Source organism: Blastocatellia bacterium (assembly GCA_035275065.1).
Taxonomy (GTDB): domain Bacteria; phylum Acidobacteriota; class Blastocatellia; order UBA7656; family UBA7656; genus DATENM01.
In genome coordinates this window covers 1-57671 of sequence record DATENM010000035.1, presented here as the reverse complement: position 1 = coordinate 57671, position 57671 = coordinate 1, and the positions used below count along the sequence as shown (strand labels likewise).

Annotated in this window: 33 protein-coding genes and 1 tRNA gene; 16 read left to right on the top strand and 18 right to left on the bottom strand. The window is 59.4% G+C overall.

The features are described from left to right. Positions 1 to 448 precede the first annotated feature (448 nt). Positions 449 to 1189: a choice-of-anchor X domain-containing protein gene (locus tag VJ464_07015; GenBank protein HKQ04864.1), complete on the bottom strand. Its 741-nt coding sequence runs from the start codon at positions 1187 to 1189 to the stop codon at positions 449 to 451. 568 nt (positions 1190 to 1757) lie between these two features. On the opposite strand from VJ464_07015, the gene VJ464_07010 reads away from it, so the two are divergent. Next, positions 1758 to 2234, top strand: coding sequence for a hypothetical protein (locus VJ464_07010; GenBank protein ID HKQ04863.1), 477 nt, complete (start codon positions 1758 to 1760; stop codon positions 2232 to 2234). A 354-nt stretch (positions 2235 to 2588) separates the two neighbouring features. Continuing rightward, a complete protein-coding gene (locus tag VJ464_07005; protein ID HKQ04862.1) occupies positions 2589 to 2924 on the top strand; it encodes a hypothetical protein in 336 nt (111 codons plus the stop codon). A 593-nt stretch (positions 2925 to 3517) separates the two neighbouring features. On the opposite strand, the gene VJ464_07000 is transcribed toward VJ464_07005, so the two are convergent. After that, the gene (locus tag VJ464_07000) at positions 3518 to 3985 is read right to left on the bottom strand and encodes a hypothetical protein (protein HKQ04861.1); all 468 of its coding nucleotides are present in this window, start codon (positions 3983 to 3985) and stop codon (positions 3518 to 3520) included. A 297-nt stretch (positions 3986 to 4282) separates the two neighbouring features. Continuing rightward, a complete protein-coding gene (locus VJ464_06995) occupies positions 4283 to 5188 on the bottom strand; it encodes a potassium channel family protein (protein HKQ04860.1) in 906 nt (301 codons plus the stop codon). 975 nt (positions 5189 to 6163) lie between these two features. Here VJ464_06995 and VJ464_06990 point away from each other — a divergent pair. Next, positions 6164 to 6589, top strand: coding sequence for a hypothetical protein (locus VJ464_06990; GenBank protein HKQ04859.1), 426 nt, complete (start codon positions 6164 to 6166; stop codon positions 6587 to 6589). Positions 6590 to 7074: 485 nt separating this feature from the next. Here the strand turns inward: VJ464_06990 and VJ464_06985 are convergent, their stop codons facing one another. The 3 genes from VJ464_06985 to VJ464_06975 all read right to left on the bottom strand — a co-directional run bounded on the left by VJ464_06985 (position 7075) and on the right by VJ464_06975 (position 10817). Continuing rightward, positions 7075 to 7473 (bottom strand): nuclear transport factor 2 family protein, encoded by a 399-nt coding sequence (locus tag VJ464_06985; GenBank protein ID HKQ04858.1) that lies wholly within the window; start codon positions 7471 to 7473, stop codon positions 7075 to 7077. Positions 7474 to 8102: 629 nt separating this feature from the next. Beyond that, on the bottom strand, positions 8103 to 8441 hold the full coding sequence (locus VJ464_06980) for a tetratricopeptide repeat protein (GenBank protein HKQ04857.1): 339 nt from the start codon (positions 8439 to 8441) through the stop codon (positions 8103 to 8105). Between the two features lie 51 nt (positions 8442 to 8492). Further along, positions 8493 to 10817 carry a hypothetical protein gene (locus VJ464_06975; protein HKQ04856.1) on the bottom strand — a complete coding sequence of 775 codons (2325 nt, stop codon included), beginning with the start codon at positions 10815 to 10817 and terminating at the stop codon, positions 8493 to 8495. A 1788-nt stretch (positions 10818 to 12605) separates the two neighbouring features. Here VJ464_06975 and VJ464_06970 point away from each other — a divergent pair. The 6 genes from VJ464_06970 (at position 12606) to VJ464_06945 (ending at position 28303) form a co-directional block, all read left to right on the top strand. Further along, on the top strand, positions 12606 to 15311 hold the full coding sequence (locus VJ464_06970; protein HKQ04855.1) for a hypothetical protein: 2706 nt from the start codon (positions 12606 to 12608) through the stop codon (positions 15309 to 15311). Between the two features lie 115 nt (positions 15312 to 15426). After that, the gene (locus VJ464_06965; GenBank protein HKQ04854.1) at positions 15427 to 18801 is read left to right on the top strand and encodes a DUF6603 domain-containing protein; all 3375 of its coding nucleotides are present in this window, start codon (positions 15427 to 15429) and stop codon (positions 18799 to 18801) included. Then, positions 18798 to 21614: a hypothetical protein gene (locus VJ464_06960; protein ID HKQ04853.1), complete on the top strand. Its 2817-nt coding sequence runs from the start codon at positions 18798 to 18800 to the stop codon at positions 21612 to 21614. The genes VJ464_06965 and VJ464_06960 overlap by 4 nt, the downstream gene beginning before the upstream one ends. A gap of 76 nt (positions 21615 to 21690) precedes the next feature. After that, on the top strand, positions 21691 to 25971 hold the full coding sequence (locus VJ464_06955) for a hypothetical protein (GenBank protein ID HKQ04852.1): 4281 nt from the start codon (positions 21691 to 21693) through the stop codon (positions 25969 to 25971). 31 nt (positions 25972 to 26002) lie between these two features. Next, positions 26003 to 27763 (top strand): hypothetical protein, encoded by a 1761-nt coding sequence (locus VJ464_06950; GenBank protein ID HKQ04851.1) that lies wholly within the window; start codon positions 26003 to 26005, stop codon positions 27761 to 27763. Between the two features lie 63 nt (positions 27764 to 27826). Beyond that, on the top strand, positions 27827 to 28303 hold the full coding sequence (locus tag VJ464_06945; protein ID HKQ04850.1) for a toll/interleukin-1 receptor domain-containing protein: 477 nt from the start codon (positions 27827 to 27829) through the stop codon (positions 28301 to 28303). Between the two features lie 3 nt (positions 28304 to 28306). Here the strand turns inward: VJ464_06945 and VJ464_06940 are convergent, their stop codons facing one another. The 3 genes from VJ464_06940 to VJ464_06930 are packed head-to-tail and all read right to left on the bottom strand — an operon-like array spanning position 28307 to position 34572. After that, positions 28307 to 32149: a hypothetical protein gene (locus tag VJ464_06940; protein HKQ04849.1), complete on the bottom strand. Its 3843-nt coding sequence runs from the start codon at positions 32147 to 32149 to the stop codon at positions 28307 to 28309. Continuing rightward, a complete protein-coding gene (locus VJ464_06935) occupies positions 32128 to 33150 on the bottom strand; it encodes a MoxR family ATPase (GenBank protein HKQ04848.1) in 1023 nt (340 codons plus the stop codon). The genes VJ464_06940 and VJ464_06935 overlap by 22 nt, the downstream gene beginning before the upstream one ends. Before the next feature lie 6 nt (positions 33151 to 33156). Further along, on the bottom strand, positions 33157 to 34572 hold the full coding sequence (locus VJ464_06930; GenBank protein HKQ04847.1) for a toll/interleukin-1 receptor domain-containing protein: 1416 nt from the start codon (positions 34570 to 34572) through the stop codon (positions 33157 to 33159). Between the two features lie 335 nt (positions 34573 to 34907). On the opposite strand from VJ464_06930, the gene VJ464_06925 reads away from it, so the two are divergent. After that, on the top strand, positions 34908 to 36617 hold the full coding sequence (locus tag VJ464_06925; protein ID HKQ04846.1) for an ATP-binding protein: 1710 nt from the start codon (positions 34908 to 34910) through the stop codon (positions 36615 to 36617). Positions 36618 to 36628: 11 nt separating this feature from the next. Continuing rightward, positions 36629 to 37999 carry a sigma-54 dependent transcriptional regulator gene (locus VJ464_06920; protein ID HKQ04845.1) on the top strand — a complete coding sequence of 457 codons (1371 nt, stop codon included), beginning with the start codon at positions 36629 to 36631 and terminating at the stop codon, positions 37997 to 37999. 136 nt (positions 38000 to 38135) lie between these two features. Here the strand turns inward: VJ464_06920 and VJ464_06915 are convergent, their stop codons facing one another. Continuing rightward, on the bottom strand, positions 38136 to 39770 hold the full coding sequence (locus VJ464_06915) for a hypothetical protein (protein ID HKQ04844.1): 1635 nt from the start codon (positions 39768 to 39770) through the stop codon (positions 38136 to 38138). On the opposite strand from VJ464_06915, the gene VJ464_06910 reads away from it, so the two are divergent. After that, the gene (locus tag VJ464_06910; GenBank protein ID HKQ04843.1) at positions 39763 to 40092 is read left to right on the top strand and encodes a hypothetical protein; all 330 of its coding nucleotides are present in this window, start codon (positions 39763 to 39765) and stop codon (positions 40090 to 40092) included. The genes VJ464_06915 and VJ464_06910 overlap by 8 nt on opposite strands. A gap of 139 nt (positions 40093 to 40231) precedes the next feature. On the opposite strand, the gene VJ464_06905 is transcribed toward VJ464_06910, so the two are convergent. Both VJ464_06905 and VJ464_06900 read right to left on the bottom strand, forming a co-directional pair. Further along, positions 40232 to 42382, bottom strand: a complete 2151-nt coding sequence (locus tag VJ464_06905; protein HKQ04842.1) for an NF038122 family metalloprotease — start codon at positions 42380 to 42382, stop codon at positions 40232 to 40234. A 55-nt stretch (positions 42383 to 42437) separates the two neighbouring features. Further along, positions 42438 to 42719, bottom strand: a complete 282-nt coding sequence (locus VJ464_06900) for a hypothetical protein (GenBank protein ID HKQ04841.1) — start codon at positions 42717 to 42719, stop codon at positions 42438 to 42440. A gap of 258 nt (positions 42720 to 42977) precedes the next feature. Between VJ464_06900 and VJ464_06895 the strand changes: the two genes are divergently transcribed. From VJ464_06895 to VJ464_06885, 3 genes are all read left to right on the top strand, one after another. Further along, complete coding sequence (locus tag VJ464_06895) at positions 42978 to 45170, top strand: winged helix-turn-helix domain-containing protein (GenBank protein HKQ04840.1); 2193 nt, start codon at positions 42978 to 42980, stop codon at positions 45168 to 45170. A gap of 494 nt (positions 45171 to 45664) precedes the next feature. Next, a complete protein-coding gene (locus VJ464_06890; protein ID HKQ04839.1) occupies positions 45665 to 47614 on the top strand; it encodes a hypothetical protein in 1950 nt (649 codons plus the stop codon). Then, positions 47614 to 49836, top strand: a complete 2223-nt coding sequence (locus VJ464_06885) for a carboxypeptidase-like regulatory domain-containing protein (GenBank protein ID HKQ04838.1) — start codon at positions 47614 to 47616, stop codon at positions 49834 to 49836. The genes VJ464_06890 and VJ464_06885 overlap by 1 nt, the downstream gene beginning before the upstream one ends. Before the next feature lie 148 nt (positions 49837 to 49984). Here VJ464_06885 and VJ464_06880 read toward each other — a convergent pair whose 3' ends face one another. The 3 genes from VJ464_06880 to VJ464_06870 form a co-directional block, all read right to left on the bottom strand. Beyond that, positions 49985 to 50674, bottom strand: coding sequence for a TRAP transporter TatT component family protein (locus VJ464_06880; protein ID HKQ04837.1), 690 nt, complete (start codon positions 50672 to 50674; stop codon positions 49985 to 49987). Between the two features lie 107 nt (positions 50675 to 50781). Continuing rightward, positions 50782 to 51651 carry an outer membrane lipoprotein-sorting protein gene (locus tag VJ464_06875; protein ID HKQ04836.1) on the bottom strand — a complete coding sequence of 290 codons (870 nt, stop codon included), beginning with the start codon at positions 51649 to 51651 and terminating at the stop codon, positions 50782 to 50784. Positions 51652 to 51655: 4 nt separating this feature from the next. After that, entirely contained in the window at positions 51656 to 54034 is a 2379-nt protein-coding gene (locus VJ464_06870; protein HKQ04835.1) for an MMPL family transporter, read from the bottom strand. A 252-nt stretch (positions 54035 to 54286) separates the two neighbouring features. Between VJ464_06870 and VJ464_06865 the strand changes: the two genes are divergently transcribed. Then, positions 54287 to 56596: a VWA domain-containing protein gene (locus VJ464_06865; protein ID HKQ04834.1), complete on the top strand. Its 2310-nt coding sequence runs from the start codon at positions 54287 to 54289 to the stop codon at positions 56594 to 56596. 71 nt (positions 56597 to 56667) lie between these two features. Here the strand turns inward: VJ464_06865 and VJ464_06860 are convergent. The 3 genes from VJ464_06860 to VJ464_06850 form a co-directional block, all read right to left on the bottom strand. Continuing rightward, positions 56668 to 56740: transfer RNA gene (locus tag VJ464_06860), tRNA-Ala, on the bottom strand. Between the two features lie 118 nt (positions 56741 to 56858). After that, on the bottom strand, positions 56859 to 57080 hold the full coding sequence (locus VJ464_06855; protein ID HKQ04833.1) for a hypothetical protein: 222 nt from the start codon (positions 57078 to 57080) through the stop codon (positions 56859 to 56861). Positions 57081 to 57107: 27 nt separating this feature from the next. Next, the gene (locus VJ464_06850) at positions 57108 to 57446 is read right to left on the bottom strand and encodes a recombinase family protein (GenBank protein ID HKQ04832.1); all 339 of its coding nucleotides are present in this window, start codon (positions 57444 to 57446) and stop codon (positions 57108 to 57110) included. Positions 57447 to 57671: the final 225 nt, after the last annotated feature.

Below are 57671 nucleotides of genomic sequence, written 5' to 3'. Positions count from 1 at the left end.
GAGACATGACAGGTTATCCCCGTGGGCACAATTCGGTAGAATGCATTCCCTTTCAATTAAGCCAAGATTTACCTCAAGCACCCTTGCCTTTGCATCAGCAGATCACTTCTAATGACCTGCGAAGACTCATTAGGAAGCATCCCGCGGCTACCTTGCATCAATTATGTGAGCTGGTTCACAAAGAGCAAGGAATCGCGATAAGTACCACTGCGATGTGTAGGCTGGTCAACCGTCATCGGATCATACGTAAACGCTCTCATATCAAAGAACCAGTTCCTCTGCCCATTGCTGACTAGAACAAAGAACCCTGTCATATCCCTATGGTTAAGATTATGGATTGTCGCGTCGCTGCTATGCCTCAACAGGAAAGCCCAATCCTACTACAGGCGTCCGAGAAGGGAGAGGCGCCCTCTCTCTTCTCGGACTACGCTAATTTATTCGCCGTCCCTTACGGGCAGCTACAGGTATTGTTCGTTGTATTCCGGTCGGTGACGGTAAACGTAGTCCCTAACGAAAAGACTTGGACTGAGGCCTTACCGTTCTTAACACTATTGTCAACCTGCGCCAAGACTCTACGATCGGCCGCATTGTGTTGCAGTGTAATGATGGAACCTTTGATTGTTACGACTCCGGTTCCGGTCAAGCTGAAACCGCTGCTGCACCTCGTGAATTGGTAATCACCGGTGCCTGTGTTGAACTGCAACATATTTCCATTGCTATCATCCTGAACGCAGACGTCATAGGTGATTACGGGTACACCGGTTACGATGGCCGTTGTCGTACTCATCCTCGTGAACGATGGAACGAGCTTCGCATTAGAAGGATTGACAGCAAAGAGATTCTCGCCTCCATGCGTTGTCCCATTACTGGATACGACTTTAACATCAAACGTATAGACGCCATCTCCCTTGTACTGATTGAACTGCGCTGCGTATATGCCGTCACCCGCTGCTGTATCGCCATGACTGGGGTTACCGTCGTCAAACAAGGCGATCTGAAGCTTTGAGACATCCGGACGGGTTACGGTGCTGCTCACCGTCGCGCCAGTTACATTCTCCCCTGCAAAGGTGGGGGTGGCTTGGATTTCCACCACCTCCGGGAACATCAGAGTGGCCTTCGTCACGGATACATTGAGTTGTACCCCATCATGCTCTGCTGAGGCGAAAGCTTCGACGCTGCCAGTCGTCACTGCACCCGCCGAGACGATGATGGCCCAGTTGCCTCCTTCCGGTGCGGCGACCTGAAACGCCTTGTGTTCGGCTCGGAGATAAACTCGATTAAGGGGTTGTTTACCGCATCAGCCTGGGTGATCACGATGCCTGAAGGACTTCGTAAGGAGAGGGGCAATGCATCTGACGGATTCGCGATGGCGATCCCAAAAATCTCTTTCTAGCCACCGTTGATTTCACTTTTATTGCTTCGGCCCTGTAAAAAATGACAGTACCCCCCTCACGAAACTTGGAATAGAGTAGAGTACGGAAGCGTAAGCCAATATGAGTACTGGCGCCGCAGGTTGCCTGAGGCGTGTTTGCAGACGGTTCTAAAGGAGTAACGGCGCTGAAGGTGCGAGGCCACAAGATGCACTGGTTTCTTCCTATATATTTATGAAAAATAGGCAACATTTAAATATAATTTATACTATTTCATGTAGGGGTGAATTCACGCTCTTGCTAAGATGCGTAAAAAAAAGCTCCTGCCTGGAATCCGATCTTTGGGCAATCTTGCTCAAATCCCAATAACTTTCGCAGGAGGAAGCTATGAAACCAATGAAGCTAGCTTTGTGTTTTTGTGTGTTGATAGTCGCGCCGGTGACAACTGCGCAACGCCCGCCCGACCCCAAAGTCGAGACCTACATCCCCGCGAATCTGACAGGGATCATCCGCATTGAAGTTTCGCGCGACGATAAAGAAACCACAATTACCAAATACAACTGGTGGCCTCGGGTCGAGCCAGAAGTTAGGGGCGTCACTACGATGGTAATTCTGGTCGGCCCTGATGACCAGATCAAATACGGTGACGGCAATCGCTACCATACGCGGAAAATCGGAGACCCGGCATCGGTGGCGTGGGTTTCGTCGGCGGACATTCGCAGACTGATCTTCATTGTCGAACGAGTTGAGACTGATGGTGGTGACTGGGTTCTTGAAAGCGAGGATCAGCACGCCAACATCAAGGCAATAGTCGAGCGGGGGGCAGATGCGCTGCCACATGCAAAATTCATCAAGAGGGAATAAGATTACGCTCTAGCGCTGTGTACTCTTTCAGAGTATGCCGGTGCCGATTTTTGGATCGGCGCCTTTTAAATAACTGACCCACTGTTCGACTATTGGCTTGATTGTGATGATGGCGCAGCTTATAACCTCTCCGCGTTTCCGCAAGTGCTACTCTTCGGAAAGACTACCCATGATGGAATGGTTGGCCGAAGCTTATTAAGATAGATGAATTCATCAGAGCCGCAACGCGAAATAATCTCCGAAAAGGGTAATAGGAATAGGATACCACCTCTTTTGCGTAACTCTGTAAAAGCGGTTACATATAAGATATAATCTTTTGGAGTTCGTCAATCCTGTAGGTTCGGAGGGGCGCAGATGTCAAGCCACAAAGATGCCCGAACTCGTGACAAGGCTCATACTGCTCAGCATGAAAATAGGGCAGAGCAAATGACTGAAACTCGACCAGCGGAAAAGGCTAACAGCCCGGCAGAAACTGCTAACGACAAGTATCTTATAAGTAAAGATGATCTTCTAAAGTTCATTGAACTCGACCTATGGTCGCGCTTTAAAACTCGATTGTGGGGAGCCGTCACAATTTTCGGTGGTCATTTAAAAAAGAGGCTGGTGGAGCAAGCCGCACCTGTCAAGTTAATCTTTGACTGTGAAATACAAAGGAGTCACCTGTCCCAGGTGCAGCTCGCTGTCTATTAAAAAGAATGGCACAACCGCTAACCACAAGCAAAGGTTTAAGTGTAAAGCTTGCTCGCGCCAGTTCCTACTCGACTACACCTACCAAGGCTGTAGGCCAGAACTGCGGCAGTTGATTCTGCCAATGACCTTAAATGGTTCGGGCATCAGCGACATCGCTAGAGTACTTAAAGTCAGCATTAACACGGTGCTCAAGACCATCCGCCAGCAAGCCGCCCGCGTCCTGCCCGCCTTGCCAGCAAGCTCAGAGAAGTTCGAGCAAAGCTCGGCTTCACTCAGGAGCAGATGGTCACGCAGTTGGCCGGCGCAGGCGTCTCCCTCAAGCCGGGCCACATCTCCGAATACGAATCGGATAAGCGAGAGCCGCCCCTGACAGTCTTGTTGCAGTATGCAAGAATGGCCGGTGTGCAAGTAGAGGTGTTGATAGATGACGAGTTAGACTTGCCCAACCGTCTACCTTCGACTACATAAGCAATAGTTTAATCAAACCGCTCCGTGCCTGATATAAGGTAGACTTGTCCGAGCACCTGTCTTTGCGGGTACGAATCAAGCCTCAGGGGAACTAGTAAGAAACACAGTTGTGTTTCACCGAAGGCTCAGGCCGTCGGCTTATGGCTTATGAACTTTGCCTTGGGAAGTCCCTTGGCACCGCACCTGATAAGTTCGCCGATGTCCAATTGCTGATTCTTGGTGTCCGGCACCCATCTTCCCTGGTTGGTCTCGACCCAGTTAACGACGACTAAGAGGCGCGTGACACTCGCATCCACCGTGGCGACGGTCATCTGATCGCTCAAGGCGTCTCCTGCCATAGGGGATTGGAATTTAATCGCCCCATCATCGCCGAGCATTACGACAGTAATTTTTGCCCTGGCCACGTCTTTGGGGACGATCCGTCGGAAGACATACTTGAGTATCTCGGGATCTCTCTGGTCCCTTTGTACCTCGATCTTGATCGGCATGCCGTTGGGGATCAGTACCTCCACATAGGGATCCGCCTCGAAGGCGTATCCCGCGAGCGGCACAAACAGCAGCCAAAGGAAGGCGCGAAGCGGCTGTAGTCGCATAACCAAATCTCCTGGGCTTCCTCTACGTGAACCTTTGAATGTCGGGCGTTAGGCCCGACAGAACTCCTCTGGCATCCGGCTTCTGCTATTAGTATAGCATCGCGTCTGCCATGTCAACTGTAATTGGGTTTACTAATGGCGGACGCGCAGAGACGGGTCGGCGACGCAGACGATCAGGTTCTCTGACAGGCTATGCCCCCGGTCGCTGGCTTGCCTTGCCGGTCTGGCAAGGCAGTATCCAGCCTTCCTGCCCGGGCCACTCCATGTTGCCGGCTGGTGGGTAAGCCGGTGCGGAGTTTATGGCGAGTCTGCGGAGCGGTCCCGGCTCTTTTTCTGCGAGCCGGCGTTTATGAACAGGCCAATGACAATAATGCCGACTACCGCTTCTGACAAGACGAGGAGGCGCGCTCTAGTCGTCAACGGCGCGATATCCCCGTAGCCCAACGTCGTAATGGTGACTGCGCTCAGGTACAGCATCCGCTGAAAATACCCGCTCAGGTTTGAGGGGTTGCCTTGTATGCCTCTGGCGAGCTTTATAATGTCGTCGCTCAAACGCTTCGTGATGGGCATGACCCTGAGCACAGGGCCAAAGTCCTTGTCGGTGCCCGCGCTTTCCCCCTTTTGAGCCGCAGGGGGAGCGCCAGATGGGAAAAAGGCTTCGGCGAAGGATGGATTGTCCTTCTTCTCCCAATGGGGCACCTCCGGTATAGACACGGCGACCACTTTTCGCTGCATGTCACCGCCTGAAGAGTCCGCAGACCTCTCGGTCGCGGAGAATGTAACGATGGGATCGATATAAAGCGACATTTCCTGGAGTGACTGATTAGTCAGCTTCACGTCTAACTTGAATTGTATCTCTACGTCGTTCCCCTTGTCGGTCGCTTCCAGGAAGAGTACCTGAAAAGTGTTCGCGTCGACAGTCCAGCCGCTGACCGTTTTTTTGTCGCCCCCATAATACTGCCGAAAAGTGTCGGCAATCTGCGCTTGCATCTCCTTGCTGATGCGCCCTTTATCAGTTTGCAGCATGGGCTCGCGGTTGATGTTCGCGTGATAGAATTCGTTGCCGGGAAGCAGAAAATAGACATATGCGTATCCTAGAAGGATCAGGATATATAAAACAGCATACCGCCCTCTCAGTGAACGCCTGCTCAGAAAGTTGAAGAAGCTGCGCAACAAACCCATAGGACGGAGAGAAATTGTCATTTTGACTTCCTCCTTAGTTAGGCTGATTCACACGGCCGCTCTGACGACTCATGGTACTCATTCTCTGACGACAGACTCCCGAGGATGCAGGTGATAATCTGCGAGAGAGCTGCCTTTGTCAATAGCAGGGTCTATTCATTCTCGGAAATCGAATGGGAGCCGGAACGGCGGCTCAATAAGTTACAGGTCAACAGCAAGTCCGTTTTTGGCCGTTTCGCCGAGAATGAATAGACCCTGTTGTCAATAGCTTTTCTCTTGCTTTTTTGAAACCTTCCTTGTAGAATGGTGCCGCATTTACGTTAAATCTGTAAGATTAAAGTGCGTCAGTTGTAATTTCAATCTCTTTAGATTAAGAATTTAGCGTCACTAGCTCCGCACAAACAACCGATAGGCCGATCCGCCCGTGCGATAACATTTTTGCCGTAGACACCTGGCCCCTTTTTGAAGGCCGTCTCTTTTTTGAAAAAAAAATTATGTCTGACGGTGCAATTTTAACGACTTGTCGATCACTTCATACATATAAAATCGATGTCCGACAGATGGCCGGTCGTATGCCTCCCGGCGGGCAACTCGTTTTCAGTTGTATATTTGAACAAATTATTGATTTCTGGCATCCTGTTCGGTATATCGGTTACGCCGTAGACACTTTGAGTTAGCCCAACACCCCGCTAAGGAGGAAAAGGATCAATGAAATATTCCCGTCTAGTCGGTACCATTCTGCTCACGAGTTTAATATGTCTGCCGTTATCGGTTGTTGCTAGCAACAAACCGAAGGGGCGAATTCAGCCTCTCAGGTCCTGCGTTTCTTGTGCGTTTGAGGGCGGTTGTAGAACCTGCACAGGCAGCGGCAGGGGAGGGGTGTATTGCAATACATTTAATTGTGGGGCCTGCCAGGAAAGTGGGATATGTTTCCAGACTGATAGCATACACCGAGCGCCTTCCGACACCGACGAGCCTTTAAGACTATCCGCCAAGGTGATCCGAAATATCGCGGAAAAGCATGCTCGATTCGCGGCAACGCTTGCCGAGATGAATGTCTACGGCATTACCCCGGGTACGCGGCGGGTATATTGGACCCCATACCCATTGTCTTCGCCTGACATCGAAGCTTTCTTAAACAAATCCGGACATAGTCGCTTTTTTAAGCATTACGATGCCGAGGTGCGCAAATTAAATGTCCTTATTCAAAAGGGTGAACTCTCAGACATAGTCTACGACATTTCTATTAAGCAAACAGAGGACGGGGCCTGGTCAATAAAGCTGCAAGTTGAAGACGAGACCGCCGCGGCGTCCGTTGATCCGGCGTACTCCAGGTTAGAAATACAAGTCGCCGCCCGACCTGCTCAGGCCGCGGCTGCGCAACAACCCCCGCGAACAAAAGTGACCTGGCAGATCCAGTAGCTAACAGTTCGGACTGCCCCGCGGTTTTTAGCTGTTAACAATCGGTTGGCGCCGAGAGAAATTGGACCGCAAGAGGCAGGGGTAAAATATGTTTGTCCCCGCTTCTCTTTCGCCCCTTACCCCCTTACCCATTATCAATCCACACGAATTTTGTGCAAAACTTTGATTTTTGTGTAGAATCGAATTCTTGTGCAAAGCTCCTGTAAGTGACTGAAAATAGGTGCCACGACTTTGGCGTTATCATAGCCACTTTTGCCTACCCCCTTTTTTTCAATGCTGCCTATCTCGATACGTCACAACTCGGATTATCTAGTGACTTCTAATACAAGTATTCTATGCTACCCAACATTTCTCTAGCTAGGTATGCATAGCGGCCTAATGCCCGGCATCACCGGGCGCGGGCTGTCGCAACGGAGCCATCACTAGAAACTGGCTGCCCGCGCTCCGGTGCAACGCCTTGTTGGGCGGCGCTGTCACAACCTCGATCAGCCCAGTTGCTCTACCGACGCGCTCATCGGCTCTGGCCATGCCGAGTAGCGTGCCGCCACCTGCCATCCGCCCTCCACTCGCCGCCACACATCCACCAGAAAGAACTCTCCGCTGCGCTCTTGCCCTCGCACTACCGCCCGCTGCCGGAATCTTGAACTGACGACGGCATAGGGCTCAAGTAGTCGCACGGCGACTTGCTCAAAGTGAAACCACTCGCAGTCGTACTCGCTGACTAAGTCGAGCCATTCTTGCCGCGAGTAAGCCCGCTGCGGGTGAGTTGAGAGGGTGAAGGTATAGTCGGGGGCTAAGATGCTCTCCAGCGTCTGATGATCCTTCGTGCGCCAAGCTTCCATCCAGTGCTGCTCTAGTTGGGTGAGTTGTTCGGCATCGGTCATCGGGCACCTCTAGTGTTAAATGGATTTGCTGTTTTACATCTTACTGCGGTTGCTAAAATTCGCGAAGACGCCCAACTTAGCATTAGATTTCGTAAAAGACGCAACGCTTTATGTCTTTTATGATGTATAACAGGGCCACCGCCCAGCTAGCTGGCTGAATCCGCTGATCTTCTTGCCTGGCGCTGCGGATTATACCTCTCTTTTCAGGATGATCGCTATACGACCGTGCGTTGGTAGCTTCGCTCGATAGAAAGGCGAGCAACCGGGTCCCGCTTCAGGGGCAACGCCTTGTTACCCTACGACTGGATGTCGTCGTCCACCTTGAAGTATTTCTGTAGCTGATTCGCGAGGGGCGCGATTCTTCGAGAATATTAATGAGAGCAATATTTCATACTTGGTTTAGCCCTCTTACTAGTCGCTCTGCCTATTTGAGGCGACGCCTACACAAGCGTCCGCTGCTAGCAGCCTAAATCCGCCTGTATGCCAAGCCTGCCTTCCAGGTAGATGCGCCGTTAATCGCCGGCTGCTTGGTCGTGCTGGAGGAAACAGATATCCAAGTCGCTGTGGTGAACTGAGCATGGTCCGCTGGTGAGAATCGATTGCTGCCTGTCGATACTCAACAGTCGAATTCATTCCGTCGTTTCGTCAGCAAGCTTTCGAGACATTGCAGGATCGGCAATAATCAAGGCCATGTGCATGATCTGCACGCCTTCTTTGTCGCCCATCGCGTGGCAGACCCGCCCGGCTGTGTAATAGATGAGCGCGTTGCTGGGATTCAGCCCTGCCGCCACCGTCAACACCTTCTTCGCCTCGGCATAATCCTGCTTGTCGAAATAGACCAGCCCTAGCTGAAAGTAGGCGTTTGCGTCATCTATGTTGATCTCAATCGCCCGCTTGAGTGTCGTGACCGCTTCATCGAGACGGCCCTCCTCTTTGAGGCGTTTGGCTTCTTCTATCAAGTTATCCACGTAGTGTTCTCCGCGATCTGATTCTGTGAGGTGCTGACGCTTTTTTCCTACTCAGTTTGCGGTCACAGGGATGAGGGAGCTTCCCTGTCGTCGAACGCTGAGAAGAGTTGTGGCGCAAGGCGCAACTGATAGCCGGATAACCCTCACGGTCCCGTCAGGAAAGATCTGATCGAGGTCCATCCCGTCCAGCGTACCCCGCGTCTTCAGTTTGCGGCCCCCGGCCTTTAGCTTTGGAGGCCGGGCGAAAGAGACATAGGAAGTGCCGGCATTGTCCCTGGAAACCTCCACCACCACACCTTCAGGAAAGGCCTCACCGGCCGCCGTGAGTCCCAGCGAATCCGTGGTAATCGAAGACCTGGTAGGGTCAACATCGGGGACGCGCTGCGCGATCGTGAAGTTGCCGGTGGCTGTCGCCGTGACTTTTCCGCTGGAGAGCAGGTTGGCGACCACCTGAAGTTGAGAACTGGCGGCGCACAGGTCTGGCACGGTCCAAACGAAGGACGATTGGTCCGGCGACAACCCTGCGGCTACCGAGGTGGAGAACGTGGTTCCCGCGTCGGTAGAGAGTAGGATGTCGAAACTCCGCACCTGATCTCGGCTGGTGGCATCCCAGGAGACAATGATCTGCTGACCTGTTTGGTAGTGATCGCCACCGCCGGGTGACAGCACGCGAACGGTAACCGGCGAACCGCCGACAGACGCGGGTGGCTTGACGGTGCCGAAGCGCACTTCAACGACGCCTGCTCGCTGTCTGCCGGAGGCATCCCCGAAAGGCATTGCCGTTGCTAAGTCACCGGAGGTGTCGCCGTTGAGATCGCCGGCAGCCACCGCAAAGCCAAAGTCAGTGTTCGTCTGGAACGGTGGATTGCCTACCGCGACTTCTTCTGGTTCTGGCGCCGGATTGAACGGCGAGCGCGGTCTGAGTCTCGTGTTCCCCAGCGTGTGCCCACCGAAGACGACGTTGACGACACCGTTGCCGCCGAGGTTCGAGAGCGTGTCGCGCACCCCGCCGGGACTCCCGATCAGCAGGTCTGGGATCGTGTCGGCGTTGCCGGGGACGTTGTAACTGCCCGCACCGACCGCAAAGCCTACCCAGTTGTGCCCGCCGCCGATATAGACGGTGAAGTATTCGTTGGCGGCCGCATCGAAGCGCCGCTGGCTCAGACCCGCTCTGCCTGCAAAGACGTAAGCCGCCCCGGCATAACCATTCAGGCTGTAAGGGATGCCGGTCGCCGGTTCGATGAATATGCCGTCCACATTGGGTGCGCCGACGACCAGATCGGCAACACCGTCGCCAGTTAGGTCGGCTGCTGTAAGGGCGGTGCCGAATTGATGGCCGGGGCCGCCGCCGTAAAACGAGATGACGGCTGTGGTGTTGGTCACATCAAGAGTGCCACCCTGCGGGAATGGCCCAAGCACTCCGAAGACAGCGCCGGTGAAACTGGCGGGGGCTAAGGAGACGCCGCCAAGTTCATTGCGGTCAGGACGAGTCGCCCTCGGAGCCCCGGCGAAGATGTCACCGGCGTGATCGCCGTTGAAATCACCGATCGCCACGGAAGCACCTAAATGCTGCCTGACATCGCCACGGAGGGTGAAATCCGCGCCACCTGGCGACAACTCCAGCGTTCTCGTTTGCCCGCCGAAGGCAGTCCTGCCGTAAAACAGGTAGGCGGCCCCAGGGCTGTCGCCGCTGCCCGGCGCGCCGATCAGGAGGTCAGCCAATGGTGTTGTCCCTGCTGGCCCACCGGCCTCGCCCGCCGCGACGGCGGCACCAAAGCGCTCGCCGGCACCGTAGATAGTGAGATCCGCCGATTCGCCCTGAAAGAGGTCAATCGTGGCATTTCTGGCAAAGGAGTGACCTCCAAGGAATACGTAGACGGCACCTGAAGCGGGCCGTCCAGGCGCGCCTGCACCTGGCGCACCAACGATGAGATCGGTTACGCCATCACCATTGACATCACCGGCAGTGAGCGCGAACCCGAAGCGGTCGCCGTCGGCGGTACCGAGGATTGTGACGTCTACGCCGCCGTCACGGCCCGCCGCCGTATCAATGGCGGCAGGCAGGTTAGGCCGTCCGAGGATAACGTACACTGCACCTGCCATGTTTCGCTGGGTGGCTCCAACGACGAGCATTGCATCGGGCGCGGCAATCGCTAGATCGGATATCCCATCGCCGTTGAAATCACCGAAGACCAGCGCCTGCGAGTGATTGAGATCGCTCAGGTCTGTAGAATTCCCTGAGCCGCCGAGATGACTGTTCAGCGATGGACCGAGGATCTTCACGTCGGCGCCGGGCGGCGTTGGTTCTATGTCCTGAATCTTAACCTGTGATAACCCTATAGGGCTTATCACGAGTACCAATGCGCTAATAGACATACGGATTAAGTGTTTACGCCTGCGTGTGAATGGATATGATCGATCGTGGAGAAACATAATTTTAGCCCTTATCGCAGCGAAGGTGATTGAGGCGAACGCATTTTCAAAAACGGCTAGCCACTCGAGTGACTAGAAGTTCCAAAGCCAAACAGCAACCTCGATCAGGGTATTTCAATAATTCTGACCTTATATGTTGATCGCACAAATCCCTGATGACGGTAGGGGCCATTTTTGCTATTTTGTGTACCTAAACCATGATTGAAGCGGTTTGGTATCACCAGTGATGCGTGCCGCTTGGAAGTCCAAGAAACAGGGACTTCCGGCGCAGACACAAGTTGATAACAAACTAAGGGTAAATACCCTTAGCTGCACCATTCTAAGAGCATGTACTCTTAAATGCAAGCTGGTCAGTAGCAGCGGGATCCCATCAGGAGGGATATCCTGATGGGAAGAGCTTCACGACCCCGGCCTGTGCGCCTGGCCGAGAAACTCTTACACATCCGTAGCTCTCTCGGCCTCTCGCAAAATGAACTGATCAGCCTTCTTGGATTTGGGGGAGAGCTTACACAAGATTACATTTCAGCTTATGAACGAGGGGTTCGCGAGCCTCCGCTCCCGGTACTTTTGCAGTATGCCAGAAGAGCAAATGTGCTGGTTGAGACTTTGATAGATGATGAGATTGATCTCCCAGAGAAGTTACCTTGTAGATCGAGAAGCGAAGGAATCAAGCGGCTAAAGAGCAAGATATCTAGGAATCCACGCCGCTCCTCCAGATGAGGATAGCTGTTTCATACAAGATATCAATACACTTTAGTAGCTGGCTCAACCGGCTCCCACAAGTGGCGTCAGCAACTGCTTCCCCGTTGCAGCTTTCCGTAAATTGCGACTGCCAGAATTAATACCCTGAGCAAAATTGGGATTGGAGTCTCAAATAGGATCCGTTCTCTCCGCCCTGGACTTTTTTATAGCTCTATTTTCTTTTGTCCAGAGGAAGACAATGATATATGATCTTGTGCCGATTGTATTTTACGACATTACTCCTGGGTTTCAGTATTATTGAGGCACCTATTCCAATCAGTTGGCGTGTTTATCTTTTACATTATTATTTTTGCTCTATACAGGTGTCTTTGAACAAAATAGTTTTTCCCTAAACAATAAAGTCTTTCCCTAGCGGGCCATTTCCCCTTGGCCCGCTAGGGATCATGAACAAAAAAGTATTTCCCAAAATGAGCAAACTGAACATACCCGCCTCCTTCGGGTTTCTTTCGCATTGGTTAGAAAGCGAGGAGCGAAGACGGGGGCGGTGAGTCGCCGAAACCTGTTGACCCGCTTGCTAACTTGCAGTATATTACCGGCCATATTTTATGATCTTAATCTTAGATTTTTATTCGGCGTTAGCGCAGAATATTTAGCGAATCCTTCAGGTTTGGGCTCCAAGTTCCTCGGACCAGGTGACCTGCTCGATGATAGGCAAGTTTTCAGGTAGCTCGCTGCCCATAGTCTAACGGACAACTCCTAGCGTAATCACTTCCAATTGACTATGGTGATGTCAGTCGGTACGGACTCGCTCCTCAGCTTTTCATGCGAGTTTAGTCTCCTGGCCGTGTAATCGAAAGAACCATAGATCTTCGCATCATTTGGGACAGTGACGAACTGGAAGACTTCACTGGTTCGTAGACCGTCACGTCGCTGAGATTGACTTTGAAATGGACAGTGCTGTGCCGGCACTGAACCGCAAAGGAGCATGCGAGCTGAATGACGCGCACTGCTTGAAAGGAATCGCGGCATATGCCCTATCAACCATTCACGCTTACAGACGAAACGCCATTGATTTTGGCCGGACCGATGTTGAGAAAAGTGACGCAAGATTCAGTCACCGTCTGGGTTGCGCTCCGGGAAAGCTGCACTAACATAGGGCTGACGGTTACGGACCGGGCTACGGGTTCGATAGCCCTATCAGGAGCAACTTCTTCATCGTCGCAGATTGGTGACCATCTTCACGTTGCGGCGGTGACGGCCCGCAAGCAAGGAGCTTTGTCACCCGAAAGACTCTACATCTATGATCTGAACTTTGGCAGTGTGTCTTTCGGCGACGCTACTTCATTAAAGAAACCAAAAGTCTTCAATAAAGACGGAAACATCGGTCACACGTCACCGAAGCCACTCTGTTATAAGAATTTCGATCTGCCGTCCTTCCTGGTCCCCCCGAACGATTGGCGGAAGCTGCGTTTCTTAAACGGCTCATGCACCAAAATCAGAGGCGAGGGCGCCGATGCGACACTGGCGGTGGACAGGGCCATCGAAGAGAGCGCCGAAGCAGATAAGCCCCCGTCTCTTGGGACCTCCGCATTCGTTCGTCCGCACCTGCTAATGCTCACCGGCGATCAAGTCTATTGTGACGATGTGGCGGCAGCCATCCTGCGGATAATTATCGATGCCAGCAAAGCCATTTTCGGCGACTCGGATAAATACGCCGAGAATCTCCCGCTGGCCAAGCTTCCGAATGATCCTGTGCAGAGAGAGAAGGAAATCGAGAGGAGGACTCGCCCAGGCGTGCGCTTGAGTATCGCCAAGGACGAGTGTCACTTCACCTCCGCAGATCTGTCTATGGAAAACCATCTCCTGTACTTTCGTGAATATGCCTTGATTTATCTGATGGCCTGGTCGGATGTCCTCTGGCCGGTGAGCAATCAGGACTTCCCCAACTTTAAAGAGGTATACAAGGATAGCCGCGCGGAGCACCCCCTTGCTCGCAGCAGCTATATGTCAACCCACGTTCTGCCATGCTTTTCGACTCTCAAAATTTTACCTTTTGTCCGGCGCGCGTTTGCCAACATCCCGACCTACATGAGCATGGATGACCATGAAGTTGCGGATGACTCATTTATCACCGCCAACTGGTGCGCACGCGTCCTGGGGAGCCCCGTGGGCCGTCAGGCCGTTCGCAATGCTCTGAAGGCTTACGCCGTCTTCCAGGCATGGGGGAATACGCCTGAGCAATTCGAAGCCGGCCAGCCAGGAAAGAAACTGCTCGATCTGCTCACCCAAGGGCAGGCGGCAGATGTGAATGAGATTGACAAGTGTCTTGCGCTTCCGCCTCAGGCTCACCTGTTTGAGCCAGACATCTGGGATGGAAAGTTGAACGGGAAAACATGGGATGGAACCGTCGCCAAGGTGAGCGATCTCCCGGATATGTCCGTTGCGATGCAGCCCCATGTTAAAAATGGCGGGGTAATTCTTTCTCGTGATTCGGCGGTGGAGTCCTTAGTCTGGTACTACAGGCTGAACTTCGGCGACTATCAATTCATTGTAAACGACACCAGGACCTGGCGTGCGTATCCCGGTAATAGGGCGGACACTTCTGACAAGACACATGGTTATCTGCCGTGCGTTCCGATCAGCGACAGGGGGCTGACGAAGCAGTTCGCTCCGGATGGAGCGACCACCAAAAAGGAGGTCCTGTTCATTGTTAACGGCCTGGCCCCGTTTGATGTGCCGGCCCTCGAGAGTCTCCGCGAGAATTCGAGATTCGACCCCACGTCGGTCACCGGCTACGCCGACATTAGCGCAATCGACATTGAAGGGTGGTCAACCTTTCCAGAGGCGCGTGAGCAATACTTTGCCTTCCTCGCGGCTGAGGACCTGAACACCAAGTCGCCGACCGAAAGACGAATTGTGATTCTCTCCGGAGATATTCACCACTCCTATACGTGTCGAATGCGCTACTATTCCGAAAAACCGATGTACGGCGCCGCGACTCCGCATTCAGCGGTGTTCGTGCTGTTGACCGGCAGCGCATTCAAGAATGAGGACCTCAAGACGCGCTGGCTTCATGAAAACGGATACGTACAAGTCGTGGGGAGTGCCGACAATCGCCCCTTGCGCAAGTTCTTCTTCGGTTGGAAGGAGCGGAAGGGAGTGCCGGCGTCCTTGGGCACACTCGCCGTCGAGGGTGTAAAGCCGGAGTCCATAGACCCTCTCTGGAACGCTCCTCAAATCGAGCCCCTGGCAGTCTGCCTGGAAGTTCTCGCGGCCCGTTATCCTGAAATCTACAGCCGCCTCTTCGGGCTGAGTAACTCATATGAGCTCACGCTTGCTTCCCCGGAACCCAGCGACTGGAGGTATCGCCTGGATTACTTTACCGGCGCGACTCGGGTGACCACCACTCCAACCTCTATTCCCAACGCCGGCAAATCAGCGATGAGCCAGGCGACGCAAGAGTACAGGAGGGTGCTCCGGTATGCCTCTCCGGAGCTCAAGCAGGGCACGCACATTGTTGGAAAAAACAATATGAGCGACATCTATTTTCACAGCGGGCAGGAAGGCGGCCAAGAGCGGCACGTCATCGTACAAGGGGTCTGGTGGTATCTGAATGATGCTGATGACAAAACCCTGAAGGAACAAATCTTTTACGGCGTGCCTTTCGACCCGACGCCCGGGAAGTTCGATATAAAAGGTCACTTCGGTCCTATTTCAGCCAGCAATAAAGAGTAGGTCAGTTATGGATGAAAGCTTCCAGGAAAGGGCGCTGCGAGAGCTATTGCTCATTTTGCAACCGCTTGAGGCAATGTCTCAAAGCACGGCGGCTTTCAGATCCCGGCTGCGCCGAATGGGATGGTCGGAAGCGGCAATAGATAGCTCGACCATCGCACAGATCGCTCAGGGCTGCGGAGACCTTTACCAGGCAATCAAGAGCCTGGCTGAAAATCCGCCTAAGAGCCTCAGCGATCTCGCTCAGAGCCTGGGCACGCTTGGAACAGCATTCCGAGGCTTAATAAACCTGATTGAAGGATTAACTCACTCCGCCTCCGTGCCGGTCGAGTTTAAACGTTTCGGCCAGGAACTGGTCGAGCAGCTCATTACGGACTACCTGTGGGGGTACCACCCCATTGCCTTTAGGGTCTGTGTTCTGCTCACCCTCGTACGGGTTCGGGAAGAACTGGAATGGACCGTCCATAATGGGGAAGTCATCAGGGTGCCTGACCGGCAGCCAAGATTCGAGCTGGGCCGTCTGGCTGATTTGCTGTCCGATCCGGTCGGCACTTTAAAGCTTGAGTACCTGCCGCGGGGATTGGGCGATGGCGATGCCGCCGATGCCGCCGCGGACAAGCTGTTTCCGGCGGTGGCCGCCTTGCTGGGTTCCGTGAAGGGCCTGGCGGCCAGTTACGGAATTTCTGGGCCATTGCGAGACGGTCTTGATTGGGGTGCTTTTGGCAATAAGGTCATTCCGCACATGCTCTGTGTATACACCAGGCCAGGCGCATTCCTGGTTGTGAATGACGGCTCATTCACCGAAGTGAGTTTTGGCGCGACGCTGGCATTGGCATCCCCGGATCGGCTCGCGGGTTCTAACCCGGCACTGGTCGTCGCGCCGTTCGGCTCATTTGAAGCGGCTTTTCCCGTCGGCGGCGGTTGGCAATTAGACATTGCCCTTGGCGGCACCACCTTCCCGGCTTTCGCCATAGGCCCAGGCGGGTTCGAGTTACTTGAAGCGGGCTCTGTCACGTCGATTAAAGGGCACATCGGCGCCGAAAAATCTGGTCAAGTCGAAGGCGCGCCGGCGTGGCAAGTAGGAAGCGATACCGGGACTCGGCTGCAAATCTCTTCCTTGTCGCTCGGTGTCGATATGAGCCTTGAAGGCGCAGATGCCGATATCGGCTTTCTGATCAAAATCGGCCAGTCGGCGCTGGTCATCGCTCCCGGAGACGGTGACGGGTTCCTGCAAAAGGTCCTACCGAAAGATGGTTTCAAGATAGATTTTAACCTGGCGTTCGGCTGGTCAAAGTCGCATGGCGTGTACTTTGACGGCGGCGCGGGCTTTGAGGTGACCTTGCCGGTTCACCGGACGCTCTTTGACATCATCGAGATCGAAACCGTTTCAATCGCCCTGGCGATCAGCAAAGAGGGTTTGCGGCCAGCGGTCGCGACCACGATCAATGTTCATATCGGTCCCGTCGCCGCGACGGTCGAGCGAATGGGCCTGTCGGCAAATCTGGCTTTCAAGGAAGGTAACCTTGGCCCGGTCGATCTGTCAGTCGGGTTCAAGCCGCCCAACGGGCTCGGCATCGTCATCAATGCCGGGCCGGTCACCGGCGGCGGCTTCATCTCTTTCGACTTCGAGAATCAACGCTACGCCGGGGTGCTGCAACTCAAGCTCTACAGCATCGGCATCACGGCCATCGGGCTGCTCGACACCAAATTGCCCGGCGGCCAATCCGGGTTTTCGTTCCTGATCATCATCGCCGTCGAATTCACGCCAATTCAACTCGGCTTCGGCTTCACGCTCAACGGCGTCGGCGGGCTGGCAGGCATCAATCGGACAATCGTCACACAGGTGCTGCGCGACGGGTTGCGGCAGAAGGCCCTCGACAGCATTCTCTTTCCGCCGGAGCCGGTCAAACGCGCCACGCAGCTCATCAGCGATCTTCGTCGAGTCTTTCCGCCAGCCGAGAACCGCTACGTCTTCGGGCCGATGCTCAAGATCGGCTGGGCAACATTTCTCGAAGCGTCATTGGGCGTGATCCTGGAAGTGCCTTCGCCGGTGCGAATCATCATCCTCGGACAGCTCGACGTGCTGATGCCGGAACGCCACGCCCCGATTGTCGAGCTGCACCTGGACGTGCTCGGCATCATCGATTTCGGTGAGAAGCTGTTTTCGCTCGACGCCAGTCTCTACGATTCGCGGGTGGCGCTCTTCAATATTTCGGGCGATATGGCGTTGCGGCTGTCTTGGGGCGACAACCCCAGCTTCGCGTTGAGCGTCGGCGGCTTCAATCCCCACTTCCAGCCGCCGCCGGCCTTCCCGACGCTGCGGCGGCTGTGCATCTCGCTCGGATATGAAGACAACCCGCGCCTGGCCCTGGAAGCCTACTTCGCCGTCACCTCCAACTCGTTCCAGTTCGGCGCGGCGCTATCGTTGTATGCGGCGCTGGGGCCGCTGGAAATCAAAGGCTTCATGGGCTTCGATGCCCTGTTCATCTTCGAGCCGTTCTCGTTCATCATCGATTTCCAGGCATCGCTCGAACTCAGCATCTGGGGCTTCAAGCTGCTGGGCATTTACGTCACGGCGACGCTGTCGGGGCCGACGCCGTATCACATCATTGGTGAAGCCAAGGTCAGCATCCTGTTCTTCGAAGTCTCCGCGCATATCGATTTCACGTTCGGCGACGAGAAACACGAGAGCGTGCCAGGCGCAGACCCGTGGCCGTTGCTTGAAGCTGCCGTCGAAGATCAACGCAACTGGAGCGCGTCACTGCCGCCGGCATCAGTCGCGGCGGTCACACTGGCTGCGCCGGAAGGAAACCAGGCACCGGTTCTGGTTGATCCGATGGGCGGAATCACGCTGCGGCAAAAGGTCGTTCCGTTCAATCAGCGCCTTACGAAATTTGGCGAGGCGGCGCCGAAAGTTCATGACCTCTTCCAGCTTGAGGAGGTCAAGCTCGGCTCGTCGTCTCTCCGCCTGCCCGACCCTGAGCTGAACCTGGTTAGCGACCACTTCGCCCCGGGACAATTCCGCGAGATGACGGATGCCGAGAAGATATCCAGCCCGTCGTTCGTTGATCTGCCGTCCGGATTCACGCTCGCCAGCGATGCGCTGACGGTCGGCGGCGGAATGGAAACGAGAGTCGAATACACAACGAAGCTGATCGACACCAAAAATAAGACGAGCGTTGACGCGGGCACACATCCTGTCAGCGGCGCAACGCTGCTACAGATGGCGCGGCGCGGCGCACAAGGGTCGGAGCTAGCGATGGCTGGCCTCAGTAAGTACGCGCCTTCGCCAGCCGACCCCAAGCTCGTGGCACTCGCCGAAGAGCAGTTCGTCGTAGCCCAGAAGGCTGACCTGAAGATGCGGGCCGACATCACGCATCCCGTTTCAAAAGGGCTGGCCCAGCTGGCGCTGGCCGATTATCTGAGCCGTAAGCCGTCCGAGCGCGAGATGCTGCAAGTCATCCCCCTGGCCGAAAGCAAGGAGGCCGCATGACCGACATCGGGAAATACCTCTTCCTGCCCTGGCTGCGGCGCGGCGCGGCCACCCAGATCATCCGCGCTGATGGCACGGCTACGACCGCTCAGGCGCGCGCCGCATTCGACATCAGCGTCGCATTCCAGGGCGCTTTGACGACCAGGTCCGTCAGCCTCGCTCTGTATGGCCCAGGCGATGTCATCGGCTTCGACGCGCGCGCGGTGCTGCGCACATGGCCGGCGGCGAACGTCTTTGAAGCCGAGAGCAATTGCTTCCCCTTGATCGAATTCGACCAGCCCGACTTGCCGTGGCGCTACACCGCCGCGACCGCCGATTCGGCAAAAGACCGTTTGCGGCCCTGGCTGTGTCTGATTGCGCTCAAGGATGATGAGTTCGAGATCGAAGACGCCGCCGGTCAAAACCGCCGCCTGCCGGTGGTCAAAGTTAAGCCCAAAGCCCCGCTGCCGAACCTCGACGAGGCATGGGCATGGGCGCACGCTCAAGTCATCGGCGCGCCAAGCAAGTCCGCTGGTGACGTTCAACGAGTCGTGAATCTTTCCCCGCGCCAGGCGATCTCTCGCATCATCTGTCCGCGACGGCTCGATCCAAAAACGCCGTACACCGGTTTTCTCGTGCCGGTATTCGAGCGCGGACGGCTGGCGGGTTTGAATCAACCGCAGGATGAGCATCTCGACGCGATGCAGACGGCGTGGAGCAGCGGTACTGGGGTGCGGCCAGCAGACATCGCGCTGCCAATCTACTATCACTGGCGATTTCAGACTGGGGGCGAGGGAGATTTCGAGTCACTGGTGCGAAAGCTGACGCCGAGAAGGCTGCCGCCGACGGTCGGCAAACGCGATATGCTGGTTGACGAGCCGGGCGCTGGATTGCCTTCGCCAGTTGCTTCGGCCGAGGTGAAGGTCATGGCCCTGGAAGGCGCGCTCCGGCCGCCTGATGCAACGACTAGCGAGTGGCGGGAGAGCGACCGGAATGACTGGATTGCAAGACTAAAGGCGCTGCTGAATCTTTCACATGATCGTCTCCAAAGGGATGGCGAAAAGACGATCACGCCGCCGCTCTACGGGCGCTGGCATGCGGCGCGCGAAACGCTTGACGGCACATCAACTGCCCGGCCGATATGGTTTGAGCAGCTTAACATTGATCCGCGCCTGCGCGTCAACGCAGGGCTTGGGGCGCTGGTCGTGCAGGACCAGCGCGAATCGTTGCTGGCAAGCGCGTGGCAGCAGGTCGAACGGATTCGCGCCATCAATGAAGAGCTGCGGCTGGCGCAACTGGCGCGCGAGGCGGCCAAGAGTGTCAAGGAACGCAACCTCGATCAAGCGAATACCGATTCGTTATTGACGGTCACGTCGCCGGTCCACTCGATGATCGCGTACCAGGAGGCGACGGTCGCCTCTCACCTTGAAGCCAGTCCGATTCCGAAGGGCGTCCTCGACCCAGGCTGGCGGCGAGTGGCACGTCGCATGGGTCCGCTCGGCGCTCGCCAGGGTCGCGACACGCGTCCGCCTGGCGCTGATCTGCTTGAGCGTTTGAACGAAGGGCGACTGCAAGCCGCACCGCCGCCGCCGCAATCACCGAGCTTGCCCGTGCCGACCAAGGTCACGCGGGGCGATGGGAGATTGGATCACGATGCCATCCTATCGAGGCCGACTACGGACACGCTTCCCTACGAGCCGGATTTTACCGACCGTGACTATTGGCAGTGGGCAGTGTTCGAGCCTCCCTTCCGGCAGGTTCCGCCGGGTCACCCTCGGCCAGATATTCCAATTGATGGGACCGTAATAAAGGTCAACACGCCGCCCACGACGACAACCAAGAAGAAGGTTGATCTTGAGAAGATTAAGGACGCGATCTTGAAAGCACTCGACCCGGAAGAGACGATCACCAAACCGCTGCGCAAGCGTTTGCGGCCGCCGCCGGGTTGGAATCCTCAAGACCCCATCGAGCCGGTGATGGCTTATCCTGACTTTCCGCAACCGATGTACGAGCCGCTTCGCGACCTGTCGCAAGAGTGGCTGTTTCCCGGACTGGACAAGGTCGAATCGAACACGCTGGCCTTGCTGGCCCCGAACCAGCTAAGCATTGAGGCTTACCTGGTCGGCCTCAATTACGAGATGGCGCGGGCGCTGTTGTTCAATGAATACCCGACCGATCAGCGAGGCTCGTACTTTCGCCAGTTCTGGGATGTGCGCGGTTGCGCGACGCCGGCGACGGCGAAGGAGTTTGAAGACATCAAGCCGATTAACGAGTGGTCGAAGACGGCGAAGCTCGGCGAAAATGGCCGGCGACCTCCGGGCCAGACGCTGGTGCTGCTGATTCGCGGCGACGTGCTGCAACGCTACCCGAACGCCATTGTCTACGCCGTCAAAGCGGTAGCGGGTACACCGCGCCGGCTCGGCGATAAGCCCGAAGACGAAAAGCACCCGATCTTTTTCGGCAAGATGAAGCCGGATGTTACCTTCGTCGGCTTCGGCGATTTGACGGCGGCGCAGGCCAAAGGGTCCGACGCCGATCCGGGCTGGTTCTTTGTGATTCAGGAGCAGCCGACCGAACCGCGATTCGGGCTGGTCGCTCCCGAAACGCCGGTCAGCGGCGATGCCAAAACCCCTGACGAGTTATCGTGGAGACACTTCGCCAAAAGTGATGCGGACCTGGAGAAGCTGACTTATCTCAGCTTCGGGTCTGCGCTGCCGCCGATCACAAACCACGAAGACGCGAGATGGCCTGACCCAAGGGCTTCCGACATTGCATTCGTCACTCTGCGGCGGCCTTATCGCGTGGCGATTCATGCTTCTGAAATGCTTCCGTAGGCGCGAGCCCCGCGGCCACTCAGCCGACCAAGCGTGAGGAGAAATGGCAGATATAAGTGGCATTGATGTAGGAGAGATGGCAGACCCCAGAAGCTTTGCTGATCTGGTGAGAAGCTGGAGCACCCAACACCCCGTCGTACTCTTGCCGGCGCGCGTGGAGACGCGCTTCGACGTGATCTCGAAAATATTGCGCATACGAATCTATCCCGACGACATTTGCGCAGACACACACGAGCCCCTGCTGACCGAAGCCGAGGCACAAGCCGGCGCGGCGTATTGGAAAGCCTTGTGGAAGTCCAGCAAAGTTGAAGACGAACAGGCGGCGTGGCGCATGCTCGTCAAGCGATTCGGCGCACAGCGCGCCGCGTGGGTCGTCCTCGAAACGCAGCCCGCCAACCTGGCGAAACGCCCGGACGGCGAGCCTGAGATTCCGCGCTTACCCACCAGGCCGCAGAGCTGGACGCGAGGCGCACAAGCGCAGGTGCTACCGAGTCGCTGGATCGCCATCGCCTATCGTCCGGGCGGCCGCCCGCCGGTGAGCGCCGAGGGCAATCCGGTTGTCCGTCCGCTTGCGCTCACGCTATCGCCCGCGGACAAGCCGCGCACGACGATCTCAGATGATCTAATGATCGCCAAGGAGATTCTCTGGACCGTTGATTACGGCGCGGCGCTGGAGGCAGGAATGGCGATGAACATGCCGCTTGATGATCGCGACCTCGCCGAAGGCTTTGAACGGTTGATCGTGATCGGGGCCGCCGGTGTCGCCCCCGAAGCCGCGCAGAGCCTCGTGGAGCAATTATTCGAGGCGCATCATTACTCGCGCGGAATCGAATTCCTCCGGCAGGGGACGCCGACCAATAACACGCAAGCCGTAGCGTCGGGCTTTCCGCCGCCGGACCCAGACGCAAACGTCAGCTTCGCGGTCGAACAACGCGGCCTCACCGTGAGCAATCACGACGGCGAGCGGTTTGTCCGAGCGCTGGGCCTGAGACCGAAGATCGTCGAGCATGTCGCCGGTGCCGACCGCGATGAGTACCGCGCCGCCAGCGCCATGTCGGGTGCGTTATGGCCGGTCACGTTCGGCAACTTCATTCGCCAGTTGATGGCTCCTGCCTTCGACAACCAGGAGTTCGAGATTGAAAGTGCGCGGGGGTATTTCATCGAACACGTCAAAGCGCGCGGCCCTTACCCGGCCTTGCGTGTGGGAGCCGTGCCCTACGGTCTGCTGCCGGTCACTTCGCTGCGCCGCTACGTCTCGTCGCAGTACGCCTTCAGCCAGTTTGAGCGCGAGCTTCCCCAGGCGCTCAACCATTTGCTGCCGGTCTGGCTCAACGGAGCAGAACGCGCGCCGCGCGTCGGACAGACGGGCGACCCTGATGCGGACTTGCTCGCCATCCTGGGAATGGAGGCAAGCACGCAAGAAGTTCGTGTGCGCAGCGCGCTCGGCCCTAGCTTCATCTTGAAGCTCTATGAGTTCATCCCCGGCGGCTGGCCGAATCTGTATCGGCAGTTGGCCGAGGCCGCCAAGATTTATGAACGACTCGGCAAAGACCCGCGGACGGACGCGAAATGGATGCGAGCGCGGGCGAACTGGTTCAGTTATCTGGCGGTTGCTGATCGCTTCGGCGGCCCGCTGGTCACCAGCAAACCGCTGTCGGAGACCGACCGCCTCGATCCGAACTACATCACCTGGATTCGCCAGGCGACGATTGAGGATTTAAGAAAACAGAACTTTGGCGCGGAGCAGCCGCCCGACGCCTTGCTTTATCTGCTGCTGCGCCACGCGACGCTGCTCGAATACGTGCGCCTGGCCTACGACTTTCTGATCGCCAACCGGAAGGCCGCCGATTACGAGCGGTACGAGCGCGAATTCTCGAACCTGTTCGACATGCCTGCCTGGAATGACATTTGGAAGTATCTCGGAACGAACTATGCCGCGCTAACCAATAACCTGTCGCTCGGAGAATATCTGCTTTCCGACAGCGCCGCGCCTCAGTTGAAAGACGCGGTCCGCAATTACCATGCTCACCTCGAAGCGCTCGAAGAACTACCGACAGCCGAGCTGGAACGGCTGTTTTCAGAAACGCTCGACGTGTGTTCGCACCGCGTTGATGCGTGGGTGACATCACTGGCCAAGAAACGCATCGCAGAGATGCGGCGCATCACGCCGGACGGTTGTCACCTCGCGGCATTCGGCTGGGTCGAGAAGCTGCGACCAGCTCCTGCGGGCGGCCTCTCCGGGGGCTACATTCATTCACCGTCAATGAACCATGCGGCGGCGGCAGCGATCCTGCGCAACGCCTACCTGACGCGCGGCGGGGCGTCACGTACAGAGTATGCGATTGACCTGTCGTCGTCGCGCGTGCGCACCGCGCGCTGGCTGCTCGACAGCGTGCGCAATGGCCAGCCGCTCGGCGCTGTGCTGGGTTATCTGTTCGAGCGCCGATTGCACGAGATAAAGAAGGAAATCTACATCGCGCCGCTGCGCAAGCTCTATCCGCTGGTGGCTGACAAAGCGTCGGTTTCCGGCGAGCCGGTCGAAGCCATCGCCGCGCGCAATGTGGTGGACGGCTTGCTATTGCGCAAGGCGTGGCGGGCCAACACCCTCCCATATGAGCGGGATGGGTTGCCGGCTAAAGACGACAAGCCGTTTCAAGCTGAACTGCAACGGCTCGACGACGCCGTTGACGCAGTGGCTGATTTGCTGACGGCTGAATCCGTCTATCAGATGGTGCGTGGAAACACGTCCGCCGGCGCGGCGACGCTCGATGCGATGGCGCAGGGGCTTCGCCCACCCGACCCGGAAATCGTGCGCACGCCCCGGAGCGGTCTTTCGCTCACTCATCGCGTTCTGCTAATCATCGGAGCAACTCCGGTCTCCTTATCAAGCAAGTGGCGTCAAACGCTCACGCCGCGGGCGGGCGCTGAACCCTGCCTGGATGCCTGGGTCGGTTCGGTGATCGGCGATCCTGAACAGGTTCGTTGTCGCGTCAGTGTTCTCGATCCGACTCCCACTGATCCGCAATACCGCCGCGAGGTCCTGGTGACATTGGCTGATCTGAATCTGCGTCCGCTGGACGTGCTCGCATTGGCCAGAACCTCGGCGGCCAGCGCTGAAGACTCCGAGCTTGACCGCCGCGTCGCGGCAGCGGCGTTGGCAGGCAGCGCGCCGTCAGACGTGCAGATCATTTACGAAGCAGCCCCGGACTGGTCGCGAACTACTCTGCGGACTTTCCCCGAAGTGCTTGAGCTTGCCGGTGCCATCAACTCAGTCATTGCCGGCGCTCGACCCTTGAAGCCTGAGGACCTCACCGCGCCCGAAAAGGGCACGGGTGGCGCGACGAATGGTGCCGATGCGGCCAGGCGGGCCAACGCCGCAGCCGATAGCTTGCGCCATCTCAGGGCTCAGTTGAACGGCGCGCTGACAGCCCCGCGCGTGAGCCTCCGCGAGCCGCTGACGGCGGCTTCCTTGTTCGGCGTACAAGGAGCGTTTCCGTCGCCCGTCACGTTGTCGCGTGAAGCGCTCGCCGCGTCAGCAACCAGCGCGCTGGCGGAGATAGATCGCCGCCTCAAGAAGGCAGGGCCTGACGCGATCAAAGCGGACGATGCGAATGCCGTGCGGCTTGCGACAGACATGCTGCAAGCGGTCTTTGGCGAAGACTTCGTCTGGCTCCCACAAATCAGCGCCCCCTCGCCCGACGAGCTGGCTAACGCAATGGCGAACAGCCCGCACACCGATCCGAAGCCGAAGGCGTTGGCCGTAGAAGAATGGTTCCAGCAAACTGCGCCCGTGCGTGCCCCGTTGGCGCGCTGGCGGAAGTTCCGTTTGTACGCCGAAGCGCTTGGCGTACCTTACAAGAATCCTGACCTCGCGCAATTGCCTTTTCGCGAAAAGGACATCGGCGCGCGCTGGATTGGGGCTTCTCTTCCTGAGTCTTCGTTTGCCGGAAAAATCTCGCTCGTGCTCTACCGCCCCGCGAAGCCTGATGCGGGAGACAGATGGGCCGGCTTGTTGATTGACGAATGGACTGAGGTTATTCCCCTGCGCGAGCAAGCCACCGCCGCCGCCTTTCACTACGACAACCCCGGAGCCGAAGCGCCACAGACCGTTCTGCTGGCGGCCCCGCCCGTATGGGATAACCCGACCCGGTTCTGGGATGCCGATACGCTGATTGATATCATCAACGAAACCTTCGACCTCGTCAGAGCGAGGGCTGTTGACGGGGAGTTATTAGACACGCTGGCGGCGTTGAGGCCGCCAATTCTGTTGGCTGATAGCTCGGTTGATCCTGAGCTGGCTCCGACAGTAGCTACGACTTTTGCCGGTAAGCTGATTTCCGATCCGGTGATCGGTTGATTTGACTTCGACTTTCTCGGAAGGGTGACCAATGCCATCCATCATTACTTACTGGAATCGCCTGGAGCCGCGTCCGCGTTCGGACGAGATTGGGCGCAGCCTTGCCGCTCAGATTCGCGACCCGCTGTGGATGCTGGCGCGACAGTGGCAGGTGGGTGAATTTCAAGGCGAAGACGCCGGGTCGCCCAAGTTCGTTCAGGTCGTCACAGAAAACGTTCCCATCAGCCACATCCGCTTCAATGCAGACGAGCCGCTGCGAGAACTCGGCGAAGCCATGCCGATTGAACGCCTTGTCGAAGCGGAGGCTTTCTCGCCGAATCTCTCGCTGCGCGTCGAGCTGGGGCAGACCTTCGAGATGATGCTGGGGCTCGAAAGCGCCGGCGCGATGATCGAAGCGTTCCGCCGGGCATACCCGCTGCCGACGGAATCGAGCCGCGACTTCCATATAGACTCCCGCGACCACGAGTCGTTACGTTTCCTCCGTTTCTGCCAGGGCCGCGCGCTCGACGGCTTCAAGCTGTATGCGGCGGCGCAGGCGGCAGGCTCGTCGCTGCCGGCCAGTCCCTCAGTCCCGGACGAGTTGAAAGACAACGTCACGCGGGCGATCAGGAGTCTTCAGGCATGGGTCGCAGAGGTCTATGGTAAGATCGCCGAAACGGATGACGCCCCCGCGTGGAAGCCCGCGCGAATCGAGTACGCCATCGAGGCGGCCGCAACCGGGCCATCCGGCGATAAGAAATCCCTTGACGGAATGGTCTTCTCCGCTTCGCCCGGCAGGGATGGTGATTTCGACTGGTTTGCGTTCGACCTGCGCGCAAGAACCGGCTCGGCGTTGCGCGAGGTCAAAGAAGAGTCTGTCTCGATGCTGCCGGCTTACGTTCAGTTCCGCGGTATGCCGAATATGCGCTGGTGGGATTTCGAGACGAACGTGACCGACTTCGGCGCGATCAGCCCGCAGAAGCGCGACCTCGCCAAGATGGCGATGATGGATTTCATGCTGATTCACGGTAACGACTGGTTCGTCGTGCCGCTCACCCAGCCGATGGGGAGCGTCTGCTGGATCAAGGAGATGGTGGTGCGTGACGTTTTCGGTATGGTGACGCGCATTGATCGCGCCGACGCCTTGCCGGTGAGCGCGCCGCGCGAGCGCTGGACGATGTTTTCGATCACCGCGCCGGACGACCTCAACAAGCTCGCTCCGGTCTTCATTATCCCGCCAAGCCCCACGACGGTCGCGCAGTTCGGCCCGGCCATCGAGGAAGTCCGGTTTTTGCGTGACGAGATGGCCGAGATGGTCTGGGCCGTCGAGCGGACGACGGAGAATGCGGCCGGCGGAACTTGGAGCGGTCACGAGCGCGACATCGCGGGCAGAGCGCCGGCACACGAATCCCCGCCTCCTCAAACACCTGCCGGAGAAGGGCAACCTGAAATCCCTCTGATCTATCGCATCGAAACGACCGTCCCTGAAAACTGGATTCCGTTTGTGCCGGTATCCATCAATCCGGCTGAAGGTGAGATACGCCTTGAGCGCGCGGCCATGTTGAGAGATGAGGAACCGGTCAAACCGTTCGGTAGAATTCTGCAACCCTCCGGCCTGCCGGTTTATCAGGTCGAAGAGGAGGAAGTGCCGCGCGCGGGTGTTCTCGTGTCGCGAGTACTTTGCCGCAGCCGCTGGATAGACGGCTCGACACATATTTGGATCGCTCGACGCAAAGGTCCGGGTGCGGGCGAAGGCTCCAGCGGCTTGCGCTACGACCTGGCGCTGCCCAATACGAAAGCCGCCGCTGATTAGCCAATTTATGGAAGAACTTAATTGTTTATCGACAGTAGGCGCAGCCTAAAGGCGGGATTGCTGATGGCCGACGAGACGCTTAACCAACCGATAGAAATCTTTTACTCTTACGCTCACCGCGATGAGCGGTTGAGAAAACGGCTGGAAGATCACCTCGCCGTCTTGCGGCGGCGGGGCCTGGTCGCCGGTTGGCACGACCGCGACATTGACGCCGGCACCGAGTGGAAAACGCAGATTGATACCCACCTGCAAACCGCGCAGATCATCCTGCTGCTGATAAGCGGCAGCTTTCTGGCATCGGATTACTGTTATGAGCTTGAGATGAAGGTCGCCTTGGAGCGCCACGACCGGCGCGAGGCCCGCGTAATCCCGATCATCCTGCGGCCATGTCTGTGGAAGGATGCGCCGTTCGCCCGGCTGCAAGTGTTACCGAGGGACGGTAAGCCGGTGACCGCATGGCCAAGCCCTGACGAAGCATTCCTGAGCGTTGCTGAAGGCATTCTCGCGGTCGTCAAGCACATGCGCGGCGAAGCTCACTGACGGTCATTTCCCCACAAGAAACTTCGTGTACGCCGAGAGCTGCTTACCCGGCTCGACGCCTTTGCCTTCGGCGGCAAAGAAAACATAGACACCAGACGGCAATGCGACTGTCGCAGGAGTAGGCGACGTCATCCTCGCGGCATTTGCTGATCCGTAAGATTCAGGAAAGTAGTAAATCGAGATGCCTTGCAGCTCCTTATCTGTTTTTACGTCGAATGCCTTAACGGTGACCTGATAACGAGCCACCTGACTACTTGACTGCTGGCTCATCGTGGGTTCAGGTTGATAAGTCACAAGCCGACTGAAAGCAGGCATGCTTCCGTAATTCTTTTCGTCCTGAAACGGGTTGGCTGCGGCGCGCGCGCCGCCGGTCACTTCCAGCCTGATGGGATAACCGCCATCTGAAGTCGGTAATAAAGCCGCCGCGTCGATGATCTGAGTGACAGATTCTCTATCGATTTTGATCGCCACTTGGAGAGGCGGCCCAGAGCGGGGTGTGACCGTCAGGGGTGCGACCGTCAAGCGATAGTTGCCATATGGCAGGTCATCTATGGCCAGCTGATTCTGCTTGGCAATGCTCACCTTCGTGAGCGTGCCCGGCATGGGCTGTGGTCCGCCCGGGGGCTGGGGTGAGGGTCTGAGGTCAACTATCACGTCGCCTTGTTGCGCCCCAACGTTTTGAAAGCGGACCAGCAGTCTGCCTCTCGCAGTATTTGACCCTGTCACTGTTGAAGCGAAGGTAGCAATTATCCCCCCGGTCTGGCCCGGACCGGCCTTCGTATCTTTGAGCTGGAAAAGAACGCCGCCTATGGGTGGGAGCTTCGGGTCGACCGTCACGTTAGCAGAGAGTCGGCACGGGCTGAGCGCGGTGACACCAACCGCGACATCGAAAATGGCGCGCGTGAGCTGGGCTCGCTCAACGGTGAGCGTCGCCTTGCTCAAATCATAATTGCATCCCTTAACCGAAATAGTGATGGGGATTCTGTCTCCCGGCTTCAATTGCGGAGGGATGGTCGAGGTAAAGACCGGCGCTGTCGGGACACGTGGGGGGATTTGCCGGGCGGTGAAAAGTTTAGTGATGGTGAAGGGAACTTGAGCGGTTAAGCCGCCTCTGCTCAATGTCAGGTTCACCATCCCAACGGGCGCATTCGGATCAATGCGCAACGAGGCCGCTATGCCGCAATCATCTGTCTTGGCATCGCTAATCGTTATGCCGCTCCCAGGCGGCACTGAGATGGATGCCGTCTTCAGGCTGTTCGCTGCGCAGGCTGTTTTGTCGTCGCCGGAGATAGTCAGTGTGACGGTGCCACCTTGCGTGCCCTGGTTGGGCATATATGAAAGCTGTGGGAATGGTTGCTCGGCGACCCGAAACGGGAACGAGCCGATGTTCGTGTCGCCCTTCTTGATTGTCAGTTCAGTTGTCCCCGTCGGCGCATCGCTTGCGATGTTGACCTGTGCGGCCATTCGACAATCTTCAGCGTCCACAGCGACGACAGTGATGCCGCTCCCAGCGGCTCCGGTCAGTGCTGCCTCATTCAGATTGTAGGTGGCGCAATCATCACCCGCCCTTGTGTTCGTGACCTCGATTGTAAGACTCTCCCCACGCGTGCCGGCTGTGGGCTGCACTGTGAAATCGGGTGGCGGGGTCTGTGGCGGCGTTGCGGTCGGGAAGGCAGACCAGCCGACTATTGAAAGCAGGCCAGCCATCAGCAGTAAGATCAGGGGTCGCACGCCACGTATAGAATGACCGCCGGGGAACAAGAGCCGCCGCAGCCGCTTCGGGAAATTTATCGCTAGCCGCTCAGGCTTCTGGCCGGATAAGAAGCTGAGGAAGACGTAGTCGCGCAGCGGGCTGTCTGTAGGCGCGGCGTTCAGGAACGCCCGCCGCGAGTGTTGATTCCTTATCTCTCGTATTCGATCTTTAATGCGGCCAAGCATCCGCCCGACCACGCCGCGCGGCGGCGCGCTCGTTTCTTCGGTCAAGGCACTGGCAAGCTCCAGGTCAAACCCTTGCGGGTTTTCGAGCGCGCTCAGCAGCAACCGGTCGAGGGCCTTGCGAATCTTCCGCTCCTGTTCGGCGGGCAGCGACATCACGAGCCCTGTGCGCAGCCATTCGGGCATCGTCCCGTGACGGAACCACGGCAGCCGCGCCAGCGCCAGAAGCCGCTGATTGAATCCCTCATGGTCGGTGAGCTGCTGCCCTAGAAAGAGCGTGATTCCCCATTGCACGCGCGGGTACAGCGCGCAGGCCGCCAGCCAGTAATAGCCTTCGAGGCCGAGATAATACTGCAACTCGACGCGCAGCATCTCAGCCTCTTGTGTGGGCGGCATCTCGTCTTCCACCCAGCGGTCGGGGTCTGACCGGAGCGTTTCAGGATACAGCAAGGGCGAGCCGCTGCCTTTAACCCGCGGCGCTCTGCCCGTCTGTAGAACTCTGACAAAGCTGACGATGCCCTCCTCGGTCGCCGGCAAGATCGTAAAGCCCAGCTCTTCGAGGGCGCTCTCTCTGCTGTCCCACTCGTCAGGCGGCAGGTGCATAAACAGCGCACGCTCAGGCCAGGCCGCGAACAGGTCGAGCCAGGACTGCGGCCGCTGCGTCAGCGGGTGGATCAAGTGCGCTCCGTCGCTAAAGATCAATAGCCCGTGGTTCGGGTGCAGAGCCTCCAGCGTCTCTAATCTCAAAGCCGGCGAGCCGGGGGCCTGCCGGCAGATGCGCGGGTCGCCGTTGAAGTAGTACCGAGTCAGGATAACATCATAGTCGCTCAACTGCTTGATCAGCTCATCATCGAGCAGCGCCTGGTGGTCGGACTGGCTGGCGCGGTCTGTGAGTACGAGGTATTCGGGCAGCGCCCGCCGCGGCGTGTAGATTGGTGTGAACCAGCCGGCTCTGCGGGTTGTCTCAAAGATGGTCGCCTCAACGGCCAACTCGCGCACAGAGGTCAGCCGGTGCCTGCGTAGTTGCTGGGCCGCCGCACGCAAAGCCGTTCGGTTGAAGAAGCGCTCGGCCAGGCCTTTGACGCGTAGCTGTTCCAGCGGCGGCGTGCGCCTGGTGTAGTTCCGTTTGAGTTGCAGGCGGCGTATCGCCCCCCAGAGCATGACGCCGGCGATGAATAAACAGGGCAAGGCGGTGGCGGCGATTCGGCGGTAGAGGCGGTTGCTTGTAAGCGTCGATAGCGGCGTGTCCGGTCGCTTCAGGATCAGTAGACCTTCGGGCCTCAGGCTGATCGTCGAAGGGCCCGGGCTAGCGCGAGGAATGGGAGCCAGCACCGGGCTAGGAGCAGAGCCGGAAGGCTTCCGAGAATTCCCGCGCGCCCATGTGCCGACGGAGGTTGAGAGCCGTTCGAGGTGATTGAAACGGCCGGTCACAGCCGCGCCGCCGGGGATAAGCTGCGCTTTCGGAGAAAATGGAAAGGGGCTCCATCTGACGAGCAACAACACAGCCGCAAGGGCCAGCACCGCGCTCACCCCGATACCGACCTTCAAGATCAGGGCGCGCCGATTGCGGGCCGCGACGGGCGCGGGGGGCGCTGTCGGTTCGGCGGGTCGTGACGGCGTGAGCCTGGAGGCGCGGGGGCCTTGCCAGGAATCAACCCAATCGGAAAATGCCTCGTAGAAACCTTCTTGATCTTCCGGTGAGCTGCACAGGATCGGCGCGAGCCAGGGGGCCAGAGCCTTGGGGTCGTCCGGCCATTCGCCGCTGTCGAACAGGTGCAGAAGCAAACGGTGGACGGCGATGTACTGACCTATGCCGATGCTGTAATCACGGCGGCGTAGTTGATCTAGAAAACCGGCCAGGGTCTCGAAGCTGCGAACCCGGTCGCTCGTTATCTTTTCTGTCTCAGCCATTGTTGCAACAGCGGGGCCGACTTGGCCTGGTCATCCGGGCCTTTGACCATGATGTTGAGGCTCGCCCTCATCAACTCCTCGTACTGGCGCAGGGGCTTATCGACCTGCGCTCCGCGGTCGCGCAAAAAGAGCAGCCAGGCCAGCAGCTCCGCGGTTGCCGGCTTCTTGGTCAGCCCGGCGCTGGCCTCACGCAGCCGGTAGAAGAAGTCCAGGGCGTCGGCCAGTAAGGGCGAATGCCCGGCTTTGAAGTCCGCGATGCGGGCCGCGACAATCTCTTGCAGGCGAGTCGTCTTCGAGTCAGGGAACGGAATGTGATAATAAACACAGCGGCGCAGGAAGGCGTCGGGCAGTTGCTTTTCCGAATTGCTGGTGATGATGACGATGGGCTGCATGCCGGCCTGGGCCTTGAACTCGACGTTGCCCAGCTCCGTGACTTTGAAATACATCGCCTCGATCTCGTTGAGGATGTCATTGGGAAAATCGCGCGGCGCTTTGTCGATCTCGTCGATCAACACAACCGAGCGGCCCCTGTGGCCGAGCACGAACCCTTCGGGCAACCAGGCTGAGAGGTCGGCGATGCCGCAGGCTCGCAGGATGGCGACGCCGAGCGCGTTGTAGGTCAGATAGTCTTTACTGTTCTTGCTGCCGATCTGCGACTGCGCGGCGTGGAAGCGGGCCAGCGAGTCATAGGTATAGAACAGGTCGCGGGCCGTGCTCGTAGATTTGGTAACGAAGATCAGGGGGCGGTGGTTGCCGTCCTGCTTACTGCCCATCGTGCCGGCGACGCTATTGGCGAGCTGTGTTTTGCCCGTGCCCGGCTCGCCGGTCAGAAGCAGCGGCTGGCCGAGGACCAATGCCGCGTTGACGGCGGCCAGTAGCCCGGGGTCGGGCGTGTAGCCGGTCGGCTCCTCCATCCCGGCTCGCGGCGATCCAGGCAAATTATCCAGGTAGTTCTTGCCATCCGTGTTTCGTGGCTCGCCGGTGTAATAAGGGAATGTCATATGCCATCATCTCCTGCAACGGTAGGTCTCCAGTAAGGTGTCCAGCTTGGCGGCGAGCAACTTCATCGGCTTAACCGTCTCCGCGGATTCATAAATCTCTTCGCAAATGTACTCCTCGCCCCCTTCCGTGTCGCAGAACTCTGCCGGATGCTGGTCGCAAAAGCCCTCGAAGTTGATTCCTTCGCGCACCCAGTTGAGGGCCTCGCCGCGTGGGACGGGCGCAAGCTCTGGCAGCTTGAGGACGGTCACGCCCGGATAGAGCGACAGGTCGAGGCCGGCGATAAACTGCCGCGCCTGCTCCTTTCTGGCCGCCCATTCCGGGCTGCGCATGTTGTGCTTGAGGAGCAAGCAAGCGATCAGTTGCGAAGTCGGCGGCAGCGGCGACAGGCGATCCCAGAAGCGCAGAAAGGTGCGGATGACTTCGGGCGCGTTGGCGTCCCACAGCTCTGTGTCGAGCGACGAGTAAATGAAGACTGGCGCGCCCGACCGGGCGATCTCTTCACTGATCTGCTCGCGGGACAGGTAACGGCTGTAGGTCAGTTTTTCGGCGAGGTCCCTCTGGAAGTCCTCCAGGCAGTCTTCGGCCTTCGACACCGCGGTGGGCAGCTTCATATAATAGCTGCGGATGGCGCGTCGAGCGTCGGCGCGCAGGAACCTGCGCAGCGAGAACTCCTGTAGCCGGCGCTTATACATGCTGACGCACTCCTGGTCATCGCCCTGCACAATGCCGACCAGTGGCTTGCGCGGGCGCGGCGTGGCGTCGGTGCCTTCTTCCACGAACCACTTCTTTATCTCGTCTTCCAGGGTCTTGTCCTGAGCGGCGCGGTCGCAGAGAAAAGGAAGCAGGTTGTCAGACTGCCGCGCCCGGTTGTCTTTGGCCCGCTTAATGATGGTGCCGATTTCTTCCGAGCTGTCGAGGTCAATATCGCCGGCGACGGCGCGAACCGCCTCGCCGTTGTGCAGACGTTCGATCACCTTACAGATAACCTTCACCACGAAGACGAAGGCTTCATTGCGGTCGCTCCACTTGCTGACCGCTTTGGGCTCATTGATCGACTTGGGGTCGCGCGGCAGGATCACCAGACTCTCAAGGTCTTCTTCTTCCTTCCATACGAAGGGCCTGAGAAAGATGGGGATCACGCAAGCCTCGCCGGCGCGGTGCCGCCCGACGGCCTGCTTCATCTCCGCCCCGCAGTCCCTGGAGGCGAAGAAGTCGGCGCTGATGAGCGGCACGATGATATCGGCGCTGTTCAAGTTGTCGTCGATCATCCTATCCTTCTCGTCGCCCGCCAGGCCCTTGCTCTCGCTCCACTCACTGATGAAGCCTTTCCGGCTCAATACCCCCATGTGCGCCTCAAGCTCTTGCAAGAGCTTACTGTCTTTCGGATGATTTATATAAAATACTCTGATAATCCGAGGCATGGCGGTTTGCTTCCTTTGAGAGATGAATGGGCAATCAGTATATCTTGAGTCAAGTCACCGAACAAGACCGTGTCTAGCCCCCCTCGCGCCGCAGTTGGTGTTGACGATGGCATCCTAGGCAGGGTCTATTCATTCTCCGGACTTGAACCGCCAAGACGCCAGGACCGCCAAGAGAACACAGAGCTTTTCTTGGCGGTCTTGGCGTCTTGGCGGTTTATATCCCCATGGTTATTCGAGAATGAATAGGCCCTGGCATCCTAGGGCAGGCGCTTGTTTCGCGGGGCGAGTTTCACGATAATTAATCAGCGCACATTTCTAATGAACAGGCTGACTCTATGCAATCACGTTCATGGCTGAGGCTGCCACCGCTCAAGCTGCACACGCGGACGACCATCGTCACATCGGCGGTGCTGGTCGCGATCTTCGCCATCATGGCGTACTTCTCTGACCTTGCCATCACGCGGCTGAGCGACCAGCAGGAACGGCAACAGGCGCAACTGCTGGCCACCCGCGTCGCCGACACGGTCGAGCTGCACATCAAGCGTTTGAAGCGCCGCGAAGAGCGCCGCAAAGGCAAGACCCGCACCTTTGAAGAGTCTGAATCAACCACCATCCCCGATTGGGACGAAGTCCGCGAAGCCATCGAAGACACCATCGTCAAAGACAACCCGCACCTTGCCGAAGTGCGCGTCTTTGCCAGGGCGAATGCCAATGAGTGGGTCGAGAAGGTGACTTTTCCGGTCGAAGCCGATCCGTTGCCGGCCCGCCAGATGCAGGATGCCGTCCAGCACATCGATAACGCCAACGTCGTCGTTGGCCAGCAGGGCACGTCTCGCATCATCACGGCGCGGTCGGCGATCCACGTCCCCGAAAGCACCGGCCTGACGCAGATCGGCGCGGTCAGCGTGCGGCTGAATTTCGATGAGACGCAAAGCTCGGCGGCGTCGCTGCGTCGCTTGATCTGGCCGTTGATGCTGCTGGCGATTATCGCCATCACCTTAATGACTTACTTCCTTTTCCGCCACATCGTCTATAAGCCGATTGACAGCCTGTTGCTAGCGATGTCGAAAGCCGAGGCCGGCAACCTGGCCGCTGAAGTCGCGCCGCAAGCGCCAGACGAAATCGGCCTGCTCACTTCGCGCTTCAACCGCATGCTCGGGCGCATACGGCAGATGACCGAGCAACTGAGCCTTGAACAGCGCGCCTTAGAAGGCCGCGTCAAAGAGGCGACCGCCGAGATTGCCGAGCGCAAAGAGCAGCTCGAAGAGGCCAACCGGCAACTCTTCGAGATGCAGCGGCAGTTGACCCAGCTCGAACGCCTGGCCGCCGCCGGTCAACTGGCGGCGCAGTTCGCCCACGAAGTCGGCACGCCGCTCAACCTGATCTCAGGCCACGTTCAGTTATTGCGCGCCCGCGCCACCGATGAGCGCGCCATCAAGCGGCTGGACATCATCGCCGGGCAGATCGAGCGCATCACTAACATCGTCCGCTCGATGCTCGCCTCGACGCGCCGACCGCAGCCACAGTTCGAGCTGGTAGACATCAACGCCTTGCTGACGCGCATCCTCGACGCGACGCAGCCGACGCTCTTTGCGCGCAATGTCGAGTTGATCACAGAGCTGGGCGAAGATTTGCCGGCGGTCGCCGCCGACGCAGATCAGTTACAGCAGGTCTTCATCAACCTGATCAATAACAGCCTCGACGCCATGCCCGAAGGCGGTCAGTTGCAGGCGCGCGCGCTGCGCGATGGCGCGAGCGCGTTGATCGAAGTCGCAGACAGCGGCGAAGGCATTCGCGACGAGCAGCTCGATTTGATCTTCGAGCCGATGTTCACCACCAAGCAGGGGCTGGGCACGGGCCTTGGCCTCACGGTCGTCAAGCAGATCATCACCGAGCATCAGGGCAGCGTCGAGGTCGAAAGCGAGCCGGGCCGCCGCACGACATTTCGCATACGCCTGCCGCTAGCCGCTGCCGGCGCGCGAGCCGCTCCATCTGCCGGCGATGCGCCGCTTCTTCCCACCGTCGCGGCCGCCGCAGAAGAATAGGCAATCGAGCAATGAAAAAGATTCTCGTCATCGACGACGACCTGGAGACCTGTAACTTTCTCGCGGAGATTTTTTCCGAAGAGGGCTGGCAGGTGGCGTCGAGCCAGTCGGCAGAAGCGGCGCTTGCCGCCGTCGAGCGTCAGCCTTTCGACTTGATCGTCAGCGACATCAATCTCGGCGGGCGCATGAATGGCGTGCAGCTTCTCAAGGAATTCAAGAAGATGGCGCCGGCATCCGAGGTGATTCTCATCAGCGGCTTCGGCACGCTCGAAACCGCCGTTGAAGCGGTGCGCGAGGGCGCTTTTGATTACGTCAGCAAGCCATTCAATGTCAATGCCGTCATCGCCACGGCGCGGCGCGCGCTTCAAGGGCGTGCCGCCGAAGCCCCGGCGGCGGTCTTGTTAAAGGAGTACAGCGAAGCGTCGGGCCTTGTCGGACATAGCCCGCCGATGATCGAGCTTTATAAAGAGATTGCCCTGGTTGCGCCCAGTCGCTCGACCGTCTTAATCACCGGCGAATCGGGTGTCGGCAAAGAGCTGGTGGCGCGCGCCCTACATCGCAACAGCGGGCGGGCCGCCGCGCCCTTTGTCGCCATCAACTGCGGCGCGATTACCGAAACCTTGCTCGAAGCCGAGCTCTTCGGCCATGTCAAAGGCAGCTTCACCGGCGCGGTCGCCGACAAGCGCGGCATGTTTGAGGAGGCAGCGGGCGGCACCATCCTGCTCGACGAGATTGGCGAGACCAGCCTGGCGCTTCAAGTGAAATTGTTACGCGTATTACAAGAGAGCGAGATTCGCCGCGTCGGCAGCCCGCGCGCCGTCCGTGTTGACGTGCGCGTCGTCGCCGCCACGAACCGCGACCTTGAGCGCGAAGTGAAAGAGGGCCGCTTCCGCGAAGACCTATTTTATCGCTTGAGCGTCGTCACCCTCAGAGTGCCGCCGCTCAGAGAGCGGCTTGAAGATTTGTCATTGCTTGCGGCGCACGCGCTCAAGCAGGCGCGGCGCGCAGGGGCGCGGGCGACGACGATTTCTGAAGAAGCGCTGGCCATCTTGCATCAGTACGACTGGCCGGGCAATGTGCGCGAGCTGGAGAACACCATCGAGCATGCGGCGCTGTACGCGCGCGGCTCGGTCATCACGCCCGATGATTGGCCGGAAAAGATTCGTCGCCACACACGCAGCCAGGAGACGACAGGCAGGACGCAGGCGCTTTTCACAGACCTGCCGACGCTTGAAGAGTTAGAGCGCCGCTACCTGCTCCACGTCCTGCAAGCGGTTGGCGGCAGCCGCACCCGTGCCGCCGAAGTTCTGGCCATTGATCGCCGCACGCTCTATCGCATGGCCGAACGCTATGGCATCAACTTGAAAGAGCCCGGCGAATAATCGCCAGTTCTGTACGCTCCAACATAAAACCTGAAATTGAAGGCCGAAGCGTTCACCCACAACGCCGATGGAACGGGCTCGCTTACTGCCCGGAAGCTTGCCCGTATCCATCGGCGCGGCTTGCGCCCTGCCATCCTCAATTGGCGAGATCGTCAGCCGTAAGGATCTGCACGCCGTTGGGCTGGAGGCCGCTGATCGGGGGGAACGTCGGCGTGCTGAGCCTGCGGCGCTCGCCCTCCGGGTGCTCCAGCGTGTAGGCTTCGACCCAGCAGTTGATGCCCTCGCCGCGCACTACCCTTGCTTCCACAGTGAGCTGCCCGTCCGCCCCGCGCACAATCGAGAGCAGGCCGCCGTGGCGGTCAAGGCCGAGCTGTTCGGCCTGACTGACGAGCGCCAGCATGTGCCTGTCGGATTGCTCGCGTATCTGCGAGGTCGTGTCCTCCGGAAACGGCGAGTAATAGTCGGCCAGCGTGCCATCGGGGCGGAAGGTGAGAATGCCTTCATTGTCAAACAACATCCCGTCGCTGACGCGCCTGACCTGCATACGGACAATCGTCTGCCCGAAGCGCGCGTCGCGCGTCACGCTTTGCAGCCGTAGCCCGTAGATGGGGGGGATGCCGAGTAGGTCCAGGTTCGCTTGCACCAGCTTGTCGATGTTTTTGTCCGAAGCGTGTCTAGGGAGCCGCAGGTCGAGCACCGCCGCCTCGTGCGCCATCCACTCACTGACCGAGTTGGCGTCAAATATCTCGCGCTTGATGAACTCGGCGACAAACCAGTTCTGGTAGCGACCGCCGTAGAGTTCTTTGTCCACCTTGAGGTAGGCCTTGCCGACATCCTCCAGCGACGGGTGGTTCTCAGGCGTGTAGTCGGTCGTGTGCGTCAGGAAGATGCCCATGATCTCTCCCGCCTGCGTGAGCGCCTGACGCTCACCAAGCCCCAGCCGGCTCTTCAGGTCGTCATAGATGAGCGTGAATACCTTGTAGACGGCACCCGTCAGCACTTCTGAGCGGTCGTGCACCTCGTCCTCAGTGTCGGAGACTTTTTTATCGTTGAAGGCCTCGCGTATGCCTGTGCCCTTGCCGATCAGGGCGGCGAATGCCTCGCAAAACCGGGTCAGCGAGTTCGACGTGTTCAGATTACCGTTGGTCTCGGCCAGCACGGCGCGCACGCGCCGCGGGTCGCGGAGCGAGGTCCACATCGCCGTCTGATCCGCGAAAGATTCTCCCCAGGTATCAAATTTGTGACCGAAGCCATTCGGCTTGAGCGTGTGGTGCACGGAGTGTCCGCACTCGTGCCCGGCGATCTCCCACGAGGTGGCGGTCTCGAACATCTTGACCTGCGTTTCGCCGGGCAGGCGGTAGGGTACGACGCCAAAGAATACCATCTTCGCCGAGGGGCTATAGAGCGCGTTGAAGTCAACGAAGACCTGGCTCTCGATTTGGAGGACGCCATTCTGGCCCCAGGGGAGGTCGCGCCCGGCCCAGAACTCTGTGGCCTCTCTGACCGCGTTGCTCGCCGCGAATGCGGTCGTGATCCCCTGACGCAGGTCGCGCGGCTTCCACACCTGCAATCCATCCCTGAGCACGACCTTGCCATCCGCATCGCGCTCTACCTCATGGATGGGGAAGCGCGCTTCGTCGGCAAAGTTGAAATTGCCTTTCTCGTTCGAGCGCCCATCCTTCGGCCACGGGTTCAAGGCGAACCGCTTGAAGGTGCCCGGGTTCAATTCGTCCGAACGGTCTTCGCGATAAATGAAATCCTCATTGATCATGCTGACCCGGTCACCGGCCAAGAATGGTTTTCCATTTTCGTCCTTACCGATTCTCGATGCCTCTATGCGCCTGAGGTCCGACTCCTTGACGAACGGGTCATCCATGTACGACGAGATTTTGATGGTAGAGCCTTCGGCGGCCGACGTCTGCGCCTGCCAGACGGGCAGGCTCGTCAGCGCCATTGTCAGTATCATTAATTTGCAAACGATCAAACGCTTCGACATTGTAAATCTCCTTCTCGTTTTCATCATCTTCTCCATTGGCGAACGCGATTCGGTCGCCCATTCCAACGCCGATCCGTTTTTCACCCAATGGGGGTGAAAGATCGGCAAACGTCAAACCGTGACTCTGGCAGGGACCGAAAGCGGGGGCCGCCAGTCCCTGATAAAAATTTGCGAGCCTGCGCCCTTCAGCTCCGACGAATCCTTCAGCGGTACTGCGCCACGTCACGCGCCGGAGGTCAGAAGGTCAGCACAAAGAGGTTAGAGCGTAAGTCGCCATTCAGAACTTGCAAGCGATTAGGGCCGGCGCGGAGATTAAAATGGTCCGGGCTGCCCTTGATCTTCAACTTCCTGGCATCGGGGCTCGGGCTGATCGACACAACCCGCCCGTTGATCTCGATCAGCACCTGGCCGGCGAACCCCGCCCCTTTGATGACCAGCTTGCTTCCGTTATAGGAGGCACTCGACAGGGTCGGGCCGCCGATGTCGCCGCCGCTGAAGTCCGCCGTTTGGGCGACGCTGTGATTGTCCCGGCGGTCGATCAAAGTAAGCGAAGCCACCACCGCGGCGGGGAACGCACTCAGGTTGCTAACCTTCAGCGTGAAGTCGACCGCCGTCGCACTGCCGAAGCTGACGGCAAACGGTTGCGTATGGCCGACGACCTGTCCGGCGCCATCCAGCAAATTCACTTGCGCCTGGGTCATGTCGCCGTCGGGGTCGGCAGCCGCTCCCGTTAGCATCAGCTCATCGCCTTTCAACTCCGCCCGCAGGCGGTTGATCGCCGGGACGCTATTGCCGCCGCCGCTACCGCCGCCGGTAGTGACCGCCGCCTTCACGTTGAAGCTGGCCGCGCCGGGTCCGAAGTTGACGATGGCGATGTAATAGGTCCCGGCGCGAAGCGGGGGAGAACTCGACGGCGTGATAGCGATTGTCTCGACACCGGTCGGCGAGTTGGAAACGTGGTCCGCCACCGGCTGCGACGAGGCGACCGCGATGCGCTGGCCGAATCGCACGTAGAGATCGACGTCTTGATTGCCACTGAGATCGATGGTCAACTGGCTGGCGCCGGCGGGAGCCTGCACGCTGTACTGCGTCTCGCCGAGCAGGGCTGACCCGGGGCTCGGCGCCGCAATCGAGCCGGGGCGCGCGACGCCCGGCGTCAAAGCAATCGTCTCATCTTCCGACGCGCTGACCTCGTAGCCCATGGCGTCGAGAGCTAATAGATCGTTATCGGTGATGGTCTTGCGCTGGCCGCGTGAAAGGGTCGGGTCCATGATGCCGATGTACTGGCCGGTCAACTCGTCATCTTTCCAGTGGCTCGCCTGCCGGCCATCCCCGCCGCTCGCGTCGGGCCGCCCGGTCGATAGCGCCAGCTCCTGCCCGCCGGCGAAGAAAACCTGCGCGCCGCCGGAAGACTGTATGCGCAGGGCGCTCGGAAATGTGGCCGAGGTTACACCCGGGCGAAAGCGGAGCAGGTCGAGCACCGACAGCGAGAGGCGGTCGCGCGGGTCCAATTCCAGCGAGCCGGCATTGGATATGAAGCCCAGGGCGTGTCCCATCTCATGGACGGCGACGGCGTCAAAATCGACCGCGCCCGGAGTGATGCCATCGCCGGGGTCGAAGTCGAACTGAAACGCCGAGTTGAAGCCAATCGACGGCGGCGGGCCTAAAGTAGCCGTCTCGCTCGCCGGGTCGGCGACGGGGGCGATGAGACCGAGGGCGCGGAAGATGGCCGACGGCGCCTCGACTGCCGCCGTCGTGCCGAGGTCAGTGGCAACCGTCCCGACAGGCAGCGCATTATAGAGGGCCGATTCTTTCGGGCTCGAAGCCTGTGCAATCAGGCGGCTGCGTAGCGTCGGGTAGAAGGTATTACTGCCGATTGGTTGCGCGAAGGTTGACCCCAGTAGATTGGGGTCGGGATAGGGCACGCCGAAACGGGTCGGCCCATAATCGACGTCGATGATCAGAGTGATCGGATTGCGAATGACCGCCTCCCATGTCTGCGCCGCCCGCAGGAAGGCGTTCTTCGCCTGCGGGAATGTTTCGAGTTGTGGCGTGCCCCGCAGGATGATTTTCAGCCCGGCGTCCTGCTCGCCCAGGCCGTCCTCACGGACTGGCGAGATGACGTGAAGCGATTCAATCAGATCGCGTCCCGCCAAAGCCTTTGCTTCCTCGGGCGTGGCGTCGCGGCAAGTGGCGCCGTCTTCGGTCCCTTCGATAACGAAGTTGCCGCTTGGGGACGCGGCCAGAGGGTGAGCATCTATACCGCTCGCGGGATCATCGCTTTGCGCCGAGCGCGCCCGTGCCGGGTTCGCCCCAGCCGGGACGAGCGACAGGACGAGCAATATCGTCACTGCAAAGCTAATCGTTTGTAGATTCTTCTTGAGCATGTCTTCTCCTTCAATATCCGCATAGCCGCTTGATAAGCACCGAATCGGCTCGCTGTTAAACTCCTCCGACCTGCCCGCTCGCGGCGGGCAGCGACTTGAGGCAGACGGTGAGCGAGCCGTCCGCCCCCTCCTGGTAATGAACCGCCCCGGCTTCGACCCAGCGATAGATCATCCGCGGCGGGACGTGCGCCACCGCGGCGGCCTGTTCGGGCGCGACCATGATGGCGTCGCCCGCCGCGCACGCGCCGCACAGCGCCGGCAGCGAGCCGCTCGCCGTGCGGATGACATAGAACTCGTGAATCTCGACCGTCTTCTCCGTCCTGCGCGTTTTTGCCACGACAGAAACCTTCCCCGGCGGGCGACTCATTGCGATCACCACCGGCCGGCAATATAATTGGCGGGACCTCGGGGCTGCCTTTTGAGAACGTCCCCTTCGGCCTCGCCAACGCGCCTGACCTTAAAGCCGGACGCTCTCAGAAGTCTTTGGGATTTTCTTGGAATTGCGCTTGAAAAATTCTTATTGAGGTCTTAGAGAGTTCTTAGAGCCGTTATGTCATCGCCGGGCAATCACTTATATGAGTTCGAGCCTTTCGTGTTGGACGCGCGCAATCGAATCCTGCTCAAAGGCGGCGCCACGGTGCGCCTCACCCCGAAGGCGTTCGAGATTCTGTTTGTGCTCGTACGACACGCGACGGAGGTGGTTGACAAGGAGCAACTGCTGAAAGAGGTCTGGCCCGATACCTTTGTCGAGGAAGGGAGTCTCTCGTACAACGTCTACGGATTGCGGAAGGTGCTAGGCGACGATTCTTCCGAGCCGCGCTATATCGAGACGGTCCCCAAGCGCGGCTACCGCTTCATCGCCCCGGTGAAAGTATCTGTGGCTGACGCCCGGCAGATCGGCCCCGCAGGCATGGAGGGCGAAGCCACAGTCATTGAAAAACACACCTTTGCCCGGGTCATCAGCGAAGAGGTCGAAGCGACAGACCTGCCTGCCCCTGCCGCGACCTCCTCGCCTGTCGCCGAGGCGATGGCGCTGGCACCGGCCACCGACCGACGAAAGCGGAGGGCCTGGCAAACGACAGCCGTTGTGGCTGTCCTGTTACTCGCCGCACTGGGAGTGTTTCTTTATCTGAAGCGCGCGAACGTCTCTCATGCGCCCGTGACGCGCGCGAAGAACACTCTGGTAAAGTTGACTAACAACAACGCCATAGATACCGGGCCGGTCTGGTCGCCGGACGGTAGCCGGATCGCCTTTTGGAGCAACCGCGACGGCAAAAGCGATATCTACGTGATGGACGGGGACGGCTCCAACGTCAGGCGACTCACCAACAATCTGGCTGAAGACGATACCCCGAAATGGTCGCCCGACGGCCGCAAGATCCTTTTCAACAGTGATCGGGACGGCAACCGGGAGATGTATGTCATGGACGCCGACGGCTCGAACCAGACGCGGCTCACAAGAAACAGTGCCATTGATCGCGCCGGCACGTGGTCGCCGGACGGCAGCAAGATCGCCTTCGCCAGCAACCGCGACAATAGCTTCCCCTACAACTTCGACATCTACGTAATGGACGGGGACGGCTCCAACGTCAAGAGGATCGTCGCTGACCTCGAGTACGATTCGGACCCGAGCTGGTCGCCCGACGGTCGGAAGATACTGTTCGTGACCGGGAGGAAGGGCAACTTCGACGTCTACGAGATGAACGCGGATGGCACGGGGCAGAAGAACCTGACGGCCGGCAGCAACAAGCCAGACATATGGCCGGCCTGGTCACCCGACGGCAATAACATCGCGTTCGTCAGGAACACGGAAGGCAGGGAGCAGATCTATGTCATGGACGCCGACGGCGGCAATCTTATGCGTGTGACGAACAACTCGGCGAATAATTCGGCGCCCTCGTGGTCGCCCGATGGCTCGAAGCTGGTTTTCCCGACCGACCGCGACGGCAACTTGGAGATCTATGTGATGAGCGTCGAAGGCGAGCTGACGCAACTCACTGACAACCCCGCCGACGACCTCGCGCCATCCTGGTCGCCCGACGGTAGCCAGATCGCGTTCTCAAGCAATCGCGACGGCAAGCACCACATTTACATCGTCAATGCGGACGGCAGCGCGCTGATGCAACTAACAAACTCGCCGGCGAACGACACGGAGCCGGCCTGGTCGCCCGACGGTAAACGCATCGCGTTCATGAGTGCGCGGGATGGGAACGAGGAAATCTATTCGATGAATGCCGACGGCAGCAACCAGACGCGGCTGACCGCCGAGCCGGGGAGTGACACTACTCCCAATTGGTCGCCCGACGGAAGAATCCTCTTTATCAGCGACCGCGATGGCCGAAAAGAGATATACCTGATGGACGGGGACGGCTCGAACGTCACGAGGTTGACAACCACAGGTGCGAGTCAGGCCGCCTGGTCGGCGGACGGGAAGAGAGTCGCGTTCATCAGACCCAGCCTGGAGAGGATCGCTGGCCTCCTCCCCACGGAGATCTATGTGGCGGATGCCGATGGCAGGAACATGAAGATGTTAACAACGAGCCCGGGCTCCAAATTTTCACCTTGCTGGTCGCCCGATGGCGCATCGATAGCTTTTAACGATCAGAAGTTGAGAGCCAACGACATGGCAAACCTCTTTCAGATAGATATAAATGGGCATAACCTCAGGCGCTTGACCGCGGGACCCAAGATGGACGAACGACCGGCATACTCGCCCGACGGCTCAAAGCTCGCCTTTCAGAGTAACCGTGACGGCAACTTTGAGATTTATGTGATGAACCTTCGCTGAACCGCGCCCGCCGCATTCCCGTGATAACGCATTCTTCATCCCACGGCCATAGATCATGCGCATTCGGCCGAGACCATCAACTGGCAGGTCTTCGAGGAGCCGTTCGGGCCGCTCTATGCTGATGGCATTGGCAGGCCGGCGCAGTCCGCGCGCCTGCTGGTTGCCGCGCGCACCATCAAGCACCCGTTTCGGGGTTTACGTAATAACCATTTCAGGTTTTATGTCGGAGCGTAGACAGCCCCCGACGGTTCCCGCGTTGCCGCCGCCGCATTAATCCTGACGATCTTCGCAAGCGGCATGGCCAGCGCCGTTCTTTTTGTAGATCGTCCGGCAGCAATTGTTTTCAAGACTTCGCTATTGGGTTTAGAAAGGTCTACCAGCGGTCGTCGTTTGCAGACTCAGAGAGGCGGCGCGCCGCGGTTCGTCTTTTCAGCGGGCCAGTCTTTCTGAGATTGCATCATTCGCTGTCGGACAAAAGAAGGAGAGAAACGCTTATGAAATGGACTTGCATGTGGGGATACGTCTCGGCGCGCTTGAGTGCCGCCGCAATCCGCGTCGCAGGGCTTGCGGTGCTCTTAATGCTCTGCGCCATCACCGTCGCGGCGCAGCCGACAGCGGCGACGGATGGGTGGGTGGTGCTGCCGGTTGATGATTACCGCGCCTTGCGGCAGGCGGCTTTCCCGTCAACGCGTGAGCCTGACCCGCCACCTATCGAAGCGACCCTGACGCGTGTCGATTACGAGCTGAAGATCGATGGCGAGCTGGCGGCGGGTGAAGCGCGCCTGACGATAGATGTCATCAAAGATGGCTGGGCGCGTGTCGCCTTGCCGGGCGGTTTGATGATTCGTCACGCGCGGCTCGATGGGCGGCCCGTATCGCTGGTCAACGGCGTCGGCGAGAAAGGCGCGGCGGCAAGCTACCTGCTGCTTTCGCGCACAGGGCGGGCGATCCTGACGCTCGATATCGTCACGCCGGTCACGTCGGTAGCGGGAACCGAGATGCTGCGGCTGCCGGCGAACGCTTCAGCGGTCTCGCGGGCGGTCGTCGTGCTGCCGGGCAAGACCGATCATGGCGTCGACGTGCGAGTCACCGGCGGGCTGCTGTTCGAGCGCGCCGACACGGCGGACGGCAGCCGCTGGGTCGCGCACGGGCGCGGCAACGAGCCGCTCACCTTTGCCTGGAAGCGACGCGTCGAAGATCAACGCGCCACTCAGCCGCTCAGGCTTCGCGGCACGCTGACACAGCTCATCGGTCTCGGCGAAGACACCACGCAGGTCAGCGCCGAAGTTCAGGTCGAAGTCCTTCAAGGTCTCGCCAAAGAAGTCCGCGTGCAGTTGCCTGCGCAGCTCACCGTCGATCAAGTGTCGGGCGCAATGGTCGCTGATTGGGAAGTGACCGCACAAGAGCTGACCGTCACTTTCCTTGAGCCTGTGCAGCAGACGACGCGCTTCACGGTGCGCGGCGAATTGCGGCTGCCGCGCGACGGCCAGATGGACGTGCCGTTGATGCGGATGCCTGCGGCAGAGCGCGAGACCGGCGGCGTTGCCGTCGAAGTTCTCGGCGCCGGCGAGATCAAAGACCGTCAGGCCACTGGGCTTGAAGAAGCCGAAGCCGCCGACCTCGGCCAGCTCATCGCCAGCCGCCAATCGCCCTCGCTGGTCGCCTTCCGTTTGCGCCCCGCCGAAGGCAAGGCGGCGCGTGCGCTCGCCGTGCGCGTGGCGCGCTACACCCCGCAGGCCGTTTTGACCGCCAATGTCGAGGAAGCGGCATACAACGCGCTGGTCACCGAAGACGGCAAGATGCTGGTCAATGCACGCCTCGCTGTGCGCAACAATCAGCGCAGCTTCCTCAAGCTCGCGCTGCCTTCGAGCGCCATCCTGTGGAGCGTGTCGGTCGCGGGCAGAGCGATTCGACCGGGGCGCGCTCCCGATGGCTCGCTACTGGTGCCGCTAGAGAAGACCCGCGGCGGCGAAGAGTCGCCGGCCTTTGTCGTCGAGGTGGCTTATCTCGACCGCGTCCCGGCGTGGGGCGAGAAGGGCAGGGCGCGGCTGACTCTGCTCGCCGTAGACATGCCGATCTCGAAGTCGAGCCTGTTGCTGCATCACTCGCCGCTCTTTCGCCTGACGCCGGCGATGGGGAGCTTTCGCGCCGCGCCTTATGAAGCGCCGTCATCAGCCGTCTTACATTCAACGCCCGGCGGCGCGCCGCTCGAAGCACAGGCGGCAAACGCCGTCGCCAGTCCCGCAAACATCGATGCGACACAGGCGATGGTTTCTAAGCTTCAACAATCAACTCATGCGGCGCGGCCGCCGCGAAATCTTCCCGTGCTGGTCGGCTTCCCGCATTTCGGCCCATCCATCTTTCTGGTGTCCGAGCTGACCAGCGAGAACCAGTCGCCGGTTCTTGAAGTAGATTATCAGCGTGACCGAAAGCGAGGTGAGTGATGAAAAAATTAGTGATTGCGATCATATTCTTAGCCATCGTCGGGCGCGGCCAGGAGCGCAGCCTGCCGCCGCAAAAAGTCGTTCCGCAAAGCTCGCCCGGCACGGTGACGTTGACACTCGCGGAATACAACCGCCTGCTCGATCTCGCGGCGCACAAGCCGAAGCCGGCGGAAGCCGCGCCGCTGCCTTACGTGTTGTCGCGCGCGGCCTTCAAGCTGCGCCTGGAAAATGATTCGGTGTTGGGCGCGCTTGAGATCGAAGGCGACGTGTTGCAGAAGGGCCTGACGCTGGTGCCGCTGACCGCCGGACTGACGATCACCGAAGCGCAGCCGACGCCGAAGCCTTTGCCGCTGCTTCAACAGGGCGCGGCAACCGCCACAGTGATTGATGGGCCGGGCGCGTTTGCGGTCTCTCTAAACGTCGCCTCGGCGCTCACGGCGGACGCGGGCCGCGCGACGTTCACGGTGCCGGTGCCGGCGGCGGCCAGTTCTGTCATCAGCCTGGACATCCCCGGCAATCACGCCGATATTCACGTCGAGCCCGGCTTGATTACCAACCGCGCGACGGCGAACGGCCACACGATCATCGAAGCGACGCTCGACCCCGGCAAGCCCGCGAAAGTCTGGTGGACGACCAGAGAGATTAGCGCCCCGGTGACGCAGCGCGAAGTCCGCTTCCTCGCCGATATGAAGACGCTGATTTCAGTCGGCGATTCGGAACTGCGCATGGCCGTGCTGTGCGATGTGACGGTGATTCAAGGCGAGCCCGCTGAATTCAAGCTGCCGCTGCCGCCCGGCTTTGAAGTCACTGAGGTGTCGGGCAGCACGCTGGAGTCGAGCGAGACGCAGGGCAATGATCTGATTTTGAAAGTGCGTGAGCCGGCCCGCCGCGCGCATCAATTCTTGATTGCCGTCGAGCGCGCCAGCCGCGACAACAAGCTCGACGCGCCTTTCTTCGGTTTTGCCGGCGTGCAGGGAGAAACCGGCGAAGTGCTGGTCGAAGGCGTCGGCACGATGGAATTGACGGCAACTGAAAGCGGCGGCCTGCGGCGCGTAGACGTGCGCGAAGCCGGCCCGGTGGCGCGCTCGCTGGCGCGTTTCCCTTTGCAGGCGGCATTTCGTTATCACCGGCGGTCTGGTGATGCGCCCAGCCTCAAGCTCGAATGGAACCGCTTCCCCGATGGCGCGGTGCTATCGGCCATCGCCGAGCGCGCGACGATCACGACGCTGCTCAACGCGGAAGGCAAGACGCTGACGGAGGTGACATTGAAGGTGCGCAATCACGCGCAGCCGTTCGTCAAAGTCGAATTGCCGCAGGGGGCCAGCCTGCTGTCGGCAGAGGTCGAAGGCGAAAAGGTGAAGCCGGTGCAGGGCAGCGATGGCAGCCGCGTGCCGTTGCTGCGCGCGGGCTTTCGCCCGGCGGGCGCTTACACGGTGTCTTTCGTCTACCTGAGCGCCGGGTCGCCGTTTGCAAAGAGCGGCGCATACCAGTTGGGGCTGCCGAAGATGGACGTGCCGATCACCCTGGTGACGTGGGAAGTCTTTCTGCCCGAGCGCCTGGATGTGAAGCAGTTCGGCGGCACGGCGCTGGCTGCGGATCTATTCCCGGCGAGAGCGCAGGACGCGTTGGCGGGTGCCAGGGACGATTACAACGAGATGGGTCAGAATGCCTGGCTGCAAAGCGAAGTCGATCTGGCCAGCCTGCAAGCGGGTCAGATCGGCGGCATCGTCGTTGACCCGTCGGGCGCGGTCATTCCAGGGGCCAGGGTGACGGTGACGAATGCGCAGACTCGGGCGACGCAAACGACGGCGACCGACGGCGAAGGCCACTGGGTGATCTCCAACATGCAGCCGGGGCCGGTCAGCGTCAGAGTGGATTCGCCGGGATTCAAATCCTTTCAGCAAGACCTGAGCGTCGAGGGGTCACAGCCGGCGCGATTAGGGGTGACGCTCAACGCCGGCGCAGCGACCGAAACCGTCAGCGTCACCGGCGATGCGTTGAGCCTTGAGCGCGAAAGCCGCAAGCTCGAAGACCAGGCGCGCAAGGACAGGGCGGCGCAATTGAATTCGCCATCGCAGAATGTCTTTAGCCTGCAACGCAAGGTGGCCGGCATTCTCCCTGTGCGCGTCGATGTGCCGCGCGCCGGCAGATCGTACCGCTTCGTCCGCCCGCTGGTTGTTGAAGAAGAGACGAAGATTACATTTCAGTACCGCGCGCGTTAGTAGCAAAGACGGTCGGCTATGGCCTGGGAGCGCGGGCATCTTGCCCGCAATCTTTCGCATGCGCGCCGCCTGCGGGCGAGATGCCCGCGCTCCCAGGCTCATCGGCGCAGCCGTTCATAGTGGTCATCGGCATCGATTTGAGCCGCCGTCAGGCGAGGGCCATGCGCTTGAGCAGCCGGCGGGCGGTGTCGCGGTCGCGGCGGTTCTCGTATTCCCAGTCGGCATCATTCGGCAACGAAAGCAGCACTTCCAGCAGTAACTGTGCGCGCTCGGGCTGCTTCTTTTCGAGCGCCAGCTCGGCAGCATATAACAGCGTCACGCTATTGTGCGGCGCAATCTCAAGGGCGCGGTCGTAATATTTCTCACTCTTGCGCAAGCTGCCGCCGAGCCAGCGCGGCGTTCGATGCGATAGCCTCGCCAGCACTCTTAACGGCCCGGCATCGTGGTACGCTTCATTGACTCTTGCCGCCATCTTCAACTCGGCGCGCGCCCATCTGAGCGCCCGCAATCCACGCAGCCCGCCGTGGCTTTCGGCAAACAGTGCCAGGTTGACGCCGACCCAGAAGTGGCCTTCGACGCGCTCGGGATTCAACGTGATCGCGCGCTCGCCCGCGCCGATGCCCGCCGCATAGAGCTGACTCTGGCTCGCCGGCTCCGGCGCTTCCTGCCCAAGAAAAAAGAGCGAGCGCGCCAGCCGCCATTGCACTTCGTAACGTTCATTACCCCCGCGCGCGCCACTCAGAATCATCACCGATTCGCGCACCGCGCCGGGCTGCGCCCGTTTGCGGTACAGCTCGTCGGCTCGCCCGATCACTGCGAGTAGGTCGTCAGTCGGCATAGCGGGTGTCGGGTGCTGGGTGTCGGGTGAAGGGTGTCAGGTGTTGAGTACCGAAGCGCACAGCGCCTTCATCCAACACCCGACACCCGACGCCCGGCACCCAACACCTATTTCGTAGCGACTTGCTTCAACTGGTCGCGTGAGAAAAGCGCGTCGCTTACGTTTTGATCATAGCGGGCTTCGAGGGTTTCGAATTCAACCTTCTTTTGTCGTGAGCGGTTGTCTACCGTCCAGTGCATCCGCGTCCAGTGGCCATTGATCTGTGTCAGCTTGTCCACCGTCATGCGGCGCATCAACTCGTCGTGGTCGTCGTAGAATTCGGCTCCGACGGCCGCGAAACTATCTTTGGCGACGAATAGGATGACGTGATTGAACTTCGATTCGGCGGCGGGCTTCAATCGCCCATCGAGGCGGTAGACCGGCGTTTGATTGAACGTCTCTTCGCCGACCAGCTTCCAGTCGTACCTTTCGGGCTGACCGCCGGCCATCTCTTGCAAGGTCATGCCGAAGAGCGAATCTTCGCCCAGCACGCCGCGGCTGGTGACAAAGGTGTTGTTGCTCTGCGTGTAGCGCGTGCCTTCGATTTCGCCGGCCGGCGTGATGGCAATCAAGGCGCTCAGGTCGCGCTGCGTCGGCGGCGCGGTGAAATCAACCCGCATCATCTGGCCGCCGTCGGCGGCGCGCTTGCGATAGATGGTCATCTGCACTTCGGGAGGGATGGGGGTTAACTGCGCTGCCGGGTTCTCAACTTCGATCCGGGCGCGCACCTTCATCACGCTGTCGGAAAAGTCATCAAGCTTGCGTGTGCGCTCGATGATCTGCGCCGCATCGATTGTTGAAGTTGGCTTGGCGGGCTCGGCGGCGGTATTCGCATTGTTGCTTGCCTTTTGATTGCAACCGGCGAGCAAGAGCGTGATCGCCAGAACGACAGCGACATAGCCGGGCAGAAGCGTCTTTGGCGAGGCATTGCTGGTCATCTGTTTACTTTCCCACGCGTGCAGGTTCTTCGGGCGATTGATCGCGAACTCCGGGCAGCGCGGCGCGCGCAAACAACCGGGACCTCATCAACGCCGGCAGAAAAATCAAATCCGCGGCCAGGCAGGCGAGAATCGTTATGGCCCACAGCAAGCCACCGACGCGCACCGGCACAAACGACGATAGCACGAAGATCAGAAACGCGGCCATCAGCATCACGTTGGCCAGCCACATCGGCTTGCCTGTGCGCAACAACGTCAGCCACATTGCCCAGCCCGCGGCTTCGCCAGATGAGCGATTCGCGCCCGGCAATCGTTCGGCGGCGCACTGGCGATAACGGCGAATCATGTGAACCGCGTTGTCTACCGCGAGACCAAGCACGGCGCTGGCGATCAGGCTCGTGGTGATGTCGAGCGTGATGCCGGCCCAGCCGAGAAAGCCGAAGTAGCAGACGATGGGCAACAGGTTCGGCAGCAACGCCAGCAGTCCCGTCGCCACCGAGCGGAAGAGCGCCGCCATCATCATGAAGATCAAGCCGATGGCAATCGCCAGGCTCCACAACTGCGAATCGGCGATGGCATCTGAGGCGCTGTTGAGCAACACCGCCGAGCCCGTGGCGCGGGCGCTGACACCCGCCGGCAGGTTGTCGCGCGACCAGCCTTCAAGGTGATCGGTCAGCTCGCGCAGCCCATTTGAGCTGAAAAGGTTGGTGCGCAGGATAACAATCGCCTGCGAGCGGTCGCGGCTGACCAGACGAAGGAGCGCCGAGTCTTCGGCAAGATAGTTGTCAAAGAGATTGCCGAGCGCGGCCTCGGTTTGTGGGATCACTTCGACACCCGACGGGCCGTTGGCGACGGCGTTTAATCGTTTGACAATGTCAGTAATCGAGATGGCCGTATCAACGCCGGGCTGGCTGCGCGCGAAGGCTTCGAGCGCGCCGACGCCGTTTAGAAAATCCGGGCGCGTCGCCGCACCGGGCGAGCCGCTGACGACCAGTTGCACGGTCGCCGCGCCGGCCAGCCGCTCGTGCAGCTTGAGCGCATCCTGCACCGTCGCGCTCCGCTCCGGAAAGATGCGCAGGTAATCTGTATTGACGCGCAAACGCGCCGCGCCTGCGCCGATCAACGCCGTCAGCAGCAGCGTAACGATAATCACTGTGCGCCGGCGAAAGAGGATCAATGCCGTGATGCCACGCAACCAGCCGTTGAGCCAGACGGCGTAATCCTGCCGTTCAGGCGAAACCCGCGACAGCGCATCGCCAGGCAGCAGAGCGAGCGCGGCGGGAATGAACGCCATCGTCAGCAGCAGCATGAAGCCGGTGCCGGCGGCTTCGAATATGCCCATGTCACGCGCTGTCGGCACGGTGCTGGAAGCGAGCGCCCCGAATCCTGCCATTGTCGTCAGGCCGGAGAGGATGACTGCCGGCGCGATGAATTCAACCCCCGCAAGCCAGGCGGCCTGCTTCGCCGGCTTCGCGGCGTCGTCGGCAAGGGTCGCCATCGAAAGCCGATACTGATTCAAGACATGAAAGATGTACGAGCTGCCGACCGCCATCAACACCGTCGGCAGCGACAGCGTCGCCAGCGTAATCGGTTTGCCGAATACGGCCATCAGCCCGAGCGTCCAGGTCAGCCCGATGACCAGCGCGCTCATCGGCAAGACGACGCCCCAGAAGCTGCGAAACGATGTGAAGAAGACGATCAAGCAGAGCAGCGCCGCGACCGGCGACAGAAAGAGCATATCGCGCAACATGCTGCGGATGCCACGCGCATCAATCACCGGCACGCCTGAAAGCATCACTTCATCCGTGCCCGCGGCGGCAGCGATTGTGCGCTCGATGGCTTCGGCGGCGGCGCGTGACTCGCTTTCACCGAGCGGCTTGAGGAAGACGTTGATGGCTGCCGTGCGCCCGTCGGCAGAGACGAATTGCTTGACGTAAAGCGGGTCGCCGGTAATGGCCGGTTTAAGCGTCTGCAATTCTCCGCTCGCGTCGCCTTGATAGATCAATCGTAAGGGAATCAGGTTTTCGACCAGGACGGTGTCGCGGTCGCGGTGAATGGCTTTAACGTTGGTCAGGCTCTGCGCCTCGGCGACGCCCGCGACACCGGCCAGTTGCCGTGTCAGCCGGTCGAGCTTTTCGAGGAAGGCGGGCGCGAAGACGTCATCGGTCGTCAAGGCGGCGATCACCACGCGGTCGTCGCCAAAACTGTGGCGCGTTTCGTTAAAGAACGCCAGCGTGTCGTCGTGGCGGGCGAGGGTTTCGGGCGAGCCGTTAAAGGTGATGCCGCGCACGGCGATTGCCGCGGCAAAGGCGAGCGTCACCGCAATGGTGGCGGCGATGACCAAACGCGAATGGTGAACGACGAACTTGCCGACTGGATTCATTGGGGATTTATCGCGGGGTGTCGTGCCCACGGTGACCGACTATACGAGAGCGCCGCGGCGCGCGTCAAACGCGCGCCGGCAATCCCCTCGCCGCCCGCAGCCTTCAGTCGTTGTTTTCTCTCCTTGCCGCGGATAGAATTCATGGCCTGGGGTGACCCGCCCGGTCGCCGTGCCACAACCACAGACCTGTGAAGTAGGGAAGGTTGCGGGACAGGCCGTGTGTCTGGCGACGCGTCATATGCAGAGGGTAATATGCAAAAGCAACTGTCTATCGCGCCCGTTTTCTGCCTGATCCTCGCCGCTCTGGCAGCGCCTTCATTCCCATCAACCGGCCGGCAGAGCGCCGCCGGTCAATCATCCGCTTCGGAAAAACAAAACCCGCGGCCCGCCGATAAACAAAATGAAGCAGAGCCGCGGAAGGGCGACCAGCGAGACAAAGACGAGGTGGTGCGCATCTCGGTCACGTTGGTGCAGGTTGACGCCGTGGTCACGGATGGAAAAGGGCGGTATGTAACCGATCTGACACCGGAAGATTTCGAGATTCGCGAAGACGGCAAGCGCCAGCAGATCACCAATTTCTCTTACGTCGAGTCGCAGCCGCCGCCGGTCACAACGACAAGCGTGGGCAAGACGTCGGCGACGCCTTTGCCGACGCCGCCCGCGCCCCTGCGGCCCGAACAGGTGCGGCGCACGATTGCGTTGGTGGTTGACGATCTCGGGTTGTCGTTTGAAAGCACAGCCTTTGTGCGCGACGCGTTGAAGCGATTCGTCAGCCAGCAGATGCAGCCGGGCGACCTCGTGGCCATCATTCGCACCGGCGCGGGCATGGGCGCTTTGCAGCAGTTCACCGCCGACAAGCGACTGCTCTACGCCGCCATCGAGCGCGTCCGCTGGAACCCGACCGGGCGCGCCGGCATTTCGGCCTTCGCGCCGCTCGAAAGTAATCCGCTGTCGCGCGGCAAGGCGAACGGCGGCGCGGCGAGTGACGGGCAGGATTCCGAGACTGACCCGCGTGCTGCGCTCGACCGTTTCCGCGAAGACCTGTTTGCCGTCGGCACGCTCGGCGCGCTCAACTATGTCGTTCGCGGCTTGCGCGAGTTGCCGGGACGCAAGTCGGTCATCCTCTTCTCGGACGGCTTCGCCATCTTTGACCAACCCCGATTTGATTCGAGTCCCATGCGCGCCGGCGGCTCATCCTTCAACCATTCTCATATCGACAGCGGCACTCGCGTCTACGAGGCGCTGCGGCGTTTGACCGATCTCGCCAACCGGGCCTCGGTCGTCATCTACACGATGGACGCGCGCGGGCTGCAAGTCACCGGGCTGACCGCCGCCGACAACACCGCAGACATGAGCACGAATGATGTGGTAGCGGCACTCCAGCAACGCGATACACACTTCCTCGATCTACAGGAGGGGCCACAGTTCCTGGCCGAGCAGACCGGCGGCTTCTTCATTCGTAACAGCAATGATCTGAACCGTGGCATCCGCCGCGTGCTTGAAGACCAGCGCGGTTATTACCTGATCGGTTACGCGCCCGAGGCCGCGTCGTTCCGCGCCGCGCGTGGTGTCGTGCCATTTCACAAGGTCAGCCTCAAGGTCAAACGCGCCGGCCTGCATGTGCGTTCGCGCACCGGCTTTTACGGCTTTTCCGACGAGTCCTTGCGCCCGACGCCGCGGACGCCGGCGCAGCAACTTTATGCGGCGATCTCTTCGCCGTTCTCCTCTGGAGACATCCGTCTCAAGCTGACGTCGCTGTTCGGCTATGACCTCAAGGCCGGCGCCTTCATGCGCTCGCTGCTGCACATCGACCCGGCGGAGATCAGCTTCACGAAACAGGCGGACGGCCAGTATAAGGCGGTTGTCGACGTGGCGGCCTTCACCTTCGGCGATAGCGGGCAGGTGATTGATCAAGATAGCCGGCAATACACCATTACGGTGCCGGAAGCCGTCTATGCGCGGATTCAGCGCCAGGGAATTCTCTATAATCTTAACGTGCCGATCAAGAAGCCGGGGGCCTATCAAATGCGGGTCGCGGTGCGCGACGACGCGTCGGAAAAGATCGGCTCGGCCAACCAGTTCATCGAAGTCCCCGATATCGGCAAGAAGCGGCTGACGTTGTCGGGCATCGTCATCGAAGGCACCGACCCGGCGAAAGCCGATAAAGCGCTGGGCGCTCAGGTGATGAGCGCGGCGGAAGGCGGGGCGGAAGTCGGCGATTCACAGAGCGGGCCGTCACAGCGCCTCCTGCGCGCCGGCATGCAGCTTAGGTACGGCTTTGCGATTTACAACGCCAAGCTCGACCAGGCAACCAGGCGTCCGCAACTCGACGCGCAGGTCAGACTGATCCGTGACGGGCAGGAGTTCTTCACCGGCAAAGTCGCGCCGATCAAGGCCGACGCGCAGGTGGATTGGCGGCAGATCATCGCCGGCGGCGTGCTCGACCTCGGGAAGCGGATCGAGCCGGGCGAGTATGTCCTGCAAGTCCTGATCACCGACCGGCTGGCGAAGGAGAAGTACCGCAGCGCGACACAGTGGATCGATTTCGAGGTCGTCAAATAAAAGGGAAGCGACAAACGGGGCGACGACTGAACATGGATTTACGGAGCAGGCCGGAGCATGGAGAAGGGAAATGGAGCTAGTCGGGCTCGAACCGACGGCCTCTGCAATGCCATTGCAGCGCTCTCCCAACTGAGCTATAGCCCCATAATGAATGATGCTTTCAACGTAGATCAATACTAGCAAACGCACTTTTGCAGAGTCAACCGACCCGCCGGCATACACAAGCTGCCGCGGCGCACAAAGAAAGCGAAGGCTGGTAGCTTCAGCCGGCTTCCGTATGCATCCGCTCCCACTCCGATTTCCAGGAGGGGTCGAGATCCTTTATGCGCATCTCGAGCTCAAGCGTCAGGTCGCTCAACTTATCCATGAAACGCTCGACGTCCGGGTAATCATTGTCCTCCGCCGCGCGCTCGGCGGCGATCGTCAAGCCGTTGAGCATCTCGTATAGCGTTTTAAGGACTTCTAATTCACCTTTGCTGCTCATCTCGTATCCCCGGTCCTCCCGCGCGCGTCAGGTCGTTTGCGTCAACCCCCTCTCCTGCTGCACGTCTACGAAGATGACCTCGACGCCCGCTTTGCGGCACTCTTCTAAAACCTCTTCGGGAACGGCGTGCCGCACATCGGCCAGTATAAGCAGACGGCCTACCGCGCCGCCGCGTATTTCGTTTATCAGGTTCTTATGCTCAGGGTTGCCTGCCGCGCCGGCCAGCGGAGCGCGGTCGCCGCAGAAATGGCTTATCTCGAAGTGGTGCGATTCCGCATAGCGCTTTAGCGTGGCCCTCTGAAATGCCGCGTCGACATTCCCCGCGGCGGGTTCGATCAACGCTACGGACCTATTATTTGACTGCATAAGGAATTGCCCCCTCTCACCTTTTCGCATGCTCGATCTGAACGAGCCTTCCAGCGAATCACTCACAAGAGAAGGACTCACGGGGAGAGTATATCTCAAATCGCAAAACAAAAGCCAAGCGGCGGGTTCACGTTGAACCCGCCGCTTGGCCCGGTTTGACCCGATCGTTTCCGCTTCTGCTCAACTGCTCTGCGCAGTCGAGCGCTCGCGCTTGTAAGGCTGGCC

What these genes read in the sequence shown, in the direction of transcription:
- VJ464_06960 (HKQ04853.1), top strand. Translation starts at nt 18,798, where the DNA reads ATGACCGACATCGGGAAATACCTCTTCCTGCCCTGGCTGCGGCGCGGC.
- VJ464_06865 (HKQ04834.1), top strand. Translation starts at nt 54,287, where the DNA reads ATGCAAAAGCAACTGTCTATCGCGCCCGTTTTCTGCCTGATCCTCGCC.
- VJ464_07000 (HKQ04861.1), bottom strand. Translation starts at nt 3,985, where the DNA reads ATGCGACTACAGCCGCTTCGCGCCTTCCTTTGGCTGCTGTTTGTGCCG.
- VJ464_06875 (HKQ04836.1), bottom strand. Translation starts at nt 51,651, where the DNA reads ATGACCAGCAATGCCTCGCCAAAGACGCTTCTGCCCGGCTATGTCGCT.
- VJ464_06890 (HKQ04839.1), top strand. Translation starts at nt 45,665, where the DNA reads ATGAAATGGACTTGCATGTGGGGATACGTCTCGGCGCGCTTGAGTGCC.
- VJ464_06870 (HKQ04835.1), bottom strand. Translation starts at nt 54,034, where the DNA reads ATGAATCCAGTCGGCAAGTTCGTCGTTCACCATTCGCGTTTGGTCATC.
- VJ464_06950 (HKQ04851.1), top strand. Translation starts at nt 26,003, where the DNA reads ATGCCATCCATCATTACTTACTGGAATCGCCTGGAGCCGCGTCCGCGT.
- VJ464_06850 (HKQ04832.1), bottom strand. Translation starts at nt 57,446, where the DNA reads ATGCAGTCAAATAATAGGTCCGTAGCGTTGATCGAACCCGCCGCGGGG.
- VJ464_06905 (HKQ04842.1), bottom strand. Translation starts at nt 42,382, where the DNA reads ATGCTCAAGAAGAATCTACAAACGATTAGCTTTGCAGTGACGATATTG.
- VJ464_06940 (HKQ04849.1), bottom strand. Translation starts at nt 32,149, where the DNA reads ATGGCTGAGACAGAAAAGATAACGAGCGACCGGGTTCGCAGCTTCGAG.
- VJ464_06945 (HKQ04850.1), top strand. Translation starts at nt 27,827, where the DNA reads ATGGCCGACGAGACGCTTAACCAACCGATAGAAATCTTTTACTCTTAC.
- VJ464_06885 (HKQ04838.1), top strand. Translation starts at nt 47,614, where the DNA reads ATGAAAAAATTAGTGATTGCGATCATATTCTTAGCCATCGTCGGGCGC.
- VJ464_06965 (HKQ04854.1), top strand. Translation starts at nt 15,427, where the DNA reads ATGGGATGGTCGGAAGCGGCAATAGATAGCTCGACCATCGCACAGATC.
- VJ464_06855 (HKQ04833.1), bottom strand. Translation starts at nt 57,080, where the DNA reads ATGAGCAGCAAAGGTGAATTAGAAGTCCTTAAAACGCTATACGAGATG.
- VJ464_06955 (HKQ04852.1), top strand. Translation starts at nt 21,691, where the DNA reads ATGGCAGACCCCAGAAGCTTTGCTGATCTGGTGAGAAGCTGGAGCACC.
- VJ464_06970 (HKQ04855.1), top strand. Translation starts at nt 12,606, where the DNA reads ATGCCCTATCAACCATTCACGCTTACAGACGAAACGCCATTGATTTTG.
- VJ464_06915 (HKQ04844.1), bottom strand. Translation starts at nt 39,770, where the DNA reads ATGATCAATGAGGATTTCATTTATCGCGAAGACCGTTCGGACGAATTG.
- VJ464_06920 (HKQ04845.1), top strand. Translation starts at nt 36,629, where the DNA reads ATGAAAAAGATTCTCGTCATCGACGACGACCTGGAGACCTGTAACTTT.
- VJ464_06985 (HKQ04858.1), bottom strand. Translation starts at nt 7,473, where the DNA reads ATGACCGATGCCGAACAACTCACCCAACTAGAGCAGCACTGGATGGAA.
- VJ464_06930 (HKQ04847.1), bottom strand. Translation starts at nt 34,572, where the DNA reads ATGCCTCGGATTATCAGAGTATTTTATATAAATCATCCGAAAGACAGT.
- VJ464_06935 (HKQ04848.1), bottom strand. Translation starts at nt 33,150, where the DNA reads ATGACATTCCCTTATTACACCGGCGAGCCACGAAACACGGATGGCAAG.
- VJ464_06975 (HKQ04856.1), bottom strand. Translation starts at nt 10,817, where the DNA reads ATGTCTATTAGCGCATTGGTACTCGTGATAAGCCCTATAGGGTTATCA.
- VJ464_06880 (HKQ04837.1), bottom strand. Translation starts at nt 50,674, where the DNA reads ATGCCGACTGACGACCTACTCGCAGTGATCGGGCGAGCCGACGAGCTG.
- VJ464_06995 (HKQ04860.1), bottom strand. Translation starts at nt 5,188, where the DNA reads ATGACAATTTCTCTCCGTCCTATGGGTTTGTTGCGCAGCTTCTTCAAC.
- VJ464_07010 (HKQ04863.1), top strand. Translation starts at nt 1,758, where the DNA reads ATGAAACCAATGAAGCTAGCTTTGTGTTTTTGTGTGTTGATAGTCGCG.
- VJ464_07005 (HKQ04862.1), top strand. Translation starts at nt 2,589, where the DNA reads ATGTCAAGCCACAAAGATGCCCGAACTCGTGACAAGGCTCATACTGCT.
- VJ464_06925 (HKQ04846.1), top strand. Translation starts at nt 34,908, where the DNA reads ATGCAATCACGTTCATGGCTGAGGCTGCCACCGCTCAAGCTGCACACG.